The sequence below is a fragment of the Sphingobium sp. genome, assembly GCF_032153725.1.
In the GTDB taxonomy this organism is placed as follows: domain Bacteria; phylum Pseudomonadota; class Alphaproteobacteria; order Sphingomonadales; family Sphingomonadaceae; genus Sphingobium.
In genome coordinates this window covers 1-40811 of the sequence record NZ_JALDYQ010000050.1, presented here as the reverse complement: position 1 = coordinate 40811, position 40811 = coordinate 1, and the positions used below count along the sequence as shown (strand labels likewise).

General features: G+C 64.2%; 35 protein-coding genes. 8 read left to right on the top strand and 27 right to left on the bottom strand.

The window, feature by feature from the left end:
• The 3 genes from RUH75_RS15895 to RUH75_RS15885 all read left to right on the top strand — a co-directional run.
• The coding region (locus tag RUH75_RS15895) for a helix-turn-helix domain-containing protein (RefSeq protein ID WP_313807737.1) at positions 1 to 219 on the top strand (219 nt) is incomplete at its 5' end.
• Between the two features lie 172 nt (positions 220 to 391).
• On the top strand, positions 392 to 877 hold the full coding sequence (locus RUH75_RS15890; RefSeq protein WP_313807747.1) for a GAF domain-containing protein: 486 nt from the start codon (positions 392 to 394) through the stop codon (positions 875 to 877).
• A gap of 294 nt (positions 878 to 1171) precedes the next feature.
• Positions 1172 to 1888, top strand: a complete 717-nt coding sequence (locus tag RUH75_RS15885) for a hypothetical protein (RefSeq protein ID WP_313807734.1) — start codon at positions 1172 to 1174, stop codon at positions 1886 to 1888.
• A gap of 11 nt (positions 1889 to 1899) precedes the next feature.
• Here RUH75_RS15885 and RUH75_RS15880 read toward each other — a convergent pair whose 3' ends face one another.
• The 3 genes from RUH75_RS15880 to RUH75_RS15870 all read right to left on the bottom strand — a co-directional run bounded on the left by RUH75_RS15880 (position 1900) and on the right by RUH75_RS15870 (position 6799).
• A complete protein-coding gene (locus RUH75_RS15880) occupies positions 1900 to 4422 on the bottom strand; it encodes an EAL domain-containing protein (protein WP_313807732.1) in 2523 nt (840 codons plus the stop codon).
• A gap of 176 nt (positions 4423 to 4598) precedes the next feature.
• A complete protein-coding gene (locus RUH75_RS15875) occupies positions 4599 to 5417 on the bottom strand; it encodes an arginyltransferase (protein WP_313807729.1) in 819 nt (272 codons plus the stop codon).
• Between the two features lie 134 nt (positions 5418 to 5551).
• On the bottom strand, positions 5552 to 6799 hold the full coding sequence (locus tag RUH75_RS15870; protein ID WP_313807727.1) for a threonine ammonia-lyase: 1248 nt from the start codon (positions 6797 to 6799) through the stop codon (positions 5552 to 5554).
• 96 nt (positions 6800 to 6895) lie between these two features.
• On the opposite strand from RUH75_RS15870, the gene RUH75_RS15865 reads away from it, so the two are divergent.
• Positions 6896 to 7765 carry an NAD(P)-dependent oxidoreductase gene (locus tag RUH75_RS15865; RefSeq protein WP_313807725.1) on the top strand — a complete coding sequence of 290 codons (870 nt, stop codon included), beginning with the start codon at positions 6896 to 6898 and terminating at the stop codon, positions 7763 to 7765.
• Entirely contained in the window at positions 7762 to 9465 is a 1704-nt protein-coding gene (locus RUH75_RS15860) for an amidohydrolase (RefSeq protein WP_313807723.1), read from the top strand. The genes RUH75_RS15865 and RUH75_RS15860 overlap by 4 nt, the downstream gene beginning before the upstream one ends.
• Before the next feature lie 109 nt (positions 9466 to 9574).
• On the opposite strand, the gene RUH75_RS15855 is transcribed toward RUH75_RS15860, so the two are convergent.
• The 19 genes from RUH75_RS15855 to RUH75_RS15765 form a co-directional block, all read right to left on the bottom strand.
• Positions 9575 to 11314, bottom strand: coding sequence for an MFS transporter (locus RUH75_RS15855; protein ID WP_313807720.1), 1740 nt, complete (start codon positions 11312 to 11314; stop codon positions 9575 to 9577).
• Positions 11314 to 12066: an FkbM family methyltransferase gene (locus RUH75_RS15850; protein ID WP_313807718.1), complete on the bottom strand. Its 753-nt coding sequence runs from the start codon at positions 12064 to 12066 to the stop codon at positions 11314 to 11316. Before RUH75_RS15850 ends, RUH75_RS15855 begins: the two co-directional genes overlap by 1 nt.
• Complete coding sequence (locus tag RUH75_RS15845; RefSeq protein WP_313807716.1) at positions 12063 to 13202, bottom strand: glycosyltransferase family 4 protein; 1140 nt, start codon at positions 13200 to 13202, stop codon at positions 12063 to 12065. Before RUH75_RS15845 ends, RUH75_RS15850 begins: the two co-directional genes overlap by 4 nt.
• Positions 13199 to 14500 carry a hypothetical protein gene (locus RUH75_RS15840; protein WP_313807745.1) on the bottom strand — a complete coding sequence of 434 codons (1302 nt, stop codon included), beginning with the start codon at positions 14498 to 14500 and terminating at the stop codon, positions 13199 to 13201. The genes RUH75_RS15845 and RUH75_RS15840 overlap by 4 nt, the downstream gene beginning before the upstream one ends.
• A gap of 29 nt (positions 14501 to 14529) precedes the next feature.
• Positions 14530 to 15282, bottom strand: a complete 753-nt coding sequence (locus tag RUH75_RS15835) for a class I SAM-dependent methyltransferase (protein ID WP_313807714.1) — start codon at positions 15280 to 15282, stop codon at positions 14530 to 14532.
• Positions 15283 to 15400: 118 nt separating this feature from the next.
• On the bottom strand, positions 15401 to 16534 hold the full coding sequence (locus RUH75_RS15830) for a glycosyltransferase (protein WP_313807712.1): 1134 nt from the start codon (positions 16532 to 16534) through the stop codon (positions 15401 to 15403).
• Entirely contained in the window at positions 16534 to 17883 is a 1350-nt protein-coding gene (locus tag RUH75_RS15825) for a sugar transferase (RefSeq protein ID WP_313807710.1), read from the bottom strand. Before RUH75_RS15825 ends, RUH75_RS15830 begins: the two co-directional genes overlap by 1 nt.
• A 61-nt stretch (positions 17884 to 17944) precedes the next feature.
• On the bottom strand, positions 17945 to 19840 hold the full coding sequence (locus RUH75_RS15820; RefSeq protein ID WP_313807743.1) for an XrtA/PEP-CTERM system amidotransferase: 1896 nt from the start codon (positions 19838 to 19840) through the stop codon (positions 17945 to 17947).
• Positions 19841 to 19850: 10 nt separating this feature from the next.
• Complete coding sequence (gene xrtA / locus RUH75_RS15815; protein WP_313807708.1) at positions 19851 to 21377, bottom strand: exosortase A; 1527 nt, start codon at positions 21375 to 21377, stop codon at positions 19851 to 19853.
• A complete protein-coding gene (locus tag RUH75_RS15810) occupies positions 21374 to 22600 on the bottom strand; it encodes a TIGR03087 family PEP-CTERM/XrtA system glycosyltransferase (RefSeq protein WP_313807706.1) in 1227 nt (408 codons plus the stop codon). Before RUH75_RS15810 ends, xrtA begins: the two co-directional genes overlap by 4 nt.
• Positions 22597 to 23658, bottom strand: a complete 1062-nt coding sequence (locus tag RUH75_RS15805; protein ID WP_313807704.1) for a FemAB family XrtA/PEP-CTERM system-associated protein — start codon at positions 23656 to 23658, stop codon at positions 22597 to 22599. Before RUH75_RS15805 ends, RUH75_RS15810 begins: the two co-directional genes overlap by 4 nt.
• A complete protein-coding gene (locus RUH75_RS15800; RefSeq protein WP_313807741.1) occupies positions 23655 to 24500 on the bottom strand; it encodes an XrtA system polysaccharide deacetylase in 846 nt (281 codons plus the stop codon). Before RUH75_RS15800 ends, RUH75_RS15805 begins: the two co-directional genes overlap by 4 nt.
• 16 nt (positions 24501 to 24516) lie before the next feature.
• Entirely contained in the window at positions 24517 to 25743 is a 1227-nt protein-coding gene (locus RUH75_RS15795) for an XrtA/PEP-CTERM system-associated ATPase (protein ID WP_313807702.1), read from the bottom strand.
• A 30-nt stretch (positions 25744 to 25773) separates the two neighbouring features.
• Entirely contained in the window at positions 25774 to 27360 is a 1587-nt protein-coding gene (locus RUH75_RS15790) for a hypothetical protein (protein ID WP_313807700.1), read from the bottom strand.
• Positions 27360 to 28304 (bottom strand): AAA family ATPase, encoded by a 945-nt coding sequence (locus RUH75_RS15785; protein WP_313807698.1) that lies wholly within the window; start codon positions 28302 to 28304, stop codon positions 27360 to 27362. Before RUH75_RS15785 ends, RUH75_RS15790 begins: the two co-directional genes overlap by 1 nt.
• Before the next feature lie 13 nt (positions 28305 to 28317).
• Positions 28318 to 29829 carry an XrtA system polysaccharide chain length determinant gene (locus RUH75_RS15780; protein ID WP_313807696.1) on the bottom strand — a complete coding sequence of 504 codons (1512 nt, stop codon included), beginning with the start codon at positions 29827 to 29829 and terminating at the stop codon, positions 28318 to 28320.
• Position 29830: 1 nt separating this feature from the next.
• On the bottom strand, positions 29831 to 30478 hold the full coding sequence (locus RUH75_RS15775; protein WP_313807739.1) for an XrtA/PEP-CTERM system exopolysaccharide export protein: 648 nt from the start codon (positions 30476 to 30478) through the stop codon (positions 29831 to 29833).
• 148 nt (positions 30479 to 30626) lie between these two features.
• A complete protein-coding gene (locus tag RUH75_RS15770) occupies positions 30627 to 31859 on the bottom strand; it encodes a pyridoxal-dependent decarboxylase, exosortase A system-associated (protein WP_313807694.1) in 1233 nt (410 codons plus the stop codon).
• Positions 31856 to 33397 (bottom strand): acyl-CoA ligase (AMP-forming), exosortase A system-associated, encoded by a 1542-nt coding sequence (locus tag RUH75_RS15765; protein WP_313807692.1) that lies wholly within the window; start codon positions 33395 to 33397, stop codon positions 31856 to 31858. The genes RUH75_RS15770 and RUH75_RS15765 overlap by 4 nt, the downstream gene beginning before the upstream one ends.
• A gap of 48 nt (positions 33398 to 33445) precedes the next feature.
• Between RUH75_RS15765 and RUH75_RS15760 the strand changes: the two genes are divergently transcribed.
• Both RUH75_RS15760 and RUH75_RS15755 read left to right on the top strand, forming a co-directional pair.
• Positions 33446 to 34453: a GNAT family N-acetyltransferase gene (locus tag RUH75_RS15760; protein ID WP_313807690.1), complete on the top strand. Its 1008-nt coding sequence runs from the start codon at positions 33446 to 33448 to the stop codon at positions 34451 to 34453.
• Positions 34454 to 34481: 28 nt separating this feature from the next.
• On the top strand, positions 34482 to 34772 hold the full coding sequence (locus tag RUH75_RS15755) for an acyl carrier protein (protein ID WP_313807688.1): 291 nt from the start codon (positions 34482 to 34484) through the stop codon (positions 34770 to 34772).
• 51 nt (positions 34773 to 34823) lie between these two features.
• Here RUH75_RS15755 and trxB read toward each other — a convergent pair whose 3' ends face one another.
• The 5 genes from trxB to RUH75_RS15730 form a co-directional block, all read right to left on the bottom strand.
• Positions 34824 to 35786 carry a thioredoxin-disulfide reductase gene (gene trxB / locus RUH75_RS15750; protein ID WP_313807686.1) on the bottom strand — a complete coding sequence of 321 codons (963 nt, stop codon included), beginning with the start codon at positions 35784 to 35786 and terminating at the stop codon, positions 34824 to 34826.
• Positions 35787 to 35884: 98 nt separating this feature from the next.
• On the bottom strand, positions 35885 to 36622 hold the full coding sequence (locus RUH75_RS15745) for a peptidase (RefSeq protein WP_313807684.1): 738 nt from the start codon (positions 36620 to 36622) through the stop codon (positions 35885 to 35887).
• 21 nt (positions 36623 to 36643) lie between these two features.
• Positions 36644 to 37516 carry a transglutaminase family protein gene (locus tag RUH75_RS15740; RefSeq protein WP_313807682.1) on the bottom strand — a complete coding sequence of 291 codons (873 nt, stop codon included), beginning with the start codon at positions 37514 to 37516 and terminating at the stop codon, positions 36644 to 36646.
• A 12-nt stretch (positions 37517 to 37528) separates the two neighbouring features.
• Entirely contained in the window at positions 37529 to 38461 is a 933-nt protein-coding gene (locus RUH75_RS15735) for an alpha-E domain-containing protein (RefSeq protein ID WP_313807680.1), read from the bottom strand.
• A 175-nt stretch (positions 38462 to 38636) separates the two neighbouring features.
• Positions 38637 to 40046 (bottom strand): circularly permuted type 2 ATP-grasp protein, encoded by a 1410-nt coding sequence (locus tag RUH75_RS15730; protein WP_313807678.1) that lies wholly within the window; start codon positions 40044 to 40046, stop codon positions 38637 to 38639.
• Between the two features lie 251 nt (positions 40047 to 40297).
• On the opposite strand from RUH75_RS15730, the gene RUH75_RS15725 reads away from it, so the two are divergent.
• The coding region (locus RUH75_RS15725) for a hypothetical protein (protein WP_313807676.1) at positions 40298 to 40811 on the top strand (514 nt) is incomplete at its 3' end.

Sequence of the window (40811 nt, the reverse complement as noted above, 5' to 3'; positions counted from 1 at the left end):
CGCAAGGGCACGACGCTGACCAAGGAAATGTTCCTGAACCACCTCTATGGCGGCATGGACGAGCCCGAACTCAAGATCATCGACGTCTTCATCTGCAAGCTGCGCAAGAAGCTGGCGCTGGCCTGCGGCGGGGAAAATTATATCGAGACGGTCTGGGGCCGCGGCTATGTGCTGCGCGATCCCGACGAAGCGGAAGAATTCGCGACCAAGGTTGCCTGACGCAGTTAACAGATCGGCATAAGGGGAAGGAAAGGCTGGCGATCCGTGAAGGATTTCCGGCCTTTTCTGTTTGGAGTGACAGGCTCATGCGGAAATCGTCCAACAATGGGCCGTCGATCGCATCCCCCTGCCAAGACTGGCCGTGGCGGAACGCGCATCCTATATCCACCCCATGTTCGATTTTGCTCCCGCGGCGAATGCCGACAAAGCCGCGCTTTATGACGACCTGCTCTCGGCCGCCGATGCGCTGACCGCAGGCGAACCTGATGCGATCGCCAATATGGCCAATATCTCGGCGCTGATCTGGCAGTTCCTGCCGGACCTCAACTGGGCGGGCTTCTATCGGATGGTCGGGGACGAACTGGTCCTGGGTCCTTTTCAGGGTAGGACGGCCTGCATCCGCATCCCGTTGGGCAAGGGCGTGTGCGGCACGGCGGCCGCCCGCCGCGAGACGCAACGGGTCGAAGATGTCCATGCCTTCCCCGGCCATATCGCCTGCGATGCGGCCAGCGCGTCGGAAATCGTCGTGCCCGTGATCATCAACGGCCGGGTCGTGGCGGTGTTCGACCTCGACAGTCCAACCGCGGCGCGCTTTGAGAAGGCGGACCAGACCGGACTGGAAGCTTTGATCGCCCGGATCGGATCGCGCCTGGCCTAAAGCCATTCCCGTGATTTAGAGTACGCTACGTTAAATCTGACGCATGCCGCGTGCTCAAAATTTTTGTTATCGCATCGATTTAAGCGCAAGACCGGTTCCCACTTTTGCGCACGATGCTCTAGCTACGCTGGCCTGCGGCTCCGAGTCGCCAGATGATGCCATCTGGCTCGAAATCGCTCTAAGCCCGCCCTGCACCGTTTCGGGACAAGCGACCGGGTCCCGACCCGTGGATCGGTTCAGTTCTCCATGCTAAACAGGCTGTTTAACCAAACTGCCTGAAGCGGGGAGTTCAGCATGCGGATCTGGAACATCATCCTGGCTGGCGCCAGCCTGACGATCGGGGTGGCGGCACCCGTTTTTGCAAACGGCCCTGCCATCGCGAAAAGCGTCGCCGCGCGACCGATCCAGTCTTCGGGCACGACCGTTCGCCGCTGGAGGCCGCACTATTGGATCATTCCCGCTTATTATGCCCGCTATTATGGCGCCTATGGCCGGCCTGTTCCGGTCGGGGGCTATGGCTGGCCGCGCTATTATGGCGATGCCGTCATGATCGATCATGATGGCCGCATCCGCGCCTATCGCGGCGATGTCGCCCGCGATGATGAGGGCGACGCCCCGCCCCCGCCCGGCCTGCGCTACGATGACGAAGTCACCGCACCCGACGGCCCGCCCCCGCCCTCCCACGGCTATGAGGGACGCTGGAGCGGCACCTGGCGGGACACGGACGGCAAGACCTATAGCGGGGATTATGAGGGCCGTTTCGAGGGCCAGGTCCACGGCGGTCCCGGCGTCGATTTCGATCCGCCACCCTATGCCGTCGCGCCGCCGCGAATCCACCATCCGACGGTTCCCGGCGAACCCGTCGTCACGACGATGCAAGCGCCCGGCATGATATCGGGCGGCTATTATTATCCCGGCGCGACCACCACGACCATCGTGATCCAGCCGGCGGCCACCACCACCCGATCCTATGTAACGCAAGTTCCCGCGCGAAAGCGGAAGGCACGCTGAGCCTGCCCTTCTCAGGCAGCGCGCGATCGTATCGCCGCCCAGGGCTGCGGCCGACCGAGCAGATAACCCTGGCCGATCGTGCAGCCCCGCGCGACCAGCAATTCGACCTGTCCGGCTGATTCCACGCCTTCGGCCACCACCTCCATGCCCAGGCTGCTGCCCAGTTTCACGATGGCGTCGACAATGACGGCATCGCCCGCATCCTGTTCGATATTACTGATGAAACTGCGGTCGATCTTCAGCACGTCGACCGGATATTGCTTCAAATGACTGAGCGACGCATAGCCGGTGCCGAAATCGTCCAGCGCAATCCGCACCCCCGCTGTTGACAGGCGATGGAGCGCCCGTTCCACCTGTTCGGCACCGCGACCCAGGAACACCGTTTCCGTCACTTCAATCTCAAATCGCTGCGGCGGAATTCCGCACCGCGCGAGATGGGCGAGAACGTGACCGGCAAAATCATGCTGCATGAAATCCGCAGCAGACGCGTTGATCGCGACGCGGCCCGGATCATAGCCGGCCCGCACCCATCGATCGACATCGCGAACGACATTCTCCAGCATCTTTTCCGTCAGTTCCACGGCGATTTCGGCATTGTCGAACGCGGCGGCGATGCTGTCCGGACCGTGCACGCCGGTTCGCGGATGTTGCCAGCGGAGCAAGGCCTCATGGCCAAGTATCCGGCCCGTCTTCATATCGACCTTGGGCTGATAATAGGGCACGACCAGATCATCGGCGATCGCCTGCCGCGCCATGTGGATCATTGAACTGCGCTGCTGCGCTTCAGCCCGCAATGGCGACTGGAACAGAGTCAGCCGGCCACGACCCGAAGATTTTGAGGCATAAAGAGCCAGGTCGGCCGCCTTCAACACTTCGGCCGCATCATTGCCATCTTCGCCAAAGACAGCGCCTCCCATGCTGATGCCGCAATCGAGCGAACGGCCATTATGGACATAGGGGGTCCTGACGCCGCCCAACAGTTCGGCGCTCCATGCCATCAGCGCGGCGCCGCTGGCGAGTGACGGCGCGATCATGCCGAACTCATCGCCGCCCAGTCGCCCGACCATGGCATCGGAAGGAGCGCAGGAGGCGAACCTCTGGGCAAATCCGCAAAGCAGCGCATCGCCGGCGTCATGGCCCAGCATGTCATTGGTCCGCTTCAGATCATCGATATCGACCAGGATCAGCCCGAATCTCTCACCTGTCCGGCGCGCCTGCTCTGTCATCTCCTCCAGCGTGGCCTGCCACAGCGCCCGATTGGGCATGCGGGTCATCGGATCATGAGTGGCCGCCCAGCGGATCCGGTCCTCGCTGTTCCTTTCCTCCGTGACGTCCTGAAAGGTGACGATGACGCGCAACGGTCGGCCCGAGTCCGACAAACTGCTCCAGCCGGTGCTCTTGATCCACCGCAGGGCGCCGGTATCCGCCCTGTATATCCGCAGGGTCGCCTCGAAATGCGGCGGCATGCGATCGCTCGCCACGGCATCGAGCATTTCGGCAAGCCGATGCCGATCCTCCGGATGCACCAGCCGCAGGGCCAGTTCGCTCGTCGCCGGCTCCGTATCGGACAGGCCGAGCATGGAACGGAACTCCCGCGACCATGTCCGCGTCCCGGCAACCCCATCGAAATCCCAAATGCCCAGGCGCGCCGACTGCACCGCGAGACGGAAACGTTCCTCGCTGTCCGCCAGTTCACGCTGCGCCAGTTTCTGCGCGTGAATATCCTCCAGCGTGCCGTACCAGCGTACGATCCGGCCCTTCGCGTCCCGACGCGCCGAGGCCCGCGACCGCATCCAGCGATAACTGCCATCGGCCAGCCGCAGCCGGTAATCCACATCCACCGGGTCGCCCGAACTGATCCGTTCCGTCCAGATCGCCAACGTCCGTTCGGCATCGTCGGGATGCACCGAGCCTATCCATCCCATGCGCCGTGCGCGGGCCGGAGGCATGCCCGTCAATTCCTGCCAGCGCGGCCCCACTTCCTCGATCGAGCCGTCCGGCGTCGCCGTCCAGGGCACCTGCGGACTGAGTTCGACCGACCAGCGATAATGTTGCCGGCTTTCGGCCAGCGCATGGGCCAGTGCGCGGCGGTCCCGTTCGTAGCGCTCGTCAATATCCTCGATCGTACCGTACCAGAGCGGCGGTTCATCCGGTTCCGCGACCAGCGTCATGCGCACGATCCCCGATCTTGTTTCCCCCGACATGGTTCGCATCCGCACGGGCACGGGATCGGGCCGGGATGACCGTTTGGCCGCGTCGGCCAGCGCTTTCCAGTCACCCCGGTCCAGCATGGCGCGCCAACCATTGCCGATCATGTCGGATGAAAAATGGCGGGCGAACAGATCCGAACCGATATCCCGCGACAGGATTCGGCCGCGATAATCGGCGATCCATCGAATCACCGGCGGAGATATGCGGTTGAAGACCGGAGAGAACAACAATTCGTTGCGATAGTGAAACCTATCCCATTCCAGCTCGTCGCGAGCCAGTTCGGCGTCGAATTCTCCGAATCGGCGATCAGCAAAGCGGTCCATGTGCCGATCCTGATTTATCGCTGTTCCTGCGCTCCATCAGGATGCAGTAGCGTAAAAAGTTAAATAAGCTTTCCAATGCGGTAGGGTGAAATAATCCGCAATGACGCAAAATTGTTCCGGGCCTTACCGCGCGGAACAACGCTCCCTATCGGCCTGAGATCGGCTCCCGGCGGAGCTTATTTGCGGAAGATCGCTGCCAGTTCGCGTGGCAGAGCGGGCTCATCGCGGCTTTCCGCCTCGCGTACGGCCTGCACCTGTTCTTCCGGATCGAACCGGGTCCAGCCGTTGCGGCTCAGCCTTTCGAGCGGGCGATAGCGGATCTTATACTGCATCCGCTGCGATCCCTCCACCCAATAGCCGAGATAGACATAGGCAAGCCCGGCCTTCGCCGCGCGCAGGATATGATCCATGATGATGAAATTGCCTAGCCCCTTGCGATGCTCCAGCTCCGTATCGAAGAAGCTGTAGATCATCGACAGGCCGTCGCCCTGCCGGTCGGTCAGGCAGGCGCCGATCAGCTTGCCGGGGCGGCCATCCTCGCCCGGCTCGCGATATTCGACGACATGGCTTTCCACCGGGGTCTGTTCGACCATGTCGGCAAAGTCCATCTCGTCCATTTCGGTCATGCCGCCGCCGGGATGACGCGCCCGCAGATAGCGCTGGAGCAGGGCGAACTGTTCCTCCGTCGACCAGGGCTTGCACGCGGTGACGACCAGGTCTTCATTCTTGCGCAGCAATTTGCGCTGGGTCGCATTGGGCTCGAACTCACCCGCGACGACACGCACCGACACGCAGGCGGCGCAATCAGCGCAGCTGGGACGATAAGCGACATTCTGGCTGCGACGAAAGCCGATGCGACCAAGCGCGTCGTTCAGTTCCGACGCATTGTCCCCGCTCAGTTCCGTGAAGACCTTCCGCTCGCTCTTGCCCGGCAGATAGGGACAAGGGCTGGGGTTGGTCACAAAGAAACGCGGAAAGCGGAAAGGCGCACTCACAACCGCATCTCCCCCACAGCGTTGCCCGACCCCTGATTCATGCACAGACTATGCCGTCCGCAGCGCCGCGTGAAAAGTTTATTTACCACGAAAATTTCTTCAGCGGCAGAGGGAGACGGCAGAGGCCGCGTCGATCAGGCCACTTCGATCGGCGCAACCTCATATCCGACCGCGCGCAGAGCTGCGATCAGGCGCTCCAGATGGGCGCCGTCGCGCGTTTCGCACTCGACGTCGAGGCTCAGCCCCTTGGCTGGCAGATTGGTGAAAATCCGCTGGTGCGAGAGTTCGAGAATATTGACCGCTTCCTGATCGAATATCCGCGCCACATGGAACAGCGCGCCGGGCCGATCCTGAAGGATGATGCGCAGGCGCGCCAGCCGCCCCGAACGCGCCAGATCGCGCAGCAGCACATTGGCCAACAGCCGCGTATCGATATTGCCCCCGGTCAGGACCAGGCCGACCTTGCGCCCGGCGAACTCTTCCCTGTGCGTCAGCAGCGCGGCGAGGCCAGCGGCGCCGGCGCCCTCCACCACCGTCTTTTCGATCTGAAGCAGCAGGCTGACCGCCTCCTCCAGATGCCGTTCGCTGACCAGCAGCACGTCGTCCGCCAGCCGCCCGACGAAACGACGGGTCAGTTCGCCCGGCTCCCTGACGGCAATGCCCTCGGCCAGCGTGTCGCCGTCGCAAGGCAGATTCGCGCCCTTGATATAATCGTACATCGACGGATAAAGCTCCGCCTGCACGCCATAGACCTTGATGTCCGGCTTCATGGCCTTGGCCGCCGTCGCCATGCCCGAAAACAGGCCGCCGCCGCCGATCGGGATGATCAGCGTGTCGATCTCCGGCGCATCCTCCAGCATTTCGAGCGCGACCGTGCCCTGCCCGGCCATGATGTCCGGCTCGTCAAAGGGGTGGACGAAGGTCAGGCCCTGCTCCACCGCCAGCTCGCGGGCATGGACATAGGCGTCATCGAACTTCTCGCCGAACTGGACGACGGTGGCGCCATGACCCTGGGTCTGCGTCACCTTCACCGTGGGCGTGGTGTTGGGCATGACGATGGTCACGGGCACGCCCAGGCGCTTGCCATGATAGGCCAGTCCCTGCGCATGATTGCCCGCCGAAGCGGCGATCACGCCCTTCTTCTTCGCTTCCTCATCCAGTTGCAGCAGGCGATTAAGCGCGCCGCGCTCCTTGTACGCAGCGGTGAACTGAAGATTTTCGAACTTCAGATACACCTTGCAGCCGAACATCTGCGACAGGGTCTGGCTCACCAGCGTCGGCGTGTGCACGACGGAGCCCGAAATTCGCACCCGCGCCGCCAATATGTCATCGACGGAAATGGGCAGCGGCATGGCGCTCTCGATCTTGGTCACGGTGTTCATGGGCGGCGCCCTACCTGAAAATTGCGGCGGAAGGAACTGGTACTCACCGAAAACTCTGCCTATGGCTTTTGCGCGCGCATCAACTGATCGAGGCATATGGCTAAAATCGCGTTTATCGGCCTGGGCGTCATGGGCGGCCCGATCGCCGGACATCTGGCGAAGGCGGGGCATGAGATGACCGTCTACAACCGCTCCATCGGCAAGGCGAAACGATGGGCGGAGGCCTATGGCGGCGCAGTGGCGGTCAATCCCGCCAAGGCGGCGGAAAATGCCGATATCGTCATCAGCTGCGTCGGCACCGACGATGATCTGAGCCAGATCGCGCTGGGCCGCGACGGCGCTTTCCGATCGATGAAGGCCGGCGGCCTGTTCATCGACCATACGACGGTATCGGCACGGATCGCCCGGCAATTGTTCGTGGAAGGCGAAAGCCGGGGCCTGCATTGCGTCGACGCGCCTGTCACGGGCGGTCAGGCGGGCGCGGAAAATGGCCGCCTCTCCATCATGTGCGGCGGCAGCGAGCCAGCGGTGGCGGCTGCCAGGATCGTGATGCAGGCCTATACCACCCGCATCGTTCATGTGGGGCGCGCGGGCGCTGGCCAGACCGCCAAGATGGCGAACCAGATATGCATCGCCGGCGTGGTGCAGGGCGTGGCCGAAGCGCTGCGTTTCGCGCAGGCGGCGGAACTGGATCTGGACAAGGTGTTCGAAGCGATCTCCGGCGGCGCGGCGCAAAGCTGGCAGATGGACAATTATTGGAAGACCATGGCCGCCGACAGCTTCGATTTCGGTTTCGCGGTGGACTGGATGCGCAAGGATCTGGGGCTGGCGCTGGAGGAAGCACGGGCCAATGGCGCGACCCTACCGGTGACGGCGCTGATCGACCAGTTCTTTGCCGATGTGCAGGCGATGGGCGGGCATCGGCAGGACACCAGTTCGCTGGTGCGGCGGATCACCCGGGCATGAAGGCTGCCCTGCTGGCCGCCGTGGCCGCGCTTGCCCTGCCCGGCGCCGCACTGGCATCGGGCGTGATCGACAATGTCAACGGCATCGCGCTGGACGCCAACGGGCGGCTGATCCGCTTCAGGGCGCTGGCCATCGATGACGAAGGCAAGGTCGAAAAGCTGCTGCCCGACCGCTATCAGGAACCGGCACAGCCGCGTCCCAAAAAACGCAGGAAGAACGAGCCGGAGCCGGTTCAGCCCAAACGCCTCGACTTTAAGCTGGACGCGGGCGGCAAGACGCTGATCCCCGGCCTGATCGACGCGCATGGGCATGTCATGGCTTATGGACTGTCGCTGATCACGCTGGACCTGTCGGACACGACGTCGCTGGCGGAAGCCCAGACGAAGATCCGGGCCTATGCCGCCGCCAATACAGGGCGAAAATGGATTATCGGGACGGGCTGGAATCAGGAGCTTTGGGGCCTGGGCCGCTTCCCGACCGCCGCTGAACTGGATGCGGCAGTCAGCGACGTGCCGGTCTGGCTGGAACGGGTGGACGGCCATGCCGGCTGGACCAACTCCCTTGGCCTCAGGGCTGCCAATATCACGGCCGCCACCAAAGCGCCTGCGGGGGGTCGCATCGAAACGACGGGCGGCAGGCCCGCAGGCGTCTTTGTCGACAAGGCGATGGAGCTGGTGACGCGGGTCGTGCCGCCACCTGCCCCCAAGGACCGCGACATCGCACTGGAAAAGGCGCAGCAGGCGCTGCTCAGGCAAGGCATTACCGGCATTGCCGACATGGGCACCCGCATCGAGGACTGGCAGGCGTTCCGGCGTTCAGCGGACCGGGGGGCGCTGCGGGTGCGGATCATGTCCTATGCCCTGGGCCTCGACAATATGGTCCTGATCGCTGGCCCCGAGCCGACGCCCTGGCTCTATGACGATCATCTGCGCATGGGCGGGATCAATCTGGTCCTCGACGGTGCGCTGGGGTCGCGCGGCGCGTGGCTGAAGGCGGACTATGCCGACGCGCCGGGCCAGCGCGGGCTGCCGATGATCCCGTCGACCCAGTTGCGCAACATCATGAGCCGGGCGGCGATGGACAATTTCCAGATCGCGGTTCATGCCATTGGCGACGCGGCCAACAGTGAAGTGCTGGATGCCGTTCAGGAATTGTCGGAAACCTATAAGGGCGACCGGCGCTGGCGCGTCGAACATGCGCAGGTCGTCACCCCCGCCGAACTGCCGCGCTTCGGGCAATATGGCCTTGTCGCTTCAATGCAGCCGGCACAGGAAACCTCCGACTGGCGCATGGCGAGCGCGCGGCTGGGCGAAGCCCGGTTGAAGGGCGCCTATGCCTGGAAGGCGATGCTGGACAATCACGTCCCCCTCGCCTTCGGGTCGGGCGTGCCGGGGGAAAGCCCCAATCCCTTCCTCGGCCTTGCCGCCGCCATGACGCGAGAAGATATGTCGGGCCAGCCGACCGGCGGCTGGATGCCCGAACAGCGGGTGAGCTTCGAGGCGGCACTGGACGGCTTCACGCGGCAGGCGGCCTATGCAGGCTTTGCGGAAAAACGCTTCGGCAGTCTGGTGCCCGGCCAGCGGGCGGATTTCCTGCTGATCGACCGGGACATCTCCGCCGCCAGTCCAACCGACATCCGCGCGACGCAGGTTTTGGAGACATGGATCGGCGGCAAGCGGGTCTATGTGAAGGGGCAGTAGCTCACCGTTGGAAGCGATGTGTTCCTGCGTAGGCAGGAACCCAGTCCAAATGCTGGCGCGAAGCACTTAAGGCGGAACTGGGCTCCTGCCTGCGCAGGAGCACGTAGCTCTACAACACATCCCCCGCCGCGTTGAAGGCCTCTTCCTCCGTTTCGGGCAAAGGCGGCTGGACCGGCTTGTCACAGCCCTCTTCCTTCATATGCGCGCGCAGGGCATCCATCCGCCCCAGATTCCAGCGCGCCAACGGCACACCCAACGGCCGGAACTCCGCGCGGTCGAACAGCTCCACCACATAATTTTTGCAGAGATTATCGACCTGATCGAGCGTCAGCATGCCAAGGTTCATCACCATCGGCTTGCCCGGCACGCCATTGCGCCCCCGCACCAGATCGGTGACGTAAAGCCCGCCGCGCGGATCGACCAACACGACATCGGCCTGCGAGGCATCGATCATCCTGTGGCTCGCCGCATAGGGCGCGACGAAACCGTGGGTGCGCCAGACAAGGAAGGCGCTGCTGAGCAGGGTGATGAAGAAGCCGATGAAAATGGGGCGCATCGCCCCCGTCCGGAACCGCGCCCACCCCAGTCCCGCGAGCAGGCAGAACGGCCCGATAAAGCCATGGGCATAGCGATATCCCCAGCCATAGCCCTGCGCCAAGGCCAGCGCGCTGCCCGCAAAGCAGCCCAGCGCCAGCGGCAGAGCGATCTCCTGCCCCCGGATCGCCTTGCGCCAGCGCATCGCGAAAACGCCCAGCGTCGCCAGCGGCACCATCAATATATTGTTCCAGGCGGCAAAGCGGCTGAGATTGACCAGCGGCTGCCAGCGGTCGCCAAGCCGCTCGAACAGGCTGCCCACCTTGTCCGTCACGCCGGCGGAGGGTCGCACATCGGCCGGCTGACCCAGCACATGGGTCAGGAAGGCAGGCCAGATCTTGGCCCAGACGATGACGATCGCCGCCAGCACGAGGATGTGGAAGACGGCGGCCTTCCAACGCTTGCCCAACGCCATCCAGAGGATGAAGGGCGCAATGAAGATCGGCGGAAAATGCCATTGGTGCAGCCCCGCCGCCGCCAGCGCCACGACCGCCGCGCTCAGATGCCCGACCGCCCCCCCGCGCAGCACCAGCGCCAGCCAGATCATGTTGAGCGCGAAATGCCCGGTCATGGCATAGGGCGTCATCGCCGTGACCCAAAGCTGCGCCGAAGACAGCGCCAGCAGCATCGTCACCCACACCGCATCGGGCCGGTCCGGGAAGAGATGCAGCGCCACCCGCCACAGCGCGAACAACCCCGCGATCAGCAGCACCGGTCCCGCCAGATTGGGGTCGCCCAATTGCCAGAACAGCGCCTGGATCGCGCTGTTCACCGGCAGATAGGCCGCCGTCCAATAATCCGCCGCGCCAAAGGGCGAGAAGAATTCGGGCATGATCGCCCGACGATAGGCTTCCCACTCCATCGGGATGGGGCGGGCCAGAAAGCCCTCCCGCATATAGGCGGCGGCAAAGCGCGCCACCTCCTCATCGCGGGAGATGGAATAGTCCTGAAACAGCCAATAATGTCCCACCCAGGCGACAAGGCCGAACAATACGACCAGCGGCACCATCACCCGCGCCCGGGGCAGCGGCAGGCGCCAGCCCAATCCTTCCGCAAAGGGCGCGGCCAGCGTCAGCAGCAGCAGTCCCCCCAGCAGCGCCGGAAAATCCTGATCCAGAAACAGGATGACCGCCAGGCTGATGCCCTGCCGATAGGTCACATGCCAAAGAAAGGTCGCGCCCAGCCAGAGCGTCAGCCCGATCCCGCCCGCAAGGAACAGGCGGGTGGCACTGACGGAGCGGGCACCGACCTGCATCAGCGATCCCGCGGCAACAGCGCCTGATTGACGAAAATGCCGTCCATCTCGACCAGCAGCGGGAAATGCCCCTTGTTGTTGGCGAAGAAGGCCGAGGGGATGAAGCCGCGATCCGCCAGCCAGTCGATCATCGCGCGATAACCGGTGCCCTCCTCATAGATCGGACGAACGCCCAGCTCCGTCTGCACGCCCGCCATTTCGCTCAACACCCCGCCCGCGCCTTCGCAGACCGACAGATCATGGCCCTGCGTATCCATCTTCAGGAACGGCCGCGCGAAACCATGCACGCTCTTCAGTTCCGGCAACAGCCCCTCAAGGCGACGGCATTGCATGTCGACGGTGCGCGTCACCCTGTTGCGCTCCGCGAAGATGGCGTCCTGTTGTTCCGACGGCTTCTTCAGGGAACTGAACTGATCGGCGGCCATGATATTGAAGCTGGCCGTGCCGTCGAAATCGGACAGGGCCATGTTGAACACATGCCATTTGCGATCGGACGCAGCGTTCCGCTCCAGCTCCGCGAAAATCTCCGGATTGGGTTCGAAGGACAGGATCGTTCCCGCAAAGCCCGCATCCTTGCGCAGCATCGTCGCATATTGGCCGCGATTGGCACCCACATCCAATACGCAATCGGCGGCAAAAGCGCTCAAGAACCGGCGAAGCGCCTGGATTTCGGGATATTGATGAACCCGCCCCGCCAAGGCCAGGCGTGCCGCCAGCACCCGATCGCGCAGTTCACGAACATAGCGGCTCATTTGCCGGTCACCCCGCGATAAATGGCGATGGTGGCCAGAGCCATGTCCTTCCAATTGCCCATTGAATCTCCATAGGCGCGCGCCTGCGTTCCCAAAGCCTGTCTGATGGCCGCGCTTTCTACGAGGGGCAAGAGGGCTTGCGCAAGCGCCGGCGCATTTCCCGCAGGTGCCCTCGCTGCAACCTCTTGCGGCAGGCTCGCGAACATGCCCGCGTCGGACGTGACCATCGCCTTGCCATGGTGCAGCGCCGACAGGAAAGCGCCGCTGCTGTCGATATGACGATAGGGAAAGACCAATATATCCGCCTTCGCCATATGCGCGTCGAGCCGCTGTTCGGTGAGGAAGCCGAGATCGGTGATCAGCCGTTCGCCAAAGCCCGCCGCGCATATGCTGTCCAGCAGCGGCGCTATGTCCATGAACGGCTTGCCCGCCAGCACCAGTTCGAAGCGATGCCCCGCCCGCCAGAGGGACAGGCAGGCCTCCACCAGCAGATCGACCCCCTTATAGGGCCGGATCGTGCCGAAGAAGAGCAGGCGCGGAAGAGCAGCGTCAGGCACCTGCGAGAACTCCTCCGCCCCGGCGGGCGCAAGGCGCATGGGCGGATGGGGCGTCACATGGATGCGCGCAGGATCGACGCCCTGCCGCTCCAGCGCCGCGCGAGTCGTCTCGCCATGGACGATCAGCGCGTCGAACATGTCGAGCAAAGCACGATAACCCCGGCCCTGGACACCCGCATCCGCATGATAGGCATCGGCATTATGGACCGTGTGGACCAGCGCCGTCCTGCCCTGCAACCGCCGCAGCATGACACGGTCTGCCGGCGCGAGCGGGAGCCATTGCATATGCGCCACATCGGCGGTGGCCAGCGCGCGGAGACTGCCCAAGGCGCAACTCAACCCATATTCCGCCGCCTTGAGCAGACGAAACGCCCGTCCCTCCCCGATCCGCCGACGCAATGCTTCGCTGCGACGGAAGAAGCGCGCATCATAGCGATAGCCCCGCGGCATGATGGCATCGGTCGCGCGCATGGGCCGCCCCAGCAAGGTGACATCCACCCCCTCCGCCGCCAGCGCCGCGCACAGGCTGTCATCATAGCGCCCCGTGAACAGCGAGGGGTCGCACATCGCGACTTTCATGCGCGCGTCCCCATCAGTTGACGCAGCGAAAGGCCATGAATGACGGCGGCCACGAACAGGGTCAGCGTGTAAAGGATCAGGAACAGCAGATCGAACCCCTCGGGCGCGAAAATCCGCGCCAACGGCACGCTCAACAGGGAGCCGGCGAGGAAAGGCAATGACCGCCCCAGCAGCAGGGTGAAACGCCCCAGCGCACCCTGCACATAGACCGACACGCAGATCACCGCGAGCGCCAGCAACGCACCGTCGATCAGCAGCAGGTCGACGCGATCGATCGCCGCACGGCCATCGAACAGCTTGGCGAACAGCCATTCCCCAAGCAGCAGCAAAGCCGCCGAAGCGCCCAGCGCAAAGAACAGGGCAACCCCCAGCGCCCGCCCCATCAACTGCCGCAACCGCGCCCTGTCGCCCGCATGAAAAGCCCGCGTGATCCGGGGCAGCGCCGCCTCTACTGTCGCCCGGACCAGCATCGACAGCGACCGCGACATCTTGAAGAAAAAGTCGAAGACCAGCATCGGCCGCGCATCGTGGGTCACGGCGGCGATGGTGAAATATGGCGCGTTATAGGCCAGGATTTCCGAAAGGGTGAAGGCGGCCGAAGCCCCGATATCGCGCAGATAATGCGCTCGGACATGCCCTCCCCCGACGCGGAACGACAGCCAGTGCCGCGCCGTCATGCCAAGCCGCCCATGCACCAGCGCTATGGCATAGCCGATCACCGCGATGCTGACGCACAGTTGCAATGCCACCGACATGCGCGGGTCCAGTCCTTGCAGGATGAACAGCAACAGCGCGATCGTCATCACCCGGCGCAGGCAATCCAGCGCTTCCCAGAGGAAATTGCCGTCCACCGCCGCCAGCGCCCTTTTGGCGAGCAGCGCTGGCAGGTTGAGACAAGCCGACAGGAAGAACAGCAGGAACAGCAGCGGCATGCCGGTGCGCAGTCCGCCCAGCGCCAATGCGATCAGAAGGATGGCAAAGCCGCCCACGATCAACAGCCCGAGGAACAGGAACAGCACCCCCATTTCCTCCAGCCGGAAGCCGCCTGCCTCATCCCGTCCCAAGTCCAGCCCCAAGCCCCTCAACCAATGCCGCCGCAGCCGCGCATAGATGATGCTGGTGAGGCCAAATTCGGCGGAAATGGTGAAATTGCCGAACGCCACCAGCAGCAGGAAGGACTGGAATTCCCTGAGCGGCAAAGCGCGCACGAACACATAGGTGACGGCAAAGCCCCAGATCAGCGTCAGCCCGACATTGGCGAGCTTGATCAGGGCAAGGATGCGGGCCGAAGCCTCCATCCGGGCAAGCGCCCTGCCGAGCGGTTCGCTCACCGGGTTGCGCTTCCCGGCGGCTTGCGGGCGCGGAACAGGCGATCGTCCAGCGCATAATGATGCCGCACATCGGCATCGATGGCGCCGGCGTCGATTTCTTCCAGATCAAAGCCCGCCGCGCGAATGCGATCGGCAAAATCGGGGCCATATTGGCGCACATGGTCCCACTGGCCAAAGCGCCGTTCCCTTTCCCGGGGAGGTATATCGAAACTGCCGTCCTCGGTCGGCTTGTCCCAAAGAGGAACGATCAGCCAGGCCTCACCACCCGGCTTCAAGGCGCGGTGGATGTTGCGCAGCACGGCATGATCGTCGGGCACATGCTCCATCACATGGCTGGCATAGAAGAGGTCGTAACGCTCGCTGTCGCCCAGCGCCATCAGATCGACGCGCCGCATGTTCGGCACACGATAGCGGTCTGGATCGAGATCGGCGGGCGTATAGTCGGCGGCCAGCGAAAAACGGCGCACCAGGCTGGCTTCATTGGGCGCCATGTGCAGCACCGCGCCCTGCTGCGGCACGGTCAGCACATCGCCCGCGATCAGATGGTTCATCAGCCGCTCGCGCGGGGAAGCGCCGCAATTCGGGCACCCCCATTCGCCATTCTCGCCATAACGGAAAAAGCCGACCACCGCCTGCCCGCAAGCCGGGCAGCCCCGGTTCGCCCGCGCGCCCAGAGCCTTGCGCACGGCCAGCATGGTCCGGGTCAGATGCTTGCCGGCGGCTTTCGCCACCCGCTGGAAAGTAATCACGCCTTGGCTCCGCTAGAGCATTTTGAAGTCAGCAGGAACGGCTGACGGCTCGCAAAATGCGGTCAAAGAAAAACACATTGGTCGCCTATACAATATGCCGCCGCTTTGGCGAGAGGGATCAGCGCGATTTCGCCGGATTCCAGATGGTCACGGTACGCCCCGTCATCGCCTTCACCACCCCCTGCAAGGTCGCGACATAGGCGATGAGGATGTCCACCATCGCCGCGAACGGCCCGCCTCTGGAACGCAGGCCACGCCAGAGGATGAACACGCCGGTCAGCCCGCCAATCATGTAGAGCGTAGGCGAAATCCGCATCGCCAGCGTCCCCGCCGAAACAATGCCGGTCAGGATGAAGAGGCCGCCGAACCAGCGCACGATCTTGCGCGAGGCATATTTGAAGCGGTCCAGCGCTCCCATGCGCCGTAATTGCGGCCGCAAATGGCTGTGCGTGTGCCAGGCGCGGGCGGCGATCCGTACCTTGCGGCGATATTCGTCGCCCCGCGCCGCGACCAGCCGCTCACGGGCAATGACGTCCCTGGCCTTCACCAGCCGCCTGCCCGCGAAGACAACCGCCATGGAAACGGTCAGGTCATCCAGCACGCTGTCGGGAAATTCCGGATAAAGCGCCCGCCGGATCGAGAAGATCGACCCATCCGCCCCCAGCACGTTGCCGGTGCGCGATTCCTCGTCCTTCAGCCTTTCCTCGATCCGCCAGTAAAGCGAACCGACCGAGGCCGTCGCACTCTCGCCATCGCCCACATAATGGAGCGACCCCAGCACCCCGCCAATCTCCGGATCGGCATAGCGGGCCAGCAGATTGTCGATCGCCTCGGCGTCGAGCATCACATTGGCGTCGGTGAAGATCAGCACGTCGCCCGTCGCCCGCGCCGCCAGCAGCTTCATGCCATGCGCCTTGCCGCTACGCCCCGGCCCGCGCAGCAGTGTCACCAGATCGCCCTGCCCCTCGATCAAGGCCGCCGTATCGTCCGAGGAGCCATCGTCGAAGGCCAATATCTCAAGCCCCGGATAGCGGGCCTTCAATATCGCCAGATTGGCGAGCTTTTCCGGCATCGCCGCCGCCTCATTATAGGCACAGAACAGCAGCGACGCCGAAGGCGCATCCCCTGCCACGGGCTGTTCCGGCCGGGTCGGCAGCCCCCGCAGGATCAGCGGATAGAAGAGGAACGGCCAGGCCACCGCCACCAGCGACAGCAGCAGCACAACCGCTGCGACAAGATCGATCACGCCCATCAATAGGCCTTGTGATGCACCAGCACGCCGATGGTCGCGACGATGATCCGCAGGTCCCGCCAGATCGACCATTGGGTCACATATTCGAGGTCCGACTGGAGCCGGTCGATCAGGTCCTGATGATGGTCGGTCGACCCGCGATGCCCGCGCACCTGCGCCAGGCCCGTCATGCCCGGCTTGATGCAATGCCGCTCCCAATAGCGCTCGTCCACCTCCCAATAGAGGCTGTCCCCCGCCTTGGCGGCGGCGGCGTGGGGGCGCGGGCCGACGATGCTCATGTCGCCGCGCAGCACATTGAACAGCTGCGGCAATTCATCGATGCTGGTCTTGCGTAGGAAGCGCCCCACCGCCGTCACCCGGTCATCGCCTCGCACCGTCAACCTGTCGGCCTTGCGGTCGCTCGCCTCGGCCCGCATCGAACGGAATTTGTAGATGCTGAACGGCCGGGCATCGCGGCCGATGCGCGGCTGGCGGAAGATGATCGGGCCGGGACTGGTCAGCTTCACCGCCACCGCCGCCGCAATCAGCACCGGCGACAAGGCGATGGTCGCCACCGTCGCCACGATGATGTCGAAGAAACGCTTGATCAGCCGGTCGCGAAACTGGAAAGGCCCGCCCGCGACGATGATCGTCGGCTGGCCGTCAAATTCATCCACCCGCGCCGGCGCAAAGCGCAGCAGTTCCGGCACCACGATCTCGCCCCGTGCGGAGAGCGACTTCAGCGCCACCGACCAGTCGTCCATCCGCTCCATCGGACAGGCGACGATCACCCGTTCCGCCATGCCCACGGCGGCGGCGAGGCGCGCCGCCATGTCGGCATCATGCCCTTCGGGCGAAAGTTGCGCGGCGGCGGCCTCGATCACATGCATGTGCGCGCCGGTATCGATCGCCACGCCGTCCATGATCACGACGGTCAGATGCGGCACCTCGCCCAGCAATTGCGCGCCAAGGCGACCGATCGCAAGCCGCACCATCGCCACGGCAACCGCCGAAAAGCCAAGACCCACGATGAAGGTCAGACGCGACAGTTGTTCAGCGATCTTGCCCAGATAGACGATCAGCAGCATCAGCATCGCCGCCTGCGCCAGGGCCAGAAGCCCCCGGAAAATGCCGCGCCGCAAATCCTCCAGCATATGGATGCCATAGGCCCCGCCCTGCACGCCCAGCAGCACGTAAAGCGGCGCGATCATCGCGAACATGACAAGGCCGTGCGGTTTGCCCGGCTCGCCGGAGAACGCGCCCAGCACCAGCCAGTTCGCAAGCAGAAAGGACAGGAAAAGCCCCGCCATGTCCCCCAGCAGACATAGCAGGTACAGCCGCACCCGCACGATTTCCTTGGAGACTGTCACTTCGGGACCTTCATGAAATGGTGAGGTCCCGTTGGCACCGCTTGGCACGGCTTGCAAGGGTTCAGAGTGCGAACAGCCTGGTCAACGCCTTGTCCAGCATCAGCAATTGCCACAGCAAACGGCCATGGTCCGCCACGCCGGACTTGTGATCCGCCGCGACCCTGCCCAGCATCCTGGTATCGAACCAACCGGTCTTCGCCAGCGCCGACCCTCCGGCAATCGCCGTCGCTTCACCAGCCAGAGCCCCGCGAAACCAGGCGCTGATCGGCGTCACAAAGCCCATTTTCGGCCGGTAGAGAATGTCCTGCGGCAAATAGGGCTCCATCGCCTTCTTCATGAGATATTTGCCGCTATTGCCCCGAATCCGCTGCGCGACAGGCAGGCGGGCGGCGAACTCGACCAGCCGGTGATCGAGCAACGGCTCACGCGCTTCCAGACTGACGGCCATGCTCATCCGGTCGGTCTTCGTCAGGATATCGCCGGGCAGCCAGATGCGCAGATCGGCATATTGCGCCCGGTCCAGCGGATCGCGCGCGGGCGCCTCCGCCATCGTCTTGATGTACCGATCCTCGGCCCGATAGGCGCCAAGCCGGGACTTCATGTCCTGACTGAACAACCGCTGCCGCAACGCGTGGGGCGTCACGCCCACCGAAGCGGCATAGGCCTCCCCACCCTCCCCCGCCAGTTCGAGGAAGGTCGACTTGGCGCGCAGCGGCCGCGGCGCCCAATCGGCCTTGGGATAATAGCGCCCCAGCGTCCCGAACAGGGTCTGCCGCACCGAAGCCGGGATCAGGCCACGCAACCTTTCCCCCTGCATCTGGAAGCGATGCCGGCGATAGCCCGCAAAGGCCTCATCCGCGCCGTCGCCCGACAGCGCCACCGTCACCTGCTCCCGCGCCAGTTCGCACACCCGATAGGTCGGCAGCGCGGATGCATCGGCAAAAGGCTCGTCGAAATGCAGGGCGAGCGTGTCGATCAATCCATAATCGTCGGGTGACACGATCCGCGTGCGATGATCCGTGGCAAAGCGCCGCGCGATCCGGTCGGCATAGGCAGTTTCGTCCAGTTCCTTGACGTCGAAGCCGATGGTGCAGGTCTTGACCGCCTGTTTCGACGCCTCGGCCATCAGCGCGACCACGCTGCTGCTGTCCACCCCGCCCGACAGGAAGGCGCCCAGCGGCACATCCGCCACCATGCGGGACCGCACCGCCTGCCGCATCAGCGCGACCAGCTCCTCCTCCATCGCTTGCGGCGATGCCTTGCTGCGATCGGCAAAGCTGATGTCCCAATAACGCTGTGGCTGCGGCAGCGGCCGCCCGCGCACGATGCGCAGAGTTTCGCCCGCGCCCAGTTTCCGCACGCCCGCCACCATGCAGGCGTCGTCGGGAACATAGCCATAGGCCAGATAATCCTCGACCGCCGACAAATCCGGTGCCCGGCGCAGTAACGGGTGCGCAAGCAGGCTCTTCAGTTCCGACCCGAAGATCAGGCTGCCATCCGACAACAGCGCATAATGAAGCGGCTTCACCCCCAGCCGGTCGCGCGCCAGCCATAGCGACTGCGCCCGCGCATCGAACAGGGCGAAAGCGAACATGCCGTTGAACTTCTCGACACAGGCCTCGCCCCATTGACGATAGCCGTGGAGGATGACTTCGGTGTCGCTGTGCGTACGGAAGACATGGCCCTTGGCCTCCAGCTCCGCGCGCACCTCCATGAAATTGTAGATTTCGCCATTGAAGACGACGGCGAGGCTCTCGTCCTCCGTCAGCATGGGCTGCGCGCCGCTGCCAAGATCGATGATCGACAGCCGCAAATGCCCCAGCCCCACGCCCGGCGCGGTCCAGATGCCGCTGTCATCCGGCCCGCGCCACGGCATGGCGTCCAGCATCAGGCCGATCCGCGCCGGATCGACCGGCTTGGCCGTTTCAAGGTGGAAGATGCCCGCTATTCCGCACATGCGAAGGGTCTTAGCGACTTCCAAGGCTGCGGTCAGCCAAATCCTTCACATCGCCCAGATCATGGAGAAAAGCGCCGATCGCGGCATCAGACGAGTGCCCTGCCCCATCCTCTGCCGATACAAGGATCGCGGCGGCGCGCTGGTCGCTGCCCAGCAGGCGGGCTTTCATCGTCTCCAGCTTGACCAGATGGCCGCTGCCGGTCGGTGCACCCTTTCCAACGACATAGAAGCTGACCACATGACGAACCACGCGGCCTGGACCGGTGATCTGCTCGCCCCGCGCATTAGCGGGCGCGGGCGCGGGCTGCGACCAGGTCCAGTTGCTGTCGGGATCGGCCGCCCCCTGCGCGAAGCCGACCAGTTCGCGCCCCTCATCCTGCCGGTCGAACGTGGCAATGGCGAGGTCGACCACCTGCCCCGCTGCATTGCGGTAGCGGGTCATGGCCAGATAATCGGCGCCGTCGAAACGCGGCCTCCATGGATGGAGCGGCCTTTCGTCACTACGGGTCCAGCCTTTCACCTGCGGCATCGCAGGCGCGCCGGGCAGAAACTCCCCCGACGCGGCACTCGCCGCCAGCCAGATCGGCGCGGCAAGGATGATCGCCAATGCGCCGACCGCCACCGGCCCCGTGGCCGAACCACCGCTCTGCCGCAACCGCTCCGGATCGAACCAGATATCGCCGGGCCTGCGATCGAAGAAGGGCCAGGCGGCGGCCATCGCCAGCGTCATGATGATGGCGAAGAACACCCAGCCGTAAACGACATGGTCGAAACCCGCCGCCGCATCGATGGTCGTGAGTTCAGCGACGAAGATCGTCGCGAACGCCCGTACACCATTGGCCACTATGGCCAGGGACAGCGCCCCGGCCATGAAGGCGATCCGCCGCCTCCAGCTGGTGAAGCAGACATTGCAGACCAGCAGGCCATAGGCCGTCATCGCAATCACGAACTTGGCGCCGGAACAGGCCTCCGCGACCTCGAAATAGCCATTGGGCGTGGTGATGAAGATGCCCTGCATCTGCGCCGGAACACCGGTCAGGTGGAGCAGGATCATGCTGATATGCGCTGTCAGCAATTGCAACGGGGCAACGATCTCCTCCCCGAACGGCACCATGAAAAAGGCATAGAACAGCGGAAAGAGCAGGGCCCGCGCCACTGCCGGTCCCAGCAAGGCCATCACCGATCCCTGAAGCATCAGGATCAGCGCGCCGTGGCGCACCACCGCCACCCCCGCCGCCGCGCCCAGCATCCATGCGAAGGCGCCCGCTCCCAGCCAGAGCAACCCCGGCGCCCAGCCGCCCGGTTCCAATTGCCGCAACCCCGGCAAGCGCTGCTGCACCAGCCATGCGACCAGAATCGGAATGAACAGGCAATGGCCATAGGTCGACGCGTTCCACCAGATCGCCATCATGCCCAGCAGATCGCGGTGGAACAGCGCCAGGATGGCGAAGGCGACGATGCCGAGTGCCGTCAGATGACTGCGCCATTGCGAAAGGCCGGATCGAGAAAGCCTCAACCGCAGGACGCGCTCGATCATGCGGCCCTCATTCCGGGTGGCGCCGATCCGAACAGCATGTCAGGCAGCTTCGCCAGCGTCGCGGACCAGCGATAGCGCTCCTCCATCCGCCCCCGCGCCGCTTGGCCGAGGCGTTCGGCGCGATCCCTGTCGCAGAGGAGCGCAACGATCTTCTCCGCCTCCTGCGCCGGATCGGCGGCGATCAGCAGATGCTCTTCATCCCGCGCGTCAATCCCTTCGGCCGCCTGCGGCGAAGCCACCACCGGCCGCGCCATGGCCATGGCCTCCAGCACCTTGTTCTGGATGCCGCGCGCGATCCGCAGCGGCGCCACGACCACATCCGCCGCCGCCAGCCAGCCGCGCACATCTGGCACCGCGCCGGTCACGATCACGCCGGGCACCGCCGTCAGGGCCTGAACCGGCCTCGTCGGATTGCGACCCACAATGGCGAAAGTCGCCTCCGGGCATTGGACGCGGATGGCGGGCAAGGTTTCGCGGGCAAAGCTCTCCACCGCCTCGACATTGGGCCGATAGTCCATCTGCCCCGTGAAGACGAGCAGCGGCCCATTCCCACGCTCCACGCCATAAAAATCCGCCGCCGGATCGAAATAATCCAGCGCCACGCCATTATCGATGCCGATTATGCGGTCCGGCCCCAGCCCGCTCGCCTGCCGGAACAAAGCCGCCTCCGCCTCGCTGACGAAGGCGCATAAATCCGCCCGCGCCGCCACCTTCCGCTCGAAATCGAGCAACACCCGCCCCTCGCGCCGGTTGATCCAGGCCATCGGCCCCGAACCCTGCGCGCCATAAGCGGCATATTTGGCCGAATCAAAATCCACGAAATCCATGACGAAGCGCACCCCTTCGGGCAGCACCGGCACGAAATGCGCCATCTGCGCGGAATAGCAGACGACCGCCGCGATGGGCCGCTCCGCCAGCACCTTCGCGGCCCAGCGATGCAGCTCCGGATTATCGAACAGCGACACCAGCAGCGGCTGCCCCGTCACCAGCCCCCTAAGTCCCGCCACGATGCGCGAACGATCCCGCATCAAAACGCACTGGCTGGCGGTCATCTGCGCCATGTCCGGCGCAAAACCCATGTCCCGCGCGTCATCGGCAAAACAGCCGACATGGACCGGCGCGATCTGCGCCATCCGCTCCAGCAGGTGAAAGGAGCGAATCTTGTCCCCCCGGTCGGGCGGAAAAGGAATGCGATGGCAGAGAAAGAGGATTTCCTGCCTCACCCCAGCCCCCGCGCGATGAAAGGCCCGATCAGGTTCGCCACGCCCAGGGGCAACTTCTTCCAGAGGTCGATCCGCCGCTGATATTGGGGACTGTTGGGATTGACGTCCCGCCGCTCACCGCTGGCGGACCAGCCATGATAGGAAAGCGGCACCGGATCGAAACCGAAACTCCTCTTCCACGCCGCCTGCCCACTGCCCGTCTTGGACCGGCCAAAATCGAAGAGGCTCATGCCCCGCCCCCGGCCATGGCCCATCAGCCGGTAATAGATGAGTTCATTGGACCGGAGCCGCCGCGCGTCAGCAATCCCGCCTCCCCAGAAGGGCATCATCCGCCCCCGGTGATAAAGGGTCAACACCGCCGAAACAGGCCGATCCCCTTCATAAACGACCGCAATGTCTGCATCCTCGCCGAATGCGGCAAGCACCTCGCGAAACAGCCGCGCCGGAAAGACCGGCGTGCCCAGATTGCGGACGCTTTCGGAATAGACGCGATAATGGGCCTTCAGGTGCCGCGCCTCGCGCCCGATCTCGACGCGCAATGCCGGGTTTGCCAGTGCCTTGCGCAGTTCCGCGCGATGCTTGCGCGGTATGGCGAGCAATTCCGCCTCATCATCGCTGGCAAGGGGCCGCGCAAAGCCCAGATGACTGCCCTCATGCAGCGCCCAGCCCTCGCCCGGCGCCGGCCCGCCGCGCAGTTCGACCGAACCGATGCCGCCGTCCCGCGCCATGCCCTCGCAAGCCGCAGCCAGAGCCAGAACCACCGCCGGATCGCTCGCGAGAATCCCGCCATCGACGGCAAAGCCCGACGACACCAGAGCCTGACCGAACAAGGCGCTCGTCACATGATGCAGCGGCAGCAGCCCGACGATCTGCCCGGAAGACGCCACCGCGACAAGCATATGCGCCCGATTGCCCGTCCCGCGTTCGACGCCCAGCAACCAGGCCGGGCGATGAAAGGGCGTGCCATCCGGATGCACCGCCACAAAATCATCCGCCGCCTGCCACTGCGCCGGATCGGCCAGGTCCAGCGCGGTGACCAGAATTTCGCCCGCCTTCATGCCGCCCGCTCCGCTTCCTGCGCCGCCAGCGCATCCACCCGCGTCCACGCAAAATCACGCGTCAGGCGGCGCAGCTTGTCGGCCATGACCGAGAGATTGGCATAATGCCGAAACCGCGATCGCAACGGCGCGCCTTCCACGCGCGGCTGATCCGGATCGATCTCCCAGGGATGGAAATAGATGATCGCCGGTCGCCGGTCCCGCCTGTTGACCTGCTGGATCGCCCAGCGCGAAAAACCATAGGGCAACAGCCGGAAAAAGCCGCCTCCCCCCGCCGCCAGCGTCCGCCCCGCCAGCTTCGCCGTCGTCACCGGCAACTCGACCAGCGGCGATCCCGCCACCGGCTTCCAGGCGAAACGCGGGCTTTCCGGCCAGCCATAATGATCGTGGCGGATCGGCGCGACGCTGCTGGAATAGGCATAGCCTTCCTCGGCCAGCACCTCATGCGCCCAGGGCACCCGCCGGTCGATGGAGAAGCTGGGCGCGCGATAGCCGGTCACCGCCTGCCCGCTCGCATCCTCCAATATCGCCCGTGATCGGCGCAGATCGGCGCGGAACTGCGCCCCGTCGAAAGTGAACAGCCGCGCATGGTCATAACCGTGGCTCGCCACTTCATGCCCCGCCCCGACGATCCGCCGCATCAACGCCGGATAGCGCTCCGCCACCCAGCCGAGCGTGAAAAACGTCGCCTTGGCCCCGGCCTCCTCGAACAATGCCAGCACGGCATCGGTGTTGCGTTCGACGCGATGGGTGAGGCCCGCCCAATCCTCGCGCCGGATCGTGCGTTCGAACGCACCGACCTGGAACCAGTCCTCGACGTCAACGGACAGGGCATTCAGCATGATGCGTTCGGTTATCTCAGGCAGCGGCACTGTGCGGCGCTTCGCCCATCCGCTCCTCGCGCTCGACCCATTCCACCAGCAAAGTCAGCACCCGGCGCAACGCCGTGTCCTGTTCGGTCACGCGGAATTCCAGCGTGGACAGCCGCTCCTCGATCAGCGTGAAACAGTCCTTCAGCGCCTCGGGATCGACGCTCGGCACGCTGCGCGCAAAGTCATTCTCCGCCCGCAGCGTATCGATTTCCGCCCGCAGCGAAGCGATCTCGTCCAGCACGTTGATCGCCGGTTCCACCCGCGCGGACCGCAACCCCGCTATTTCCGCCCGCAGCGCGGCAACCTCGTCCGACACAACCGGCGCCGGCTGAGGCAGCGGCGCCTCCACCAGTTCCCCGGCCTCGTCCAGCACGCTATGCGCCATCGGTTCCGGCGTCACATCCGCATCGGCGCCCATATCGGCAACGACCGCATACACCACTTCCGCGTCGATCACCGAAAGCTGATCCAGCGCCCCCAGCAGCAGGACGCGGCTCACCAGCACATTGATCCGGCGCGGCACGCCCCCGGTCGCGGCATAGATGGCGGCAAAGGCTTCCGGCGTGAACTGCGGATCACCCTGCCAGCCGACCAGCGACAGGCGGTGCAGGATATAGGGTTCGACCTCCCGCCGCATCATCGGGTCGAGATGATGGGTCGCGATCACGCGCTGGCGCAGCTGTTCCAGTTCGGGCGACTTCAGCAAATCGCGAAATTCCGGCTGGCCCAGCAGGAATATCTGCAACAGCGACTGCCCGCCCAGCTGGAAATTGGACAGCATCCGCAGTTCCTCGATGGCGGAAATGGCCAGGTTCTGCGCCTCATCCACGATCAGCAGCGACCGGCGCCCCGACCGCGCCTGCGCATGGAGATAGCCCTCGATCTGACGCAGGACCTGCGCCTTGGGCATTCCGTCCACCGCCAGGCCAAAGCTCTGCGCGGCCAGACGCAGCATGTCGTCGCCCTCCACCTGGGTCGACACGATCTTCACTGCCGTCAGCCGCGAAGGGTCGATGGTGTTCATCAAATGCCCGACCAGCGTGGTCTTGCCCGCGCCGATATCGCCGGTGATGACGATGAAGCCCTCCCCCTGCGCCAGCCCATAGCCCAGATAGGACAGCGCCTTGCGATGGGTCCCGCTCTCAAAATAGAAATGCGGGTCCGGCGTCAGCTGGAACGGGCGTCCCTGCAATCCGTAGAACTGATCGTACATGACTATCTCTCCACCCGAGCGGGCTTTAGCTTAAAAAGTGTAGCGCAGGCCGACCTGGCCCATGGCGTTGATGAGCGTATCGAGATCGTCCGCCTTCGTGCTGTCGACGCCGACCGAAGCCGAAGCCTGCAAATTGCGCGTGACGAGGCGGTAATAGCTGGTGAAGGCGCCCAGATTCAGCACGTCCAGACGATTGCCGCTGGCGTCGAAATAATTGGCATAGACCGCCGTATCGAGGGCCGATTTGCTGTCGACCTTATAGGTCAGCGACGTCTGGCCATACCAGTTCTGGTCCTTGGTCCCGCGCACGAACACCGTTTCGCCCGAAGGCGTCACGAATTTGCGCTGCGAATAGCCAAGGCCGATGCCCAGGCCCCAAGGCCCGCGCTCCGCAGCGAACTGCGCCGCCACGCCGCGATAGCGGAAATTGACGCCCGTGACGCCCGCCAGGGCATCGTTGAAGCACTGCCCGCCCCCGGTCGAGGAGAAGGCGCAGCCGGTGAAATCGCCGGTGAAAGGGTTGCGCACGATATTGAGGTTGCTGCCCGACAAGGCCGCCACGTCGGAGGTGATGACCCGCCCGAAGCTGTCGATCCCATCGAACACGACCAGAGCGAAGGACTGGTTCCGTCCCTGCCAGATGAAGCTGCCCGACCAGGTCATGCCGCCATAGCGCTCGCCCACCCGCGCGGTCAGCGACGTGCGATGGCTCGGCCGCCACAGCACGCCGACATCCCAGATGATGTCGTCGAAATCATAAATGAGCTGGCGCGGCGAGCTTTCGTCGGTGACATAGCGGCCGCTGGAGGAAATCACCGGCACGCCATTGCCGTCGAGCAAGGGCGACCGCTGGCTGATCTTCATATCCTCATATCCGACGCCCCCGATCAGGGCGAGCGTCGGCGCCACCGGCAAAGTCGCGTCCAATCGCGCCCATTTGTCCTCGAACCGCTGGTCGAGCTGGCTTGCATCCTCCCGGCTGTATCCCGCGCTGGCGACAAGGCCCAGCGGCATCCACACGCCCGGCCCGACGCCCACCGAACCCATCAGATCATGCGTTGTGGAATCCGCGAATCCACTCCCCCGCGGCGCGCCGGGGAAGTCGACATTCACGTCATCCTCGACCCGCGCATAGCCCAGCCGATAGGAGGCGCTGATATCCAGATCGCCCAGCCGCGTCATATAGGACGGGCCGACATAGCCGGCATAGACCTGACTGCTATAGCCATCATTGCGCACCGAAGCGCCCGACAATCCGTCAGTCCGCACCCGCGTCGCAAGACCACCGGCATTGAGCGTCAGCCCCCGCGCCAGGCCATATTGGCCGCCAACGATGCCGCTGATGATATCCTGATCGCTCAGCTGATCGCCCCAGCCGAAGCTGTGCGCATATTGCAGGTCGGCGGAGGCCTCCAGACGGCGCGTCTGCACGCTGGCGGTCACGCCCGCGGTGACATTGGTGTAGGTCAGGACATCGCCACCCCCCTTGATCGGCGCGACCACGACCTGATCGATGCCAAGATAGGGCGTGACGTCGACCTTGCGCTGCTCGTCCCGCGCAACGGCGGGAGAGGCCAGAGCGACACCCGCTAAAACAAGGGCAATGCGAGAGATCATCAGCCCGCATTCCTCCCCGACTGACTTTGGGCATGATAGCTTCCAAAGCGCCGGCCACCCGTGGAAAAGCGCACGCCGTTGAGCAGCAGCTTCACCTGGCTTGCGCCTTTCAGCAGGCTCGCCGCGTCGCGCAGCGCGCTTTCCGTGGTCCGGTCGGCCCGCACCACCAGCAGCGCGACGGCGGCATGGCTCGCCAGCACCGCTGCGGGAGAGGCCGCCAGCAGAGGCGGCGAATCGAACAGGATGATGCGGTCGGGCCGTCCTTCGGTGAGGCGGTTCAGCAGCATCTCCGTCCGCGCCGACGCCAGATATTCGGTATCGTTATTGCTCCGCTGCCCCGCCGGAAGCACGGACAATGACGGAATATCCGTCCGCAACACGCAATCCTCTATGGCGATCGCCGGATCGGCCAGCGCATCCATCAGCCCCGGCCCGGTCGTCAGCCCCAAAGCCTCCGGAATCCCCGGCTTGCCGAAATCCGCGTCGACCAGCAGGATTTCCCGCTCCTTCTCCGCCGCGAGGCTGAGCGCCAGATTGATCGCGCAGAAGCTCTTGCCTTCGCCGCTCTGCGCCGAGCAGATCAGCACCCGATTGCCCCGCGCATTGCCCGCCAGCTCCGCCAGCAGATCGCGCTTCAGCAGTCGGAATTCCTCACTCATCGCGCTCACCGGGCCATCGGGCAGCAAATATCCCGCTTCGACCAGCGCGATCCGATCGATCGGCTGCACCGGCCCGGTCCAGTCCGGCGCGCGATGGCTTGTCTCAGGCACGTCCACAGCAACCGGCGCGGGCTGAACGATCTCCACCGCCGGTGACAGGGGCGGCTCATCCTCCGGCACTTCCACCGCAGGCGCAGCCCGGCCCCGCAAAGCCGCGCTGAAATCGTAAATCTCGGTCGCGCGCTCAATCAGTGAGCCGCCGGACAGGGACTTCATCTTGCTCATCATGCGTCCCCCTTCAGGCCAGCCCACGCTGGACAAATTCGATCACGATCAGCAGCAGACACAGCGCCGCCAGTCCGCCACTCGCGCCCGCAAACCATTTGAGCCTTTGCTTTTCCACCGCGACCTGCGCCGCGCTGACGGTCTGACCGATCGATCCGATCACCGACACGCCCAGCGCCTTCTCCAGCCGCGCCGCATTGGGGAAGCCGCCCTTGAGCTGCGCCATGGCAAAGGCCGTGCCCACGCCCGCGCCAAGCCCCAGTATCAACACGCCCAACAGCAGCAGTGGCCGGTTCGGTGCGGCCGGAGCCGTCGGCAGGTTGGGCGGATTGATGACCCGGAACTGGATCGAACCCGTCTCGCTTTTCACGTCGCCGCGCAGGCGGATTTCTTCGCGATCGGCCAACATCTTGTCATATTGGGTCTTGAGCACCTGATAATCGCGGTCGAGCCTTTCCTGCTCGGCCGCAAGCCCCGGCTCATCCGTCTGGCGGGAAGTCATGGCGTTGAGGTCAGCCTGCAACTGCGCCTTGCGCGCGGAAAGCCCCTGCACGGTCGCGGCGCGTTCGGCCTGCATCGACCGGATCGACAGATAGGCCGGATTGGGCGTGCCCCCACCGCCGCCGCTCCCCTGATGGCGCAGGAGATCGACCTGCCGCTGGGCGGCGATCACATCGGGATGGCTGCTGGTAAAGCCCCGCGCCCGCATGGAGGCAAGGTCCGCCTGCGCCTGCGAAAGTGCCGAAGGACCACCCGACAAACCCACGCCCGGCAGGACCTGGGGCGTCCCCGCCAACTGCCCGTTCATCGCCGCCAGAGCGCTCTGCGCCTGCACCAGCTGCGAATCGATATTGTTGATCTCGGAACGGGCCGCATCCATGCGCTGGCCGATCGATCCCGCGCCCGGCAGCATTCCGGCATAGCGCTGCTCGAACGCGACGCGGCGCTGCTCGGCGGCGGCCAGCTGCTTGCCCCGCTCGCCCAATTGCTGGTCGAGGAAGGCCAGGCTCTGCCTCGTCTCAACCTTGTCGGACGACAGGTTGGTTTCCTGGAAAATATCGACCAGTTTCTGCACGATCTGCTGCGAAATCCGCGCATTGGCGCCGTCGGACAGGCTGGAATCAGCCCATTTGGCGCTGATGTCGATCATGCTGGGGTCAAGCTGGGCCACGACGGTGATGCCCTCGCGCAGCCTGATGATCTTCGCCGCCATGTCGCGCGGACCGTTGACCGTCTGGCGGAGGTCGGTTTCCTTGATCACCCGCTCCAGATTTTCCGTGCCGGCCAATGTCTGGCGCACCCGGTCGAGGTCCTGTTGCGACTGGACCTGGGTGATGCCCACCTTGTCCTCCAGCATCGACTGGGTGTTCACATAGACCCGCGCCTTGGACTCGTAGCTGTTGGGGATCAGCGCCACGCCCAGCCAGCCCAACAGGCACACGCCCCAGGCAACGCCCAGCGCCAGCCAGCGCCGCGTCCAGATGCCGTGCAGGATGACCAGCAGTTCGTCGACCAGCGCCGCCATCTCAGAACATGCTTTCGGGAATGATGATGACGTCGCCGGGCGCCAGCATGACATTGGCCTTGCTGTCCCCGCGCTTCAGTAAATCGCCGATGCGCAGCTGATATTCCTGCTGCCTGGCCGTTTCGCGGTTGAAACGCACCAGCCGCGCCTTGTTCCCCGCGGCATATTCGCTGAGGCCGCCCACGGAGATCATCGCGTCCAGCAGCGTCATGTTCGCCCGGAAGGGGATGGAGGCTGGCTTTTCCGTCGCGCCGACGATCCGCACCTGCTGGCTGAACGTGCCGGAGAAATTGTTGACGATCACCGACACCAGCGGATTTTCGATATATTTGCCAAGCGCGACCTTCAGGTCATCCGCCAGTTGCCTGGGCGTCTTGCCCACGGCGGGCATGTCCGAAATCAGCGGCGTGGTGATGCGCCCGTCGGGCCGCACCTGAACCTTCGCGCCCAGATCGGGATTGCGCCAGACGAAAATGGTGAGGTCATCGAGCGGCCCGATCACATATTCCTCGCCCGGCCCCTCCTGCATCGAAACGAAGGAAGCAGGCGGCAGCTTCGGCGCGCTGCCCCCGCCGGACGCGCAGCCCGAAAGAATGACGGCAGGCAGGGATACGCCGATCAAAGCCCGGGAAACCGACAGGAAACGCATGGTCTTCACCTCTTGCTTGCGACCGCGCGCAAGGGGCCGCCAAAAAGACAAGGCGGACCGTCAAGCACGGGGCTTTGACCGTCTTCTTGCCCGCAAAGGGTAAAAATAGCGTTAGGAGTTAAGTTGTTGGCAAATCAGTCCATTGAACTCAGCCAAGCAAAAGTTCCAACGGAGCGGGATGCCCCAGAAAAGCAGCAGGGCTGGCCGATGCGCCATAAGCCCCCGCCAGGAAGATCGCGACCAGATCGCCCTCTTCCACCGGCGGCAGCGCGACCTTGTCGCCCAACCTGTCGATCGGGGTGCACAGGCAACCCACGACCGTCACGGCTTGCTCGGCGGCCGCTTCCCCGAAACGATTGGCGACGGCAATGGGATAGTTGCGGCGCACAACCGTGCCGAAATTGCCGCTGGCCGCAAGCTGATGATGCAGCCCGCCATCGACCACGACGAAGGTTTCGCCCTGACTCTTCTTCACATCGACCACGCGGGTCAGATAGACCCCCGCCTCACCGACCAGCCACCGGCCGAGTTCCATGGCGAACGCGCTGCCCTTGAGGATATCCTCCCGCCCATCGAGCAAGACGCCCAGCGCTTCCCCGATCGGCCGGATATCCAGCCGCTCATCGCCGGGGAAATAGGGAATCCCAAAGCCCCCGCCCAGATTGACCAGCGGCGGCGCCGCGCCGACCGCTTCGGACAGCCGCGTTGCCAGACCCATGGTCGCCGCCTGCGTCTCGATCAACGCCTCCGCGCCCAGGGCCTGACTCCCGGCGAAAATATGCCAGCCCCGCCACTCGGCCCCAGCCTCGATCACCCAGCGCGCCAGATCCGCGGCCCGCTCGGCATCGACGCCAAAAGGCTTGGCCCCGCCGCCCATGCGCATGCCCGACCCTTTCAGGTCGAAATCCGGGTTCACCCGCACCGCCAGCTTCGGCGCCTTGCCGCGCCGCTCACCCAAAGCGACAGCCCGCCGCGCCTCGCCCTCCGATTCCAGATTGATCGTTGCGCCATTGTCGATCGCGACGATCAGTTCATCATCCCGCTTCCCCGGCCCGGCAAAGCTGACATGCGCCGCATCCATTCCCGCTTCCAGCGCTCGCGCCAGTTCCCCGCCAGATGCCACGTCGAAACCATCGACCAATTGCGCCATCCGCTCCAGCAAAGGCGGATAAGGGTTCGCCTTCACCGCATAGTGGAGCGACAGCATGGACGGCATGGCGTCACGAAAGGCACGCGCCTGCCGCTCCACTATTCCCATGTCATAAACGAACAACGGCGTATCGCCCGCTTCATCGACCAGGCTTGCCGCGCCGCGGCCGCCGATCAGCAACATGCCTCCTTCGCCCGAGAAAAAGGGCGGGATCGGTCCCATCGGCTTCATGCCGCATACTCCTTCGCGAGTGCCACCCGATCGATCTTGCCATTGGGATTGCGGGGAAATTCCGAAAGCATGACGATCTCGCGCGGCTGCATGAAATTGGGCAACTCGGCCTTGAGCCGCGCCTCGACCACTGCGTTTAGCTCGGGGTCGGCCCCACGCAACAGCAACAGTACCGCCTGCCCCAGCCGCTCATCCCTGACGCCCAGCGCCACCGCCTCGGCCACGCCTTCGACCGCCACGGCGGCCTCCTCTATCTCTGTCGGGCTGATGCGGTTGCCCGCCGACTTGATCATCGCATCGTCGCGACCGACGAAATAAAGCAGCCCCTGCCCATCCCGTCGCACCGTATCGCCCGACCACACCGCCATGCCGCCATAGCGCGAGGCCGCAGGCGCAGGCCTGAACCGCTCGGCCGTGCGCGCTTCATCCCGCCAATAGCCCTGGGCCACCAGCGGCCCGCAATGCACCAGTTCCCCCGGCTCATCATCCTCGGTCACGCCGCCATCCGGCCGCACCACCAATATCTCCGCATGGGGAATGGCCGATCCCATGCTGTCGGGATGGCTGTCCACCAACGCCGGCGGCAGATAAGTCGAACGGAAAGCCTCTGTCAGCCCATACATGGGATAAAGGTCCGCCTTCGGAAACAGCGCCCGCAATTTCGCCACCAAAGGCCGGGTCAACGCGCCGCCGCTATTGGTCAGCCGTCGCAGCTTCCCCGCCACCTCCTCCGGCCAATCCAGCTCCGTCAGTTGCACCCAGAGCGGCGGCACTCCGGCCAGCGTCGTGATGTCCCGCCGGTCCACCGACTTCACCACGTCACGCGGCGTCAGATAGTCGAGCGGATAGACGCATCCCCCGGAAACCCAGGTGGAAAGCAGCTGATTCTGTCCATAATCAAAGCTGAAGGGCAACACGCAAAGCGTCCGGTCCTGCGCCGTCATCCCCAGATAATCCGCCACCGACACCGCGCCCAGCCACAGATTGGCATGGCTCAGCATCACCCCCTTGGGCCGTCCGGTCGAACCGCTGGTATAGAGGATCGCCGCCAGATCGCCCGGCGCGGCAGCCGAAGGCCCCAGCACCTCCCCTCCGCTCATCGCGCCCGCCGCATCATCCTCCCTATGCAGATGACATCCCTCGGGCACATCGCCCGCCCTTAAAGTCGCCAGCCGACTCGCGGTCCCGATCAACAGCGATGCCCCGCTATCGGCCAATATATGCGCCACCTGTGCATGCTTGAGCAGCGGATTGACCGGCACATGCACCAATCCCGCCCGCGGCGCGGCCAACGGCATCAACGCCGCCACGGGTCCCTTGGCGATCCAGCTCGCGACTCGCGCGCCGCGTTCCAGGCCAAAGCCCGCCAGCCAGGCCGCCAGCCTCCCCAGCGTCACCTCCAGTTCTTCATAGGTCTGCGTGCCGGATCGGCCATCGAGCGCAGGCCGCCCCGGATCACCGCGCAGCAACACATGATCGACAGGCCATATATCGACGCCATCGACCGTTATCCGCACCGGGGAATCGCTTAACTCCATCTCCAGACTTTGTTCCTAAATCGATGATGATGCCGGGGAGATAATGGTTTGCTGGTCGCAAGGGAATATCGCAGCGTGACAGAAGCGCGCCAGGCGCTTTCCGGCGCGCTCGGTCGCGCCTCCACGCCATCCCTGTTCGACCGCATCGACTGGTTCGAATCGCTCCACGATCATTGCTTCGCCAACACGCAAGCACGCATCTTCCAGGCGCTGGAGGGCAACCATCAGGCCTGGCTCTTCCTCCTGTCCTCCAGATCCGCACGGCTGAGCGCGCTCGCCAACTGGTACAGCTTCGACTGGACGCCGATCTTCCTCGGCCCGCCCGACCCCGCCGTCCGCCGGCGCCTGATCGAAGTCATTGCCCAGCATTTGCTGAAGGACAGCGCCCAGATCGACCTCTATCCGGTCACGGATGCATCCGGCCTCCTGCTTGACGCCTTCCGCCGCGCGGGCTGGTTCAGCGTGCGCCGACCAATGGGCGGACGCCACATATTGCATCTGGAAGGCCGCGGTTTCGAGGATTATTGGGCGGCAAGACACGGCCGCCTGCGCACGCTCATCGCACGCAAGAGCCGCGCCAGCCGCTTCACCCTCAGCATCACGGACCGGCTGACCGACGCGCTGTGGCACGATTATGCCACGGTCCACAGTCGCAGCTGGAAACGGCCCGAAACCGGCCTCGATTTCCTCCGCGCCCTCGCCGAACGGGAAAGCGCCGCCGGAACGCTGCGCCTGGGCTTTGCCCGGCTGGAAGATCAACCCGTGGCGACCCAGCTCTGGACCGTCGAGAACGGCACCGCGCTGATCCACAAGCTGGCGCATGACCAAAGCTTTGACGGAGCCTCGCCCGGCAGCCTGCTCAGCCACGCCATGTTTGCCCATGCCATCGACCGCGATCACGTCGCGACGATCGATTATGGCACGGGCGACAACGGCTACAAAACCGAATGGATGGAAGAACGCAGGACGCTCTACCGGCTCGACTTCTTCAATCCCCGCCGGGCCTCCATCTGGCTCCCGGCGGCCCGCACAGCCATTTCCGCGCTTGTAGGTTAGCAGCGGAACGATTAGGTAAGCGCCCATTATGCGGGCGGACAATACTCAACCGGTCGACCGGACAATGGATATCGAAACACTTATGCGCGCCTTGCTGCGCGACGTGCTGGCCTTGTCCCAGGATCGGGTCGATGCTTTTGAAGCGGATTCGCCGCTTTTCGGGGCGCTGCCCGAACTCGATTCCATGGCCGTCGCAGGCCTGCTCACCGAAATGGAAGATCGCTTCGGCATATTGATCGAAGATGACGATATCGACGGCGATACGTTCGAAACCTTCGGCACGCTCGTCGCCTTCGCCCGGACGAAGATCGAGGGCTGACGGGCCAGAAGGGACTGAACCGCTAAAGTCCCCAACCGGCCAAAACCCGCCTTACTCCGCCGCCACCGCTTCGAAATCGGCTTCGGCCAGGAACTTCTCCACATCCAGCGCCGCCATGCAGCCCATGCCGGCCGCGGTCACCGCCTGACGATAGATTTTGTCGCTGACGTCGCCCGCGGCGAACACGCCCGGAACGGCAGTTCTGGTGGTGCCCTTCTCGACCAGCAGATAGCCTTCATCCATCGGCAATTTGTCGACGAACAGCTCGGTCGCGGGCTGATGACCGATCGCCACGAAAGCGCCATCCGTCTCGATATGCGATTTGTGGCCTGTCACCGTGTCGATCAGGTCGACGCCCACCAACCCTTCCGGATTGCCGCCACCGACGAAACGCTCGACCGCCTGATTCCACAGTATCTTGATATTCGGATGCGCGAACAGGCGCTGCTGCAATATCTTCTCCGCCCGCAACGAATCGCGCCGGTGGATCAGCGTGACGTCATGGCTGTGATTGGTGAGGTACAGCGCTTCCTCGACCGCGGTATTGCCGCCGCCGATCACCACCACCTTCTTGCCGCGATAGAAAAAACCGTCGCAGGTCGCGCAGGCGGAAACACCCTTGCCCTGCAACAGTTGCTCACCCTCGGCGCCCAGCCACTTGGCCTGCGCGCCCGTGGCGATCACCAGACTGTCGGCATAATAAAGCGTGCCACTATCCCCCTTCAACCGGAAGGGCCGATCGGAAAGATCGACGTCGACAATCTGGTCGTACATCATCCGCGCGCCGACATGCTCGGCCTGCGCCTGCATCTGCTCCATCAGCCACGGCCCCTGAATCACATCGCGGAAGCCGGGATAATTCTCCACATCGGTGGTGATGGTCAGCTGCCCGCCCGGCTGCATGCCCTGCACCACGATCGGCGCCAGACCCGCGCGCGCGCCGTAAATGGCGGCGGACAGACCGGCAGGACCGGAACCCAGGATCAGCATGCGGGTCGAATGGGTGGCAGTCATGAAATTCTTTCCAGCTACGATTCGTCTGTCGCGATGAGATAGGCCACCATGGCAGACACGCAAGCCATGGATTTGCTTGGAGGGTGCGAAGCTGGAATTCAATCGATCACGTTGGGCAGGTCCTCAAACCCCTTGCGGAGCGCCGCCGACCAGCTGTGGGAAAGCAGCTGGAACTCCTCATTGTCCGCCTCGATCCGCGTCCGCACGCGAAAGTCGAAATCGTCCCGCTCGATCACCGTCAGATCCAGCGGCATCCCCACCGACAGGTTGGACCGCAAGGTCGAATCCATCGACACCAGCACGGCCTTGGTCGCATCCTCCAGACTGGTGTCGCGCTTGATGATGCGATCCAGGATCGGCTTGCCATATTTATGCTCGCCGATCTGGAAGAAGGGCGTGTCCTCGGTCGCCTCTATGAAATTGCCCGCCGAATAGATGAGGTACAGCCGCGGCTTGCCCCCCTTGCGCTGCCCCGCGATCAGGATCGAAGCATCGGCGCCCGAGCCCTGCATCTCGATCGTGGTGCGATAGCGCCCCTGCATGGCGCACATCGCTTCGCCCACGATCTGCGCGACGCGATGCATGGTCGGACAGTTCAGGATCGTCTCCACATCGGGATCGAGCGTCGAATCCTTGATCGCCCGGCCCAGCATCGCCTTCACCCCCTGGGTGATCGACAGGTTGCCCGAACACATCATGGTGATGGCCCGCTCGCCCGGCACGCTATAGGTGAAGCTCTTCCGGAAGCGGGCGATATTATCCATCCCCGCATTGGTGCGGGTGTCGGACAGCATGACCAGTCCCTGGTCGACGCGCACCGCGACGCAATAAGTCATCGCCCGAAGGCCCTCTTCTGTTCAGCCCTGCGTGGTGGATCGCTGCGCGCTTTGTTGTTGCTGCCGTTGCAGCTGCCGCTCTTCCACCCCGTCCTCCGCCTGCGCGATCCGGACGTCCGCGTCAATCCAGATATCGCCCGCGACCGTGACCGAACCCCTGATCGGCGCAGCGTCATCCGCATCCAGCCCACAGGCGATCCGCAGATAACGCTCCGTCACGCACACCCGGTTGGAGGGGTCAAATCCCACCCAGCCCAGTTCCGGCACCAACGCCTCGGCCCAGCCATGGGTTTCGTGCAGCACATCGCCTTCGTCCGTGAGCAGATAGCCCGTCACATAGCGCGCCGGCATGCCCAGGGTCCGCGTCCCGGCGATGAAGATCTGCGCATGGTCCTGGCACACCCCCGCCCCCATCGCAAAGGCCTCCGCCGCCGTGGTGGTGGAGGTCGTGGCGCCGCTGCGATAGTCCACCGCATCCCGCACCGCCGCCGACAGCGCATGGAGCCGCGCCAGCGTCCCCTGCCCATCGGGCAGGCCAAGCGCCATGTCCCGGATCGCGTCCGACGCCTTGGTCAGCGGCGTCTCCCGCAGGAAATAGCGCGGGTCCACGGCATTGCGGGGCCGGCCCAGCACGCCATGGCTCTCCTGCGTCTCGACCAGTCCTTCCGCGATGATGACGGCATTGTCCAGTTGGTCATGCCTGATCCAGATCGCTTCCATTTCCCCGAAGCTGTTGGGACGAAAGCCCGTCAGTACCTCATCATTCACGCTGACCTGCCAGTCCAGCACCGTCTGGCTGGGCGTATCGACGGGCATCAGCTTCAGCCGCATCGCCACCCGCCCGGCCGACGCCTGATAGCGGTAGATCGTCTGATGACGGACCAGCAGCTTCATCGCGCCTCCCCCTCAGCCGAAATGATAGGCCTGGGCGATTTCCGCCCCCAGCCGATTGGTCATCTTGAGGCCGTTCAGCACCGTCTCATGCAGGCCCACCCGGAAAATCTCGCCACTGTCGAGCTTCTCCAGGTCAGCCACCATCTCCCGCACGGTATCATGACAGGCCGCGCGCGCGTCATGCCATCCCGCCAGCCGGTTGAGCCGATAGGCAAGCTGGTCGTAACAATAGGCGATGCTGCGCGGAAACAGCCGGTTCAGCACCAGGAAATCGGTGATCTGCCAGGGCGTATAAGTCCCGCCATAGACATGGTGAAAGGCCCGCGCGCCCGACAGCGCGTAAAGCACCGACGTCCACTGATAATGATCGCGATTGCCGCCCACCACCTCCGTCTCCGGCAGCAGCACATAATATTTGACGTCCAACAGCCGCAACGTCATCTGCGCCCGCTCCAGCGCCGATCCGGTGCGCAGGAAATCATGCCCCTCATTGCGCAACTGCCCCGAATGGGCCGCGCCGCGAAAGGTCATCACCCGCGTCTTCACCCAATCGATCAGCACCGGAAGCTGCTGCCGCGCCTCCCCCACGTCATAGCTGTCGAGCTTGCGCCAGCCCTCGTTCAGCGCTTCCCACATGTCCTGCGTCAACATGGTGCGCGCCGACTTGGCATTGGCCCGCGCCTTCAACAGACAGGAGCGGATGGAGGAGGGATTGTCGAGGTCCAGCATCAGGAAAGCGATCGCATCGCTCTCCGTCACCTGCCCCCCTTCGGGAAAATGGTTGAGCGCCCCGGTCGCCCGCACCACCGATCGCCACTCATCGCGATGATGCGCGCCCGGCAGGATCGCCATGCGCTGCCCCATGGTCAGCAGCCGGGCGGTGGCTTCGGCCCGCTCCATATAGCGGGCCATCCAGAAGAGATTTTCCGCAGTCCGGCTCAGCATGCGGGAAGCTCCCGGTCAAACGCCAACATGGGTGTGCGGAGATTTGCCTCAGGGGGAGGCGAAAATGGTGCTGTTCGAGAACCGGCGCGCAGCGTGCTTAAAGCACGTGAGCACCGGAAGCGCAGAATAGTGCCATTTGCAGCCCGCCCTGGGGCAAATCTCCGCACACCCATCATCAATCCTGCAAAACCCATGTATCCTTCACCCCACCCCCCTGGCTGGAGTTCACCACCAGCGACCCTTCGGTCAGCGCCACGCGGGTCAACCCGCCGGGCACCAGCCTGATCTGCTTGCCCACCAGGCAATAGGGCCGGAAATCCGCATGACGCCCCACCACCGCCGCCGGCCCCAGCGTCGGCACGGTCGACAGGTCCAACGTCGGCTGGGCGATGAATTCCCCGGGATTGGCCCTGATCCGCTCGGCATAGGCCGCAACCTCGGCCTTGGTCGACTTGGGCCCGATCAACATGCCGTAACCGCCCGATCCATGGACTTCCTTCGCCACCAGATCGTGCAGATTTTCCAGCACATAGGCGCATTCATCGGGCTTGCCGCATTGCCAGGTCTGGATATTGTCCAGGATCGGCTGCTCCCCCAGATAGAAGCGGATCATCTCCGGCACATAGATATAGACGGCCTTATCGTCCGCGATTCCCGCGCCCGGCGCCGACGCCAGCGTCACCCCGCCATTGCGATAGACGTTGAAGATGCCCGGCACGCCCAGCAGGCTGTCCGGACGGAACACCAGCGGATCGATATATTCATCATCGATGCGGCGATAGATGACGTCCACCGCCTTGGGCCCCAGCGTGGTCTTCATCCACACCCGGTCGTTGTCGACGAACAGGTCCGCCGGCTCCACCAGCTCCACCCCCATCAGATCGGCCAGGAAACTATGCTCATAATAAGCGCTGTTGAGCGATCCCGGCGTCAGCACCACCACCACCGGATCGCCCTTGCAGGCAGGTGGCGCGACTTCCTTCAGGCTTTTCAGCAATGCCGCCGGATAGTCATCCACCGGCGCCACCATCCCCTGCGCGAACAGCTCGGGGAACATCCGCGTCATGATCTCGCGATTTTCGAGCATGTAGGACACGCCGGAGGGGGTGCGGCAATTATCCTCCAGCACCTCGAACCGGGTCGGCCCGGTACGGACAATGTCGATGCCGACGATATGGCTGTAAACCTTCCCCGGCGGCGTGAAGTCCGCCATTTCCGCCAGATAGGCGCTATTCCGGTAGATGATGTCGGCAGGCATGATCCCCGCCTTCACGATCTCGCCGCGATGATAGACGTCGTGCAGAAAGGCATTCAACGCCCGCGCCCGCTGCCTTATGCCCTTGTCCAGCACCCGCCATTCCTGGCCGGTGAAGACACGCGGCAACAGATCGAAGGGGATCAGCCGTTCCGGATCGCCCCCCTCGCCATAGACGGCGAAAGTGATGCCAATGCGCCGGAAAATCGCCTCCGCCTCATCCATTCGACGATTGAGCCCGGCAATGCCCGTTCGCTCCACCCAATTCTGCACTTCCGCATAGCAGGGGCGTATCGAACCATCAGGCTCAAACATTTCGTGGAAGGGCAAAGCGTCGATCCTCCCTTCGGGGGCAACCCCCGGTTGTGCATTGCAACATTAGTGCAACAGGAAGGAACGAATGCAAGCGGAAAATCCGCCGCTACCGATCAGACAGGCTGTAAAGGTGGTAGCGGAGGTGCGAGTTCATCAAGCTCCCTGACGCGGCGATTGCCGTTCCGATTGAGGGCAACCGGGTGAACGCTTGTGCCCTTCGCGTCCCGTCATAAAGTGGCCCACTCAATGGAACTGCGAGAGATTCGATGACTCTTGAAATTGCCAAAACGCTGCAAGGGAACGGTGCTGCCCACTCACTCGCTGCGCTGGTTTTGTTCAATGCGTCGCGCGACTACGGCAGAGACATTGGTGAGGCCGAAGAAAATATCGAGGTTTTCGCATTCAACGGTCCATGCTCGCTCTCGGTGCATTACCTGATCGGGCTCGGCTTAGAGCTTATGCTGAAATCCGCATATGTCGCTTGTGGCGGTGACGGCGATGACAAGCATCTGACCAGAGCAATCGGACATGATCTAACCGTGGCATTGCAGATGGCCGAACGTCAGGGCTTCCAAAGTCCATCCGATCATCTTCCGGAATTGGTTGCCTACATGAACGAGCCTTATAAGGGGCATTTTCTTCGATATAAGCGGCCTGATAGAATGAACCTTCCCGCCGATATGGAGCAAGTTGCGGCGGTGTTCGAGGCGCTTCGGAACGAAACTGCTAGGCTCAGGACTCACAGATCAAAGCCAGAATATGACGGTGGCAGCGAGGGCG

Bases quoted from the DNA above. Each gene is read 5' to 3' on its own strand.
- RUH75_RS15800 (WP_313807741.1), bottom strand. From the start codon at position 24,500: ATGCTGAATGCCCTGTCCGTTGACGTCGAGGACTGGTTCCAGGTCGGT.
- xrtA (WP_313807708.1), bottom strand. From the start codon at position 21,377: ATGATCGAGCGCGTCCTGCGGTTGAGGCTTTCTCGATCCGGCCTTTCG.
- RUH75_RS15805 (WP_313807704.1), bottom strand. From the start codon at position 23,658: ATGAAGGCGGGCGAAATTCTGGTCACCGCGCTGGACCTGGCCGATCCG.
- RUH75_RS15845 (WP_313807716.1), bottom strand. From the start codon at position 13,202: ATGAAAGTCGCGATGTGCGACCCCTCGCTGTTCACGGGGCGCTATGAT.
- RUH75_RS15820 (WP_313807743.1), bottom strand. From the start codon at position 19,840: ATGTGCGGAATAGCGGGCATCTTCCACCTTGAAACGGCCAAGCCGGTC.
- RUH75_RS15870 (WP_313807727.1), bottom strand. From the start codon at position 6,799: ATGAACACCGTGACCAAGATCGAGAGCGCCATGCCGCTGCCCATTTCC.
- RUH75_RS15785 (WP_313807698.1), bottom strand. From the start codon at position 28,304: ATGAGCAAGATGAAGTCCCTGTCCGGCGGCTCACTGATTGAGCGCGCG.
- RUH75_RS15755 (WP_313807688.1), top strand. From the start codon at position 34,482: ATGCGGGCGGACAATACTCAACCGGTCGACCGGACAATGGATATCGAA.
- RUH75_RS15790 (WP_313807700.1), bottom strand. From the start codon at position 27,360: ATGATCTCTCGCATTGCCCTTGTTTTAGCGGGTGTCGCTCTGGCCTCT.
- RUH75_RS15885 (WP_313807734.1), top strand. From the start codon at position 1,172: ATGCGGATCTGGAACATCATCCTGGCTGGCGCCAGCCTGACGATCGGG.
- RUH75_RS15770 (WP_313807694.1), bottom strand. From the start codon at position 31,859: ATGAAGCCGATGGGACCGATCCCGCCCTTTTTCTCGGGCGAAGGAGGC.
- RUH75_RS15780 (WP_313807696.1), bottom strand. From the start codon at position 29,829: ATGGCGGCGCTGGTCGACGAACTGCTGGTCATCCTGCACGGCATCTGG.
- RUH75_RS15735 (WP_313807680.1), bottom strand. From the start codon at position 38,461: ATGCTGAGCCGGACTGCGGAAAATCTCTTCTGGATGGCCCGCTATATG.
- RUH75_RS15880 (WP_313807732.1), bottom strand. From the start codon at position 4,422: ATGGACCGCTTTGCTGATCGCCGATTCGGAGAATTCGACGCCGAACTG.
- RUH75_RS15855 (WP_313807720.1), bottom strand. From the start codon at position 11,314: ATGCAGGTCGGTGCCCGCTCCGTCAGTGCCACCCGCCTGTTCCTTGCG.
- RUH75_RS15830 (WP_313807712.1), bottom strand. From the start codon at position 16,534: ATGGGCGTGATCGATCTTGTCGCAGCGGTTGTGCTGCTGCTGTCGCTG.
- RUH75_RS15890 (WP_313807747.1), top strand. From the start codon at position 392: ATGTTCGATTTTGCTCCCGCGGCGAATGCCGACAAAGCCGCGCTTTAT.
- RUH75_RS15745 (WP_313807684.1), bottom strand. From the start codon at position 36,622: ATGACTTATTGCGTCGCGGTGCGCGTCGACCAGGGACTGGTCATGCTG.
- RUH75_RS15860 (WP_313807723.1), top strand. From the start codon at position 7,762: ATGAAGGCTGCCCTGCTGGCCGCCGTGGCCGCGCTTGCCCTGCCCGGC.
- trxB (WP_313807686.1), bottom strand. From the start codon at position 35,786: ATGACTGCCACCCATTCGACCCGCATGCTGATCCTGGGTTCCGGTCCT.
- RUH75_RS15840 (WP_313807745.1), bottom strand. From the start codon at position 14,500: ATGGAGGCTTCGGCCCGCATCCTTGCCCTGATCAAGCTCGCCAATGTC.
- RUH75_RS15765 (WP_313807692.1), bottom strand. From the start codon at position 33,397: ATGGAGTTAAGCGATTCCCCGGTGCGGATAACGGTCGATGGCGTCGAT.
- RUH75_RS15865 (WP_313807725.1), top strand. From the start codon at position 6,896: ATGGCTAAAATCGCGTTTATCGGCCTGGGCGTCATGGGCGGCCCGATC.
- RUH75_RS15775 (WP_313807739.1), bottom strand. From the start codon at position 30,478: ATGCGTTTCCTGTCGGTTTCCCGGGCTTTGATCGGCGTATCCCTGCCT.
- RUH75_RS15795 (WP_313807702.1), bottom strand. From the start codon at position 25,743: ATGTACGATCAGTTCTACGGATTGCAGGGACGCCCGTTCCAGCTGACG.
- RUH75_RS15850 (WP_313807718.1), bottom strand. From the start codon at position 12,066: ATGAGCCGCTATGTTCGTGAACTGCGCGATCGGGTGCTGGCGGCACGC.
- RUH75_RS15740 (WP_313807682.1), bottom strand. From the start codon at position 37,516: ATGAAGCTGCTGGTCCGTCATCAGACGATCTACCGCTATCAGGCGTCG.